This is a genomic window from Anaerobiospirillum succiniciproducens DSM 6400 (genome assembly GCF_000482845.1).
Classification (GTDB): Bacteria; Pseudomonadota; Gammaproteobacteria; order Enterobacterales; family Succinivibrionaceae; genus Anaerobiospirillum; species Anaerobiospirillum succiniciproducens.
This window is the reverse complement of sequence record NZ_AXWV01000021.1, coordinates 1-57,671: the sequence shown is the minus strand read 5'-3', so window position 1 is coordinate 57,671 and position 57,671 is coordinate 1. Positions and strand designations below refer to the sequence as shown.

The window sequence follows — 57,671 nt, the reverse complement described above, 5'->3', positions numbered from 1 at the left end:
TAACTAAGTCCTTACGGCGCTCTTCAGTTAAAGGAGGAAGAGGAACACGGATGTCTACGCCTGCAACAACTGGGTTTAAGCCAAGCTCGGACTTTTGAATTGCCTTCTCAACGTCCTTGATAGCATTACGATCAAATACGGTGAGCTTTAAGGTACGGGCATCTTCAACGTTGATCTGAGCGACCTGACGCAGTGGAGTTGCGCTACCGTAGTAGTCAACCATAATGCCGTCTAAGATACCAGGCTGAGCACGGCCAGTACGAACTTTGTTCAGTCGTGAGGATAAAGACTCAACAGCCTTCTTCATGCGCTCCTGAGCATCATTCTTAACGTCATTAACCATAAATAATCTCCTGTTAAGAGATGAGGGTACCCTCATCTCCTCCGGCGGCAGCATTTAACAGAGCACCTTCCTTTGTCATGTTGAACACACGGATATTCATACCGTGGTCACGAGCAAGAGCAAAGGCGGTCAGATCCATAACCTCAAGTTCCTTTTGCAGAACTTCTTTGTAAGTTAAGGCCTTGTAGAGGGTGGCGTTTGGATCCTTGAAAGGATCGGCACTGTACACACCGTCTACCTTGGTGCCCTTTAAAACTTCGTCACAGTGCAATTCTACAGCACGTAACACCGCTGCAGTATCGGTGGTAAAGAATGGAGAGCCTGTACCACCAGCACAAATGAGCACTGCACCGCGCTCTAAAATCTCACGTCCTGCTTGGGCTTGGTACTGAGTAGTAATGGAATCAATGCCTTGAGCAGACATGAGTACACACTCACTACCTTGACGAATCAGCTCATCACGCATGGCTAAACCGTTAATTACGGTAGCTAGCATACCCATATGATCGCCTACAGTACGATCCATACCTGCCTTTTGCAGGGCTGCACCACGGAAGATGTTACCACCACCGATTACTAAGGCAACCTGGACATTGCGATTCTTAATATCAATGATATTACGAGCCATAGCTGACAGAATCTCAGGCTCAATGCCAAACTGAGTAGCACCACCTAAAGCTTCACCTGACAGCTTGATTAAGATACGACGTTGAGATTTAAGTGACGAAGTCATCTGCTATGCCTCTATTACTTGTTGGCAGCAGCTGCGATCTGAGCCTGAACCTCAGCAGCGAAGTCGTCTTCCTTCTTCTCGATGCCTTCGCCTACTTCTACACGGATGAATGACTTAGCAGTAGCACCGTGCTGCTTGAGCATTTCGCCAACAGATACAGAAGGATCCATTACGAATGGCTGACCGGTTAAGGAAACTTCACCGGTGAACTTCTTCATGCGGCCCTCAACCATCTTCTCGGCGATCTCTTTTGGCTTGCCAGAGTTAACAGCGATCTCGATCTGGATCTGACGCTCTTTCTCAACAACATCAGCAGATACGTCTTCTGGGTTAACGAAATCTGGCTTGGAAGCGCAAACGTGCATAGCAACGTTCTTAGCAAGATCAGCGTCACCGCCTTCTAATACGGTAACAACGCCGATGCGCTTGTTGGAGTGAACGTAGATACCTAATACGTCACCGGTAACGCGGAAGATACGACGGATGCCTAAGTTCTCACCGATCTTAGCAATTAAAGCGGTTAAAGCCTCACCAACGGTCTGCTTGTCGTCGTACTTAGCAGCCTTTAAGGTCTCAACGCACTCGCCTTCGGTCTTTAATGCGATCTGAGCAACCTTCTCAGCGAACTCTACGAACTCTGCATTCTTAGCAGCAAAGTCGGTCTCAGAGTTAACCTCAACTAAAACAACCTGATTGCCTTCGTGAGCGGAAACGATGATACCTTCAGCAGCAGTACGAGTTGCCTTCTTAGCAGCCTTTAAAGCGCCAGACTTACGCATCTCTTCGATTGCGGCCTCGATGTTACCGTCGGTAGCAACTAAAGCCTTCTTACAATCCATCATGCCTGCGCCAGTAATGTCGCGTAACTCTTTAACGAGGGCAGCGGTTACGTTAGCCATTGTTCATTCCTTGTGTAGTTTTGAAAAAGGCAGGGGGTAACCTGCCTTTGTTTAGAAATCTGACCTCGGGCCGTATGTACGAGCAGCTACGAAATAATATGTAGTCATGATCATCGTTTTAAGCCCAGTCATATGACACAAGCAAGGACACTGTTAGGAGCAAATATTCATAACAGCGTCGCTTGCTTGAAGGTGTAATTCTCTATTGCTAAAGATAGTCAACAACTACCTTCAGTAAGATTAAGCCTGAGCTTCCTCAGCCTTAACCTCAGCCTCAACTGGCATCTCAGCCTCAGCACGAGCCATAGAAGCACGAGCAGCGTTGATTGCCTCAACAGCGCCCTTTAAGTAGAGGTCGATAGCGCGGATAGCATCGTCGTTACCTGGGATTACGTACTGAACGCCATCTGGGGAAGAGTTGGTGTCAACTACAGCAACAACGTCGATACCGAGGTTGTTAGCTTCCTTAATAGCGATGTGCTCTACTTCAGCATCGATAACGAATAATGCATCTGGAAGGCCGCCCATGTCCTTGATACCGCCTAATGAACGGTTGAGCTTCTCGAGCTCACGGGTACGTAATAAAGCTTCCTTCTTGGTCAGCTTATCAAAGGTGCCGTCAGCAGACTGGATCTCAAGCTCCTTTAAGCGCTTGATTGACTGACGAACAGTCTTCCAGTTGGTGAGCATGCCACCTAACCAGCGGTGATCAACGTAGTACTGATCGCAAGCCTGAGCAGCTGGACCAACCTTGTCAGAGGCAGCGCGCTTGGTACCAACGAATAAGATCTTGCCCTTCTTAGCAACAGTTGAACCTAAGAAGTTAAGAGCGTCTTCGTAGCACTTAACAGTCTTCTCGAGGTTGATGATATGTACGCCATTACGAGCACCGAAGATGTACTGCTTCATCTTTGGGTTCCAGTAACGGGTCTGGTGACCGAAGTGAACACCGGCCTGTAACATATCACGCATCGAAATATTTGACATTTAAGTATACCTATCTTGTAGTAGTGGGTTATGCCTCCACTGCTCCGCCTAACAAACCGTACGCTTAAAGACTATCGTTTATCTCATCCTTTATACCGCTATTGCTAAAGAGTGGTATCAGCGTCGACATCTTAGCGCCGACGCTTAAATCATCCCACTGCCCTCTACATCATGGTAACCATGACCTTGTAATGCAATACGAAATAACTCTAGGTGAGATTAAAGCCTGCTATCCCTCCGCCGTAGACAGATTAAAAAGATTAGCTAACACTCCACGTCAGTTTACTCTTTAAACAAGACTAGCTTGCTCTATCAGTACGGTCTTACACTCGATAGCTTGTCTTTAATGGAAGAAGTGTGGTCTCCTAAGATAAAGCCTAAGGCAGAAATGACGGTCAATGGACAAGAAACAGCATTCTTGAACACAGGCTCCAATCGTAGGGCAGCTGCGGTATCCGCAGTGGCTCTACCTGCAAGAACTTAAGGCTTCTCTGCTGCTACCCAGACTCAAACTTTGAAGAGTAAGGGTGACTTTCAGCCGGAGTTTGCAGCGCTACAAGGGCAAGTAAACTAGCTTATATAGCGCATGACCAACTTTAAAAAACGTTCGGCACCCTGTTTTGGCGTTAATGAACAGTGTGTGTTTTTAAACTTGGAGGTTAAAAAAATTCTTCCGCCTCTTACATACAGCCACTCTTTGCTTTTTGCATCTCAAAGAGCTTTTGTATCGAATCTCGTATGAATAGCATTTAGGAGCTATTTCATAGCAAAAGGCACATCATTTTAGCATATAGATTTGTGATTTTGTTAACGCTTTTCTAACTTTTCAACAACTATAAATTAAGTCATACCAGCATGCCATCTCAAGCCTAGATAGATCGCCAGTTGTAGCCTCTTGCTATCTTTTCTTACCACAAATACAACCAACCAAATCTAGCAAAAAAGCATGCACAAGCTACAAAGTAAATTCACAAACTGCAAATGATCTTAAATAATTTAGGCTACACCTTTAGCTCGAATAAAAAACATCTTCATAGCCCATGGTCACTTCTAGCTGCAGCTAAGAACTTGATTGTACCTACTCATGATCCTTAGGCACTTCTAGCTGCAGCTTAGACTTGGCTGTACCGTCTTATGATCCTTAGGATCTTTCTATCTGTTGCTAAGAACTTGATTGTACCTACTCATGATCCTTAGGCACTTTTAGCTGCAGATGGGAACTTAGCTGAGCCTACCTATACCCCTTCGTCACTTCTAGCTGCAGCTAAGAACTTGATTGTGCCAACTTATGATCCTTAGGCACTTTTAGCTGCAGCTGGTGATGTTAATGTGTCTACTTTTGAGCCTGAGGAACTTTTAAACGAAGGCAGCGTTTGGACATAGACTCAGTTCTAAACATGAAAGGTCCAATGTTGTTGATGCGCTCTGCATGATAGAGGAGTTCATCGTCATCCTCTTTTTGCGCGGAAGAACGTTTAGAAGTGTCCTTTGTCGCGATTACACGGCCATCTTGATACTCAACATTGTAAAAAACTGGCTTAGTGTTAGGACTCAGCTCAATCATACGATCACCAATAAGCAGAGCAAAGGTGTTGTTAAGCTGCATGATCGCACGCTCTTTAATATTGTAGTTCGTGAGATCTTGACCAACGTTTGGAACTGATCCCTTGATGCCATTTAAAGCAAGCAAGGTCATACCCATATCAATCTGACTTACTTGGCGGTGATCTACATGAGGCATGACATTAGGAGCAATGATCACAGCCGGGATGGTAAAGTCATCAACAGGAAATTCCATACCTGGTTTTACCGAAGATACGTGGTTAGCGATCACCAAGAAAATAGTATCTTGGTAATAGCCCTCATTAGCAGCTTGTTCTAAGAACTTGCCTAGAGCATAGTCTGCATACTTAGCTGCAAGATCACGATCCTCATTAGTTGTCTCAATGCCATCTAAGCTGACCTTATCGTCAGGAATATCATAAGGATCACGCAGAGAAGTAGTAAGTATTACTGAGAAGAAGTGCTTTGATTGCTTGTGTAAGTCACTATAGTACTGATGAGCTTTGTTAAAGAGATCTTCATCGGACACACCCCACGATCCTACATACTGTGGATCTTCAAAGTCTCTTTCATCGATAACTTTGGCAGTGCCATTATGCATAAAGAATGTTTTCATGTTGTACAGCTGACTATCACCACCATAGATGAATGAGGTGTCAAAGCCATGCTGACTGAAGATCTCAGCTAAAGTGGCATAAGGTGTTTCAGGCTGTACGTGTTGCACGATACTAAGTTGCGAAGACGGAGTGAAAGAGGCTGCAACTGCCTCAATACCACGCGTGGTTCTATGGCCGGTTGCATACATATTTTCAAACCACCAGCCTTTATCACGTAACGCCTCTAAATTTGGTGTTACGCCAATACCACCTTGAGACTTTAAGAACTCGTCGCCTAATGACTCTTCAATAATAATCACTACATTGTATGGATCTTTACGTGGCTTTTTACCTGCCTTAAGCGCGTCATCACGCGATATAGGACGCCGTGTTCCATTGTTAAGGTAGCCATTGTAGATACCATCAACTGGATTAATAAACTGATTGATACGACAAACGAGTCTGCTAGTGTCAGGATCTTGCGCACGTTTAGATAAGCTAAGCACGCCCTCAAAAGCCTGAGCATCTGACATAATCTTATATGTAGAGTCCGCGCCTGCTGTCAGATCTCTTAAGTGGAATGCATCATAGACAATGGTATAGCTTGAATTAAGCGGCAATGCATTGACTAACGGATTATTTGTAAAGGCAACCATTGATGGGTTAAATGGCTTGCTTTCAAAAGAGGAGCGAACACCTAAAGGTATGGTGCACAGTGCGATTAATAGACAAATTACGTTGTACTTAAAACGGCCCTGATGATAGCCACGTAACAATCTTTCACTTAGCTTAAAGGAAATAAACAGTGAAACGATAACGATGATAAAGATCGTTAGCAGCTTAAGCTTATGTCCAGACCAAAGGAGAATGACCAAGTCATCCCATGTGAGCATGTATTGGACGAAAATATAGTTAGGGCGTGTACCAAAGACTTTAATAAACTCTGGGGTCGCTGCCTCATTTAGGATTAAGAATGCAATGGCAAGGCTGCAGTAAACATTTATGCCTACTAAAACCATACGCGGCATTCTCAGATACGGCACTAAAGACAGAAAGATTAGTACCAAAACAGGTAAACCAAATAGAGCGCATACTGAGGCAAAGTCAACTCGAATACCTTGTAGCAAGATCGTAGCAAAACCGCCATCGGGAATACTTTCCCACTGCCATAGCGAAAGAATGAAACGGGACAAACTAAGAATAATCATTGCCGCAAAAGCAATGATAAGCACCGGATTGATGCCGTAACGTCTTAGCCTTCTTAGAGTTTTAAGTGTATCCATAACTACTTCCTTGCCACAAGAATAATGTCCTTAACTTATAAGTTTACACATTCTAATTAGAGCTAAAACGCTATGCCCTATCGACGTGCACAAATAGCTACAAGAGATGCTTTTGCAAGGATTGTCTTTAAGACAAAAAAAAGAGCACAGCCTTTTTAGGGACTGTGCTCTATGTTAGTTAGCTATTGTCAGGAACTTAAGCTGGAGCTGCCTGACAATATCGCAAGTTTACGATTCTTATTTGCTTCACTAATAAATTAGTGATTCTCGTGAAGCTTGAAACGTGCGAGGTTCTTAACCAGATCGCCGATGGAGTCAACAGACTCGTCACAACGAGCTACTGAGTCCTCAGCAGAGTGTACGATTTCCTCGGTGTCAGAGGTAATCTTCTGCATGTTTGCAGAAATCTCAGAGGTAGCAGTAGTCTGCTGCTCTGCAGCGGTCGCAATCATGCGAATCTGATCATTAACCTGAGCAACGAAGTTGATGATGCTATTGAGGGTATCCTCAATTCGTGCAGCACGATCAGCAACAGCATTGATCTTCTCTACAGATGCGCTCATAGAGCTGGTTGCCTCAGAAGCATCCTTCTGAACCTGGCTAACCATTGATGAAATCTCTTGAGTAGATGCGGAGGTACGAGATGCCAGAGCACGAACTTCATCAGCAACCACGGCAAATCCACGGCCAGCCTCACCAGCACGAGCAGCCTCAATTGCAGCATTAAGAGCAAGTAAGTTAGTCTGAGCAGCAATCTCGTCAATGGTGCCAACAATAGAACCAATCTTCTGAGTCTGGTCAGCTAAAGCCTGAACCTTAGCAGCATCATTGGTGGTGTAGCTAGACTGATCACGAATATCCTTAATGGTAGTACGGATCAGCTTTACACTCTCCTGTGTTACGTTGCTTGACTGGTCGGCAAGTACTGCAGCACGCTCACAGTTAGCAGCAATTTCCTGAGTAGTAGCAACCATTTCGTTTGATGCTGCAGCAACAGAGATAGCCTGCTGCTCAGCCTCACGGGAGGCATCCATAATTGAGTTGGCTGCGATCTTGGTGTCCCTTAACTCCTGGTTGAGCTCCTGAGCCTTCTGACGAACTAAGGCAATAGAATCGCTCAGATCGTTACGCATGAAGCGCAGAGCCTCACCTAAATCACCAAACTCATCCTTGCTACGAACATCGACATTAACATTGAGATTGTTCTTAGCAATTTCATTGGCAGTCTTAACAGCAGCCTGAAGGTTACGAGTAATACCGTTAGAAACCAGAGCAGCAATGATGACAGCAATTAAGATAACAACCGCTGACATACCAATTACTAAGTATGCAGAGGTAGTATCCTGAAGACCCTCAACCTCCTCTTTAATGTTCTTAACCACAACACCATTCATTTTGTGGGTAATAACAACCATCTCTTGACAGATTGGGTGCATCTCAGAGAGGAAGAATGCTAAAGCATCATATGGCTTACCGGCCTCAACCAGATTTGACACAACCAGCTCATATAACTCGTTGTACTTGTGGCCCATTTGAGTTAACTGATCGATCTCAGCACGTGCTGTAACGTTCTGTTGATTAGTTAAATCATCAAGAGTCTTTACGATAATCTTAAGATTATTCTCAGACTCAATACGACGAGCATCATCTAAGTTGCCTGGGGTCAGATACTCAAAGAGGGCGTTATTTGCTGCAACAATGTCAGCATTAATCTTAACAGCACGCTCAAATCGTGTATCGATAAGGAAGCGTACATGATCTGCTACATCTGTACTTGCAAACAATGCACGTACGGCAATTGCTGAAATACAGCATGTTAAGAACAAAATGACACCGAAGCCAAGCATCAGCTTGGTTCTGATTTTAACGTTATCTAAAAATGACATGGATTACTCTCCAGCTCCAGCATAATGTGAGTACTCGTCAACTATATAAGACAAGTCAGCAGATCATAAGCATTTGTTCTAATGGTCCACCGAAGGTCAAGGTGAAAGACATGCAGCCTGACTCGTAAACTGAGGTAACGAAAGACGCAAGATGAACTTTAATAGTAAAGCAGCATAATGCATCAATAAAGCCAATCTAAAGAATGACTTACTGCGCAACCTTTGATATCTGACCTTGTGGATATCCAACGGCTACATGCTAACTCTAACTACTAAGCAAAACTCTAAAAGGCAGGTTAATACTCAGCAGCTCGCAATAATCTTCAGCTAAAGCATTTAGCCTTACTCTTAATTTGAGTAAAAGCTAAAAAAATAGCTATTCTAGTTTACGCCGTAATAAGCACTTATCAAGTGCAAAATCATATACAACGCAAGCATTTGTGTCCTTGCTCTCCTTTCTAAACGACAGGGCAAGAACGTATATGAATGAGCTTAGTGCTACCAAACTGGTGCAAAAGCGCTCAAAATAGCGATATTTTATCAATTTTATATCTTGACTAGGATGAGAAACGGTTACATAACCATTACTCATCTTTCTTAACGATTAAAATTATGTACCGTGCACAATATTGGGCATTGTACACAAGCATCATTACAGTCAAGACAAAAAACAGACTTAATAAGTGCAATCTTAATAGTTTTCAGAATTGAAAACTGACATCTCAGCAGAATGCCACTTCAAAAGAATCTTATCGATTGTACCATCGCTAATCATCTCTGAAATTTCATTGCTGATAACGTCTTTATACTTTGATCCCTTTGGCATCATAATCGCGTACTTACAGGACTCACGACCTAAAGCTGCCTCAGGAGTTACAGCAAACTCATCCCACTTCATGTCATGGGCAAAACCAGCAAGTGGTGGACGGTCAAAGAGCACGCCATCAAGATCACCAGTAAAGACATGGAAGTAAGCTTGAATTGCATTGGTAAATGGCACAGGCGTAGCACCGAGCATTTCAACATACTTAGCAGATGTTGATCCAGATGATGCACCAATGCGCAAACCCTTGATATCAGTAACATTCTTGATATTTGGATGGCGCTTAGGATTGAACATCACACCCATACTAGAAGCATAGTACACAGGGGTAAAATCAAATGTCTTCATACGCTCAGTAGTGCGAGATACACCACCAGCAAAAAGATCAGCGCTACCTTCACGTAATCTCTTTTGTGATGAAGGGCGATCAAGAACAAAGATGCGATTCTCAGTCAGCTTAAAACCTAAACGACGCTGCAGCTCATAAATGACATCAACATCAATGCCATATGGTCGCTGAAAATCATCCTTTAAAAATGCCTGCGGCGCACCGAGAGGGTTAACCAAAACGGTAAGGGTCACGTGCTCAAGTTCGCCATCAGCCTGAGCTGCAGAAGAGGCAAACAAAGCACTAATCGCCATAAAGCTTGCAAGAACACTCTTTTTTAAACTAGAACTCTTGTTCTTAAATATACTTCTAAACTTCATAACATGCCCAATCCATGTTAAAGCGCGTTGTAATTTCAACTACAGTATTAATAATCACAAACAAGTGATGTTGTAGCTCACAAGTACAAGCGCTTAATTGCACAGCTGACTAACGGTGCTTGAAAATGCCGCAACCATGCATAACTCGCTCGAAGCATGGTTTACAAATCCAAAGGAAAGGTTCACAACATTCAAAATGCACTATAACAGCGCCATAAATGCAACAGACGTAAAAAAAGCCCTGATCCCATAAATGGAGAAAGAGCTCCTTATTGCATTGTTCTATAGTTACTAATCTAACACACTAGCAACATGATAATTACTTTCACTTTTTGAAAAGTTTTAAATATGTGCACGAGCACACATAAACAAATATAGATGGAAATTAAGCTTGCGCATTATTTTCGTGCTCAAAGTGCACGATCACGATCTTGTCTGACATCTTATTTTTAGGACATAAACTAAGAAAAGTTATTTAAACATAATACTGCTATCGCCAAGCCCACTCACCATCAGTTCGCCCTTGTTTTAAGCCATTTTAATGATAACAAAGTCATAACAATTGATGTTACAAATACCATGTAAATCAGCGTATATGCATTGATGGTTCCAGATAATCATCTTCCCAAATAATAATTACACAAACTCTAATAAGCTAGCGCTACATACTGTAACCCTTGTCTAACAAGGGTTTTTGAGCTATCAGACTGGGATTTTAGAGCCACTATATGAAAAAAATTTGCTATTAATGCACACCTATTGCACATCATCTAGATACACATGCAAATTCGGCTCTTTATCAGGGTATATAGCCTATAAATATGCCCTTTCTACATATGACATATTCTCAATACGAAAACTTACCAACTGTGCACTGCCACTAAATACACCCAAAAGCACGGTCATAACCATAGCCGCATACAACACATTAAGCTAAAAGATCACTTTAAGATTATTAGCATTGTTCAATTAACCTGTTATTTAAGCCTTCTTGGACAATTGCAATTTCTTAATCTAGATAACTTACCGCTAAATGCTGCTCTAAATTTATGCCCAGACATCAAACCTAGAGCTCACTACACCGGTGCTTTATTGGGTATTAGCTTTATCTTGCCCATGATCTTAAGATCATAACCAACGAAATAGGCTCAATTACGTTGTGACGATCTCAAACAATGAAATTAGATCTGCTCAATCCTACGACTTCAACATCACAGGCGCTGACTGTTCAAAACTTGCTACTGAGAGTCATTAACTTGCTCAGATGGTTGCTTTTATTCTTCAAACCAATTGTTATGAAAGATCAGAGACAGAGATCTTTAACCTCGACTCCCCACAAACTCACATGCCATGATCGCTATCTTTAAAGTTGTTCTGGCAAAAATCAGATTGCTGACTGCGATCTTTTAAAGTGCCTTTTGGTGGACGAAAGATCAGAATGAGGAGGGCTGCGATCTTTGAAGCCAACCACAACAGAAGAGATCAGAACGATAGCCTCACAATCTTTTTTTAGTTACTTGAGGAGCGTTAAGCGCGATGGAGCTGCGTTCTTTTTTAGTTGCTTGAGGAGCGTTAAGAGCGATGGAGCTGCGATCTTTTTAGTTGCTTGAGGAGCGTTAAGAGCGATGGAGCTGCGATCTTTTTAGTTGCTTGAGGATAGATCAGAGCAATGGGGTTGCGATCTTTTTTAGTTGCTTGAGGAGAGATCAGAGCAATGGGGTTGCGATCATTTTTAGTTGCTTGAGGAGAGTTAAGAGCGATGAGGTTGCGATCTTTTAAGTTGTTTTTGGGATGTGATTTGAAATTAAGTTAGAGATGATAGTTAAGATCGTGAGGATTGCTAGCATGGTATTTAGTGGCAGAAAGTATGGCTTCTGCCACTTAAAGTGAGTTGTGTTAACTATTTGTTTGTGGTTATGAGTCGAGGTTCCACTTCTTTCTGAGACGATAGATAGTGCCGTCAGCCTGCATATCCTTTAGAGCTTTATTGATGACATCCTTGTACTCAAAGTGCTTGGATAAGTAAAAGACGAACTGACCACTTTGTACATCAAAGATCGACTCAGATACCTTGAGATCTGCAACAGGAATGAGTTTTTCAAAGTACTTAAGTGAAGGGCGATCAGCAACTACAGCATCAATCTCACCGGTGGATACTTCATAGTAGGCCATGATGATATTGTTATATACCTTTGGATTGGCCTTAGTTACTCCCCTGATATATTCTTCAGCTGAGGAGCTGTGCTTTACACCAATTTTGGTATTCTCAGAAATGTCACTTGGGCTCTCTACTGCAGCATGCTTGTTTGAATAAATGATGCTAAGTCCAGAGCTATAGATCACATCGGTTACTTGGGTGTTCTTAGCATGTTTATCGCTTGCAACGAGACCACCAATCAGCATGTCAGCATCATGAGCATACAGCATGTCAAAACCCTGTCTAACATCTACAGGGAAGAAACGATTTTCAACTAACTGAAAGCCTAAACGGCGCTGCAGATCATACATTACGTCAATATCAAATCCGACTGGATGAGCGACGTTATCATGCAAGATAGCAAAAGGAGCACTTTGTGGCTCAACTAGTACTTTAAGGCGCACGCCATTCATTGAGTTGAAATAAGGCTTATTACCCCCTACGCCCACAACAACAGCCTGTGCTTGAGGTGCAACAAGTGTGGCAGTAGCAATCAGCATTAACAAAGCGGCACAAACGACTCTAAATTTATTAGACAAGCTGTTAACAGCATATATAAGCTGTGCAAATGAAGACATTCTGCGGACCATAACAATAGAAACCCTTACCGCTCTGCCATCAAAAGAGTGTAAATAAAGTCTTGATTCTAGGCATAAGAATCCATCTACCAGAAATCGAACGGTTTCTAGTATTGCCTCGGGGCGACTTTTGTCCTGCAATCTTTTGGTGTTAAGAACTCACTTTTGTAAAGAAAAACAGATAACCATTTCATGCCTAAAAGGCATGCAAAACGAGATGCAAACTCAGCGTAAGCACCTTATAAAGGTTGAAGTTAGAAAAACGAAATAACGAGGACTACAATTCTTTTAGGCTAAAGAATTAACAGATGGACTACATCGGGGTCTAACTAATGGAGCTATAGCACGGCTCAAGTAGTCGTTTAGACGAGAATAAAAGCATGTATTGATTTGAGCCATAGTACAACTCCTATGGAGTTAATCTTCTAAAAGCAAGAGTCGCAGCCATAAGGCTATGATGTGCCTAACTATCACCTCCATGATCAGAGGATTGCCAAATGAGCGCCTTTGCACTCTTGTCAAACTCAGACAAACTTAATCCTGATAAAGTTAAGCCTTCCTTCAAGAAGAACTGCATAAGCAATTAAGCCATGCAAACAGTGTTATAAATAAGTACCGACGAACAAGCCGTAATGTACCAGTTGTAAAGCATAATGTACGAATCTTCTTTCCTAGTCAATGAAAATACTTTTCATAGGCCTAGTCAAATGCGAAAGTGTGGCAGCGTTTAAATTGAATTACACGCTATGGCATTGAACCTTAAAGGCCGCTATTAATGTTGTAATAGCAACCTAGCGATTAGAAGAAACAAATACGATATTTATCAGATTTTTTTATAAGCATGTGAGAACGGCTTTCAGAGAAAGTGCATATCTATAAGTTAGTCTCTGAAGCATGAAATCTTATCTCGTATGTTAGTTTAATTCAGGTTGCACCATCATGGTGACTTCTTATGATCTTTAATGTATTTTAGTGATCCACATCCAACTATCGTTAGCTTTTGTAACAAAGTTTCATTTTTTTTGTAAGTCACTATCGCATGAAGCGCCAGCGCATTATTTGAAAACCATTGCTAACGTTGTGCACTTTGACATTAGCACAATCGTTCTTGTAGCTCTTCAAATTTCAGGCAATCATATTGTCAAAAGGGCACATATTACGTTTATCTAACATAGCATGCGCACAGCGACGTCTGTCTTTACTTCAGTAGTAGGCAATCGGTGGTTATGCACTTTTTTGCCTTTGATTCAGCTCATTTCACTTAACTACTAAGATCTAAATACCCACTTGATAGGTTGCTGCACAACTTCTCTACTCTGCCATTATCACCTTTATATAGTTGTAAAAACGCTAAAAGAATATGGTTGCGACAAACTAAACGTGCATAGAAAAGGGATTTGGCATACAATAGCGGTGACGTTTTTATGTTAGCTAACGCTAACAGTAGCTAGTGTTCTGAGTATTAAGCGCTTGCGTGATGTTCTATAAGGCACATGTTGCTTGGTATAAGGTAGCTAGCAATAACTAAATAGACACCTTTTAATGGAAGTTGAGATGATTAACCTGAAGAGCCCAAGTGAAATCGAACTGATGCGCGTTGCTGGCAAGTTAGCTGCCGATGTGCTGATTATGATTGAGCCTTACATTAAAGAAGGCGTGACTACTGGTGAGCTCGATGACATCTGCATGGACTATATTACTAAAGAGCAGAAAGCCATCTCAGCATGCTTAGGCTACCACGGCTATCCTAAATGCACCTGTATCTCCGTAAATGAAGTTGTATGCCATGGTATCCCTGGCCACTACAAGCTAAAGCAAGGCGATATTGTGAATATCGATGTTACCGTTATTAAAGACAAGTATTACGGTGACACCTCAAAGATGTTCATCGTGGGCGGCAAAACAACTCCGCTTAACCACCGTTTAGTTGAGACCACCCAAAAGTGTTTGTATGAAGCGCTAAAGACTGTTCACCATGGCTCTAATCTTATGGACATTGGTGACGTCATTCAGAAGATCGCTGATAAAGAGAGCTTCTCGATTGTGCGTGACTACTGCGGCCATGGCATTGGCAATACCTTCCATGACGAGCCAAGCGTAGTTCACTATCGCAATAAAAACTCTGTCATCTTAGCTGCAGGCATGACATTTACTATCGAGCCTATGATTAATGCCGGCACCTGGAAGTGCAAGGTTAACAAGAAGGATGGTTGGACTGTTACCACAGCAGATAAGTCTGCCTCAGCTCAGTTTGAGCACACTATCTTAGTTACTGAAGATGGCTGCGAGATCTTCACCATCCGTCCCGAGGAAGAAGAGGCTGGCATCATCTCTCGTATCATGCATAACCGCAAATAGTTACTAAAAACAACGCGATTGTTGTTCATTTATATTACAAAGCCCGTGTTCTTTTTTAAGATCACGGGCTTTGTCATTTTGGGCTACCATAGTCTCCTTACTTGTTGGCACTGCTTGCTCTTAGCGCTTATCAATTTGTGCTTGCTGCAAGTGAGATGATTGTTAGGTTAGTAAAAATCGTTTACGGCTTATAGATGAAAGCTTAGCTCTATCGCTTTGGTGTGTAGGTCTGCTATTGGCTCTTAGATTGGCAATTTTTGATTTTCCTACCGGTACTTTTCGTTAGTCAGTAGGTACTTATAGTTTTGCATCAAATGGCTATGAGGCCAACAAGCAAGGGGTGTTCAGTAAAGTTTATTGTGGTTTGATTGGTACTTTTGGGTTTAGCAGGTGTGCTGCCTTTGTGGCATAAACGGCGTATTTATAGGATTTGTCATTTTTTGAGTGGGACAAACATTAAAAATCACTGGTACTTTTAGCAAGAGAAATGGTTATTCAGTACGTACTTGTCGTTTTTTGTCATTTTCCGGCTTTACAAAGATGAAAAGCTGTTTATTTTTCATCCCAATATGGTGCAAAATTCGTTAAATTTCTGCACAAACCGCATATTTATCTGATTTACATGTGCTTTATGCGCTCAAGCATCTCCTCTTGATAAAAGTTGCACATGACTTAGATCACAAATAGCCATTTATACTCACTTGTATGGCAAACAAATCCCTTATTTATCAGCTTTATGAGTAGTGACATATAGGCACTTTGTGTAAGTTGGCATATCAACTGATGCTAAGAATCAACTGACAACTTTTAATCAACTAGTAATCTACTTTGTGCGTTGAAGATCACAAAGCTATCTTTGACTGCCACTTAACTACCAAAGATGCAAATTAGCTAATCTAGCCCCAAATATCGGGCATTAGCGGCATAAATAGCGGCTTGTTCTATTTGTTGTAGATCCCACTTTCAATGCAAAACATTATCAAAAACTTCTCAATTAGACGCAGCTAAGAAATTGAATTGAGTGGGATAGCCGTCACATTTCTTATTCCAATGCTATGCAATGTTGCAACAAACGAATTAATTCCCGCTCGAGGTTTCCATCTAATGTATCCGACAGTTTTTGCAATAGCACTTAATCACAAGAGCCAGACTGAACACTGGCACGACACATTTCTGGAGGCTCCTTACAAAGCTCTGCCTAAAAAAGCCGTTTGGTTTATCAAGCCACGCAACACTTATAACACCGATGGTCAGATCACTTTAGATCAAGGCGAGCAGTATTTCTCAGGCGGAACCATCGCAATTGTCATTGGCAAGACCGCTACCCGTATTAATGCATCTGATGCAGCTCAATACATTAAGGGCTTTGCACTTGCTAACGAAATCTCTTTAGCAGAGAGCTCTTTCTACCGTCCAGCTGTTAAGGCCAAGTGCCGTGACAAGTCTTGCCCAGTTGGTTCAATGGCCACCAATGTTGATGCTGATAATGTGACCATCGAAACCTACATTAATGGTGAGCTAAAGGACTGCTATTCAACTGCTGACTATGTACGTAATGCTGGTCAGATTTTAGAAGCTCTGACTGACTTTGCGACCTTACAAGAAGGCGACATGGTTCTTATGGGCACTCCTCAAACTCGTGTAGCCATTCAAGCAGGCGACACAGTAGAGATCAAAGCAAACGGCTTTGAAACCTTAGTAACTAAGGTCAACTAATTAGGAGAGCACAATGAGAAAGGCCAAGATTGCATACCAAGGACGCGAGTTTGTAGGTTATATCAACAACGACGATGTGCTCACCGATGAGAGCACTGGTCAGAAGATTTCACTTAATGATGACGGCGTAAAGTTCCTGCCTCCATGTGAAGGCACCATGTTCGCTTTAGGTCTGAACTACGCTGACCACGCTGCTGAACTCGAGTTCAAAGCCCCAGAAGAACCATTAGTGTTCTTAAAGGGACGTAATACCTTAACCGGTCACAAGAGCGTTACCGTACGACCTGACAACGTTGATTACATGCACTACGAGTGCGAGCTTGTCGTAGTTATCGGCAAGTCTGGTAAGAACATTAAAGAGTCAGAGGCCATGGACTACGTTGCTGGTTACACCGTTTGCAACGACTACGCAATTCGTGACTATCTTGAGAACTACTACCGACCAAACCTAAAGGTAAAGTGCCGCGATACCTGCACTCCAATAGGCCCTTGGATTGTGGATCGCGATGACATCAAGGATCCACACAACCTTACAATCAGAACTTTTGTTAATGGTGAGTTGCGCCAAGAAGGCACTACCAAAGACATCATCTTCTCAATTCCGTTTTTGATCTCTTATCTCTCTGAGTTTATGACTCTCAATGAGGGCGACATGATCGCTACAGGCACTCCAAAGGGTCTGTCAGATGTTAAACACGGCGATCTAGTTGAGGTTGAAGTAGAGGGCGTGGGAAGACTCGCCAACACCATCATTACCCAAAAACAATACGAGGAGAGCCTTGCATAATGATGAAGGTAAATCATTGGATCAACGGTGAGAACGTTGCATCAAACGAGTACTTTGAGGACTTAAATCCAGCCACTGGTGAGGTTATCGCTGAGGTAGCATCAGGTGGTGCTAAGGAAGTTGATGCTGCAGTAGCTGCTGCAAAAGAGGCTTTCCCGAAGTGGGCTGCCACCCCAATGAAAGAGCGCGCTCGCATTATGCGTCGCCTCGGTGAACTCATCGATCAGAACGTTTCAAAGATCGCTGAGCTTGAGACCATGGATACTGGTCTGCCAATCCATCAGACCAAGAACGTACTCATTCCACGTGCATCCCACAACTTCGAGTTCTTCGCTGAAGTTTGTCAGCAGATGAACGGTCGTACCTATCCTGTTGATAACAAGATGATGAACTACACCTTACTGCAGCCAGTTGGTGTATGTGCATTAGTATCACCTTGGAATGTACCATTCATGACCGGCACCTGGAAGACTGCTCCTTGCCTTGCTTTAGGTAACACTGCAGTTTTAAAGATGTCTGAGTTATCCCCATTAACTGCAGACTTCTTAGGTCAGCTCGTAAATGAGGCTGGTGTTCCTAAGGGTGTATTCAACATCGTTCAGGGTTACGGTGCTACTGCCGGTGACGCTTTAGTACGTCACAAGGATGTACGCGCAGTTTCATTCACTGGCGGTACCAAGACTGGTCGCGCCATTATGCAGAATGCTGGCATTAAGAAGTACTCCATGGAGCTTGGTGGCAAGTCTCCTGTACTCATCTTTGATGATGCTGACATCGATCGCGCAATGGATGCTGCTTTATTCACCATCTTCTCAATCAATGGTGAGCGATGCACCGCTGGCTCTCGTATCTTCATTCAAGAGAGCATTTACGATGAGTTTGTAGCCAAGTTTGCTGAGCGTGCCAAGCGCTTAATCGTTGGCGATCCTACCGACTTTAACACTCAGGTTGGTTGCATGATCTCCAAGCAGCACTACGACAAGGTTACTGGCTACATCAAGATCGGTATGGAAGAGGGTGCAACCTTAATGGCTGGTGGTTTAGATCGTCCTGATCTGCCTGAGCACCTTAAGAACGGTAACTTCATCCGTCCAACCGTATTTGCCAACGTCAACAACAAGATGCGTATCGCCCAAGAAGAAATCTTCGGCCCTGTTGTGTGCTTAATTCCATTTAAGGACGAGGCAGAAGGCCTGGCTATGGCTAACGACGTTGAGTACGGTCTGGCTTCATACGTATGGACTCAGGACATCTCCAAGATCTTACGTCTGTCCTCATCAATTGAGGCTGGTATGGTCTTCGTCAATACTCAGAACGTACGTGACCTCCGTCAGCCATTTGGTGGCGTTAAGGCCTCTGGTGTTGGCCGTGAGGGCGGTGAGTACTCCTTTGAGGTATTTGCTGAAGTTAAGAACGTATGTATCTCCTTTGGCGATCACCCAATCCCACGTTGGGGCGTTTAGTTAAACCAAAGGTTTAACTCCCAACCCACAATAAAGCCTAGGTAGAGGCGCTAACAAGCCAGTTCGGCTCGATGCTAAAGCAAGTAGCCTCAATGGCACATGGAGAAAGCAAGCAGACTTAAAAGCACAGATAAAGATCACAACAAGCAGTTTTTACTTGTTGATCGCCGTGCTTTTAAGTCTTTGTTACACAAGGTGTTGTTTTTGAAACTTAACGCCTAATTTAAGTTGCACTACCTAGGTTTTAGCTAGAAGTTACTTTAAAAACTCTCTGATCTCCCATCAGAAAGTTTCTTATAGATGCTCTTACTAGTCGCACTTTTACTGCTAGCAAATAGAGCTCAGTTAATAGATTTCTTGCACTCAAACACTGCGTTGTTATGAGGGCATCACAAGGACTTGTTCACAATGGGAAAGCTTGTATTCGCTTGTAAGGCAACTCACGTTCCTTCTTTATATCTGTCTGAATTACCAGGCAAGCATCACGGCTGCCGTCAAGCAGCAATCGACGGCTTGCACGAAATTGCTCACCGTATGATGGATCGTGGCGTTGATACTGTAGTTATCTTTGATACTCACTGGCTGGTTAACTCTGCTTACCACATCAACTGTGGCAGCCACTTTAAGGGTACCTACACCTCCAACGAATTACCTCACTTCATACATGACATGCCATTTGAGCACACAGGCAACCCTGTTTTAGGTCAGTTAATCGCTGAAGAGGCACGTAAGCTCGGTGTTCGCGCCATGGGCCATGAAATCGACTCCCTTGAGCTTGAATACGCTACCTTAGTGCCAATGCGTTACATGGGTCAGGTTGAAGGCTGCAACTTTAAGGTTGTTTCAATCGCAGCATTCTTAACTTCTCACCTGCACAGCGACTCTCGCAAGATGGGTGAAGCACTGTTAACTGCTATTGAGCGTTATGACGGCAACGTTGGTGTAATCGCATCAGGCTCTTTATCCCATTACTTTATTCCAGATCACCGTGCTGAAGAGGGCTTAAATGCTTTCACCAACGAGTTCAATCGTCAGGTTGATGAGCATGTTATGAAGCTCTGGACCGAAGGTCGTTTTGAAGAGTTTTGCAAGATGCTTCCTGAGTATGCAGTAGCTTGCCAGGGTGAAGGCGCAATGCATGACACCGTAATGCTCTTAGGCCTGTTAGGCTGGGATCAATACAAAGAGAAAGTTGATGTTATCTGCCCTCTGTTCCCATCATCAGGTACTGGTCAGGTGATCTGTGAGTTCCCAATTCCTGAGTCAATCAAACAGCGTCAAAGCGCTTAAGAGGAAACTATGCCGCATTTTATTGCCGAGTGCACTGCCAACATCAAACAAGAAGCAAAGCTCGATGAGCTCTTTGCCAAGGTCAATGACTGCTTAGCCTCAACTGGTGTTTTCCCATTAGGTGGTATTCGTTCACGCGCAATTTTCCTGGACACCTATCGCATGGCAGATGGCGCACACGATTATGCCTTCGTGCACATGACTTTAAAAATCGGTTCAGGACGTGATCTTGAAACACGTAAAGCCGCAGGCGAAAAGCTTTTTGCAGTAATTACTGATCATTTTGCAGAACTGCAATCAAAACGTCTGCTAGCTCTCTCCTTTGAAATGCAAGAGCTCGATCCTGTGCTCAATTTCAAGAAGAACAACGTACACGCATTCCTTAAAACACAGCAACCATCGTAGTAGTCGTATATCAAGCTGTAGCGACACACAGTTTTTTATAAGTCTACGACGCGCCAGATACACACGCACTAATCTGGCGCGTGTTTAACTAACGCACGGCGTAAGCATTATGCTGTACAGGCAGCCCCTGCTAGGCAAATGATGATTTAAATTTATCAGAGCTAATAGCATAAAGTTTCAAAAATCCAAGCAGAGCAATAGAGCGTGAGCAAGACTCAACTTTAAGAACACTGCTTGGTATCTTAGTGAACTAGAACCTAAGTTTTAGGCATGGTTCATAAGTTTTAAACGTTTGATTGTTAGGTAAACATTGCACAGACAAGGAGTCTATATGCCCAAAGATTTTAATGGAGAACCCGGGAAGTTCTTTATCCCACTGCTTGGATCTCTCGTGGCATTTGGACCAATGTCCATTGACATGTACTTACCAGCGCTCCCAACCATTACGCAAGATTTAGGAGCCACTCAAGCGCAGATTCAGCATTCTCTCTCTGCATTCTTCTCTGGCTTCTGTCTGTCCATGCTCATCTACGGCCCACTTTCAGATGTAATTGGCAGACGCAAGCTGTTGGTTGTAGGACTGATGATCTTCGTTATTTCATCAGTTTTCTTAGCTTTTGCCCCTAACGCTGAGCTGTTCATTTTCCTCCGCTTTACCCAAGCGTTCGGATCTGCAGCAGCCATTGTTATGGCACGAGCGATCGCCAGAGACGCGTATCACCCATCAACGTTGCCAAAAGTAATGTCGCTCATGACCTTAGTCACGATGATAGCGCCTCTACTTGCACCAGTGTTAGGTGGCTATTTACTGTATTTCTTTGGCTGGCGCTCCATTTTCTATGCGCTCTCAATAATAGGATTCATAGCTTTTACCATCATCATCTTCGTTCTTCCTGAGACTGTAAAAGAGCAAGAGGGTGATGCATCGATCTTCAAGACGTCGATTAAGAATTACGCAACCTTGCTAACCTCCCCTGATGCGATGGGCATCATTGGTGTGTTTGCTTTCTCATTCGGCGCGATGTTCGCGTTTATCGCGGGTTCACCGTTCGTTTACATTGAGTACTTTGGTATCCCAGATCACTACTACGGATTCTTATTCTTACTCAATGTCGTCGGCATGATTGTGATGCTCCTTATCAACATGAGATTAATCAATCGCTTTAGTTTAAGGCAGATCATATTTTTCCAAACTACATTCCAGCTAGTAGCTGGAGCAGCATTGTTCATCTTGAATGAAACTAATGTCTACATCGTGGTTACTTGCGTAGTGCTGTTTATCTCGATGACCAATGCATTAGGAGCTAACTCCTTATCATTGTTGCTTGAACAACGCGGCAACATGGCTGGCAGTGCATCAGCACTGGCGATCTCGTCTCAGTTTGCTGCTGGATGTTTATCGTCATATTTGGTTTCAGTATTCCAAGATGACAGCCCTTGGGCCATGACGCTCATGATGCTCATCTTCGCTTCCTTGTCATTTGGTCATCAATTCATGATTAAAAAGACCAAGACTAACGAAGATACATCAAGTTAACTCTGCTTCCCAAAGTTAACTTTGCTGGTCTGATTTAACGCAGGTACACAAAGTTAACTTTGCTGGTCTGATTTAACGCAGGTACACAAAGTTATCTTTGTTGGTCTGATTTGACGCAGGTACACACAGTTAACGCGACACAAAGATTTACGACCGATGAGCCTAATCAGCTCAATCGTTACATGTAAAAGATTAATTAGCTTGTTTCTTAGCTGTAGTAAGTAAGCTCCCTTGAGGATTGATATCAAAATGGAAAAACTGTTAAAGAACCCTGCTTTATTGCAAAAGCAAGGCTTTATCAATGGTCAGTTTGTGGACTCATCTTCTAAAGCAGTTTTTGCTGTAACTGACCCTTCTAGCAGCAACGTTGTAGCTGAAGTTGCAGACATGACCGTTGAAGATACCTACAAAGCTATTGCCGATGCGCAAGTTGCATTTGAGTCCTGGAAGACCACCACAGCTAAGAGCCGTGCCCAGATCTTAAGAAAGTGGTTTGAGCTCATTAACGAGAACATCGACGATCTGGCAACCATCTTATCTGTTGAACAAGGTAAGGGTCATGCTGAGGCTAAAGGCGAGATCGCTTATGGTAATTCATTCATTGAATGGTTTGCTGAAGAAGGCAAGCGCATCAATGGCATTACCATGCAGTCTCCGCTTAGCACTACCCGTATGAGCTCAATTAAGCAGCCAATCGGTGTAGTTGCAGCTATTACTCCATGGAACTTTCCTAATGCCATGATTACCCGCAAGGTAGCTCCAGCATTAGCCGCTGGTTGCACCATCGTGCTTAAGCCTGCTGATGAAACCCCATTGTCTGCCTTAGCTTTAGCATATTTAGGTAAGCTGGCAGGTATTCCTGACGGTGTCTTTAGCGTCATTCCATCTAAAGATGCAGTTGGCACTGGCAAGGCCATGTGCGAAAGCCCAATTGTTAAGAAACTTACCTTCACTGGCTCCACTCGTGTTGGCAAGATCTTAATGCAGCAATGTGCTGACACAGTTAAGAAGCTTTCCTTAGAGCTCGGCGGTAACGCTCCATTTATCGTCTTTGATGATGCTGATTTAGACGATGCAATTGATGGCTTAATGATCGCTAAGTACCGCAACGCTGGTCAAACCTGCGTATGCGCTAACCGTATCTTCGTGCAAGAGGGTGTATATGACGCTTTTGCCAAAAAGCTATCTGAGCGTGTAGCTACCTTAAAGATCGGCGCATGGAACGAGCCAGGCGTACAGATTGGCCCGCTCATTAACGCCAATGCTCTGTCTAAGGTTGAAGATCACGTAAGCAATGCTAAAGACAACGGTGGTTGTGTTTTAACTGGTGGTAAGGGCCATGAAAAGGGTGCTCTTTTCTATGAGCCAACCGTAATCACCGGTGTAACTAAGGACATGAAGGTCTTCTCAGAGGAAACCTTTGGCCCATTAGCCCCACTGTTCAAGTTTAAAGATGAAAAAGAAGCCATTGCTCTGGCAAATGACACCGAGTTTGGCTTAGCTGCTTACTTCTACAGCCGCGATATCGGTCGTATCGTACGCGTATCTGAGGCTTTAGAGAGCGGCATGGTTGGTGTAAACACCGGCCTTATCTCAAATGAGGTCGCACCTTTTGGCGGTATTAAGCAGTCTGGTTTAGGCCGTGAAGGTTCAGCTTATGGTATCGAAGAGTACTTAGAGATTAAGTACATCTGCTTAGGTGCCATTGATAAGTAGGAGATTGTAATGCTTGACACTTCTGTCATTAATCAAATAGCCCGAGATCTGAACCAGGCCGAAAAGACCCGTGTCCAGATTCGCCAGATTTCAGCTCAGTACCCAGAGATCACCATTGAAGATGCTTACAGCATCCAGCGTGAATGGGTTCGTATCAAGACCGAAGAAGAAGGTCGCAAGATCATCGGCCACAAGATCGGTCTTACTTCTAAGGCAATGCAGCGCAGCTCCAACATTACTGAACCAGATTATGGCGCTCTGCTTTGCGACATGCTCTTTCACGATGGCGATACCATTCCAACTGATCGCTTCATCGTTCCTCGTATCGAGGTAGAGCTGGCCTTTATTTTAGGCAAAGACTTAGAAGGCCCAAATTGCTCAATTTACGACGTTTACCGCGCCACTGAGTTTGTTCAGCCAGCTTTAGAGTTAATCGATGCTCGCTGTCCAAACACTGATCCAGAGACTGGTCGTACTCGTAAGGTATTCGACACCATCTCTGATAACGCTGCCAATGCTGGCGTAATCACAGGCGGTCGTTTAATTCGTCCAGAGGACTTAGACCTACGTTGGGTAAGTGCTCTTCTATATCGTAATGGTTCTATTGAAGAGTCAGGCGTTGCAGCTGCGGTTTTAAACCACCCTGCAACAGGTGTAGCTTGGCTTGCTAACAAACTTCACCCATATGGCGAGAAGTTAAAGGCTGGCGAGATCATTTTATCTGGCTCCTTCACTATCCCTATCCCTGCTAAGAAAGGCGATACCTTCTTCGTTGATTACGGCAACATGGGTACTGTTAAGTGCTACTTCGGCTAAGCCTCAGTCCAAGCCAAAAGCAAAAGCTTGATGCACTAGCTAAAAGCAAAAGCATGAGGCACAAGCTCTCACTGCTTAGAGCAAAAGCTTAACGCACAAAGCAACAGCTCCCACTGCTTGCAGCTCTAGCTTGAGGCTTGATTGAAACTTAGCTTAAGAGCAACAAGGCTGATGCATTTATCCGCAGCATTGGCCTTGGCTTAAAAGATCACATGAGCCCCTAAGATACGAAGAGGCACACCAAGGCATTTGAATCAAAGTCAAATGCTCTAAGAGTGCTTTAGATGCGTCATATGAGCCAATGGGACGCATCAAAGTAGCAAAGGCAACTTTGCTATTGATTGAACAGACGCAAACTTAAGTTTGCATAGTACTCCACACCACAAGCGTTGCGGGTAGCAAAGACCGGCTTTGAGAGCTTTTAGACAAGATTAGTTGCAAAGCATCCTGCTAACCTTCCGCCCACTTTTCGGTGAAAACATGGAACTTTTCAAAAACACTTTTAAACACAACTTACAGCAGGGAAAGCTGCAGTTAGGCATGTGGCTAGGTTTAGCTAATTCCTATACTGCTGAGCTGCTTGCATGTACTGGCTATGACTTCCTGCTTATCGACGGCGAACATGCTCCTAATGATGTGCGTTCAGTTCTGCCGCAGTTACAGGCCATAGCACCATACAGCAGTGCTCCTGTGGTAAGACCAAATTACAACGATCCTGTACTTCTCAAGATGTACTTAGATATCGGAGCTCAGTCTTTCCTGATTCCGATGATTCAAAACAAAGAGCAAGCCATTGCTGCAGTAAGAGCTACTCGCTATCCACCAGAGGGTATCCGTGGCGTAGGTTCAGCCCTAGCACGTGCCTCACGTTGGAATAACGTAGATGGTTACTTACATAAAGCTAATGAAGAGATCTGCGTTTTAGTACAAGTTGAGACCAAAGAGGCTGTCGACAATCTAGATGAAATCTTATCAGTAGAAGGCGTAGACGGTGTTTTCATCGGACCTGCTGATCTCTCTGCTGACATGGGTTACATGGGTAATCCAAACCACGAGCAAGTGGTTAAGACCATTGAAGAATGCGTCAAAAAGATTAAAAACGCTGGCAAGGCTCCTGGCATCTTAATGGCCAACGAGCAAATGGCTAAGCACTATATCGAACTTGGCGCTCTATTCGTAGCTATTGGCGTTGATACCACCTTGTTATCAACAGCAGCCAAATCACTACTCTCTAAGTACAAGGATATTGAGCTTAAGACCGATAAAAACTCGGTTTACTAAGCAATACCATTAAATAGCAAATCGTATCTAATACTTTCACATATAGAACAAGCTAAGCACATGGCAGTTAACACTGAGATGTGCCTTACTCTTAAGTATCCCTCACTTTGCAATCTTGATATTTAAGAGCAGTACTCAAGCGCCACCTTTGCAGGCACTTAAGTTTAGCTTGTTGCTAAGAGGTTATCTTTGCTCGCCTTCTTAGCTAAGTTCACTTGTGAAAAGACCGTTCCTTTTAGTTTCTATCATCTGATGTCTGATGTTTGCTCCATCAGGCAACAGGAGAGATCTGCACTTTAAAAAAGTGATCTTCTTGGATTGTCTCGATCACTAAATGGCATTTATAAGCCATTGGGTAACGGTTTAAGCAGCAACTGGAACGACTGTGTTAGTGCTTGGTTATTGAGATGCAAGTGCAACATTGAAAAGGCCCTACTAACAATGAGTTTAACAAAAGAAAATCCAGCTCAACAACATGAGCAATATAACGACGAGCAGAAGGCGGTTATCAAGAAGCTCTTTACCAGACTTATCTTGTTCTTATTCATCCTCTTCGTGTTCTCATTCTTAGACCGTATTAACATTGGCTTTGCGGCCTTAACCATGGGTGAAGACATTGGTATCGATGCAACTGCATTCGGTATGGCAATGACACTCTTCTATGTGACATACCTTATTGGTGGTATCCCATCTAACGTTATTCTGTCCATCATGGGTGCAAGAAAATGGATTGCAATCATCATGGTGGCATGGGGTTTTGCCTCTACTGCAACTATGTTTGCTCAAGGTCCAACCTCTCTGTACATCATTCGTATGATTGTGGGTATTACCGAGGCAGGCTTCTTACCAGGTATTCTTTTATACTTAACCTACTGGTTCCCATCATTCTTCCGCGCACGTGCTAATGCACTGTTCATTATCGCTATGCCATTTACTGCAGCTATTGGTTCTGCTGTCTCTGGCTTCTTACTGCAGATGGATGGTATCTGGGGATTATCTGGTTGGCAGTGGCTCTTCTTCCTTGAAGGCTTCCCAGCTGTGATCTTAGGTGTCTTTGTTTGGTACTACCTGTGCGATTCTCCAGATAAGGCTCAGTGGCTTAACGATCGCGAAAAGGAAGTGTTAAAGGACATGATCGAAAAGGATCGTCTGTCCTTAGTGCAGCCAGAAGGTCCAAAGTCTCACACTGCACTGCAGCATGAGAGCCGTTGGAAAGGTATCTTCACCGCTCCAGTTATTTTATACACTATTGCTTACTTCTGTCTGTGTAACTCTCTGTCAGCATCCAACGTTTGGGCTCCAATGATCATTAAGAACGTTGCTGGCGCAGACACCTCTAACACTATCATTGGTATTCTGGCTGGTATTCCTCACGTTGCCACGATCTTGCTGATGTTAGTCTGGTCACGTAGTTCAGATAGTATGCAAGAGCGTAAATGGCATACATTCATCCCATATCTTATTGCGATGTCTGGATGGTTAATGTGTGCGGTGATGAATGACCCAACGTACCAATACGTCGGTATTATCATCGCAACTGCAGGATCATTCACAGCGATGGTGCTCTTCTGGACTACCCCAGATCAGAACATCTCTGACAACGCCCGCGCAGTAGCAATTGCTATCATTAACTCCGTAGGTAATATTGGCTCTGGTATCGGCCCTCTTATCATCGGTATTCTCTTTGATAAGACAGGCACTTTCGAGTCAGGCCTCATCTACATCTCAGCCTTGCTGATCATTGGTTCTATACTGATCTTATTCATCCCAATGACCCGCTCACGTCCACGTGCTACCCCATAGTAGTGACGTTTAGATAAGTACATGCTTAACGCATAATTTGGTAGGAGCAACAAATATGTGGCTCCTACCAAATAAAATAGCAAGCGCCTTAAAATCATTGATGTTTATACAGCGCTTGCTAAAACGCAAGAAAGTACAGAGCAATTACTTTCACAAGATAAGAATGTACTTAACTTCAAACTACTCTTAACTGCCCAGTGCAGTTGCTTGTGCCAAGGGCTAAGCCTTGGCATAAGCTCATCACCAAATCAAAGATCTCCACCTCCCCTCCTAATCCCAACGATCTGAATCTGTTAATTGCTCACGCTCCTCTTCTACAAAAGCTCACATTACTACTAGCCATCTCAAATAGAAGTTTAGAGCACAGCCTGCTTGCCAGTCTCCAAAGATCACAAGCCACTTCTTAGCAATTGAGTCTTAATGAAGAGGGCTACATCACTTTGCAGCTAACGTAAGCAAACATGCCACTCTTTGTGCTTTATAAAACAGTCGCACTTCACCTAAAAAGTGCAAAGAAGTAAAAGAACAGTCATAACCTGATTAAGCTCGCATTTAGAGCATCTCAAACGGCTAAATTCCACGCAAATTTGTCGGCCTATATGCCTGCTTGATCACAAAAGCGTAAAGCAAATAGGCTATTGATAAATTTTCACCTCAAACCACTTAAATAAGGCTCTATGCTTATGTCTCACTAGCAAACATAAAGCATTTTGCTTGTTTATGGCAGCTCATTGAGCAATAGATAAGTACTCTTGCCATGTTTGTCTCATGCAAAGCTTAAATAACTTAGTTAGCTCTAATTTCTAACTAGGCTAAGAAAGTTTGCCAAGAGAACTGCAACGAGCTTTGGAATAAAGCTTTAGCATCTGCTGCTCGTGTAACTAGTTGCATGCTTATATGAATTGAAAGCAGTGATTAATAACGATTGATAACAAGAATAAGCCGCATCAAAAGGATGGAATCATGCGTAATATTGATGTTGCCAAGGACAAATTAACCGTCGGCACACTTGATGATATTAGCTATCAGACTTTCTCCCATATGGCTTCGTTCTACGGTCGCTTTATGGAGCCGCATCGTCATGAGGGCTACTATCAGCTCCACTATATCGATCACGGCTATATCAATCTCAACCTTGATGCGACCTTGAACTTAACTCCTAAAGTTCCTCTCATCATTCTTACACCGCCTTCATGCCCGCACGCCTTCTTCTCTACTAATGTAACTACTGGTCATGTGCTTACTGTTCGTGAAGGCATTCTCAACCCAATGATTGAGAATCTGTGTACCACTAACCCGCACTTAGTTAATCTCAAGGCCATGTGTCTGTCTTTTCCTGAAGGCGGTGAGGTCAATCAAAACCTCGACCATTTCTTCGATATCATCAAGACAGCTGCAGATAAGTCTAAAAAGTGCCAAGACATTGTACTTGCTCATGTAGTTCAGGCTATGTTTGCCTATATCTTCACTCATGATTCTTTTAAAGATGAGTTCACTGGCAATGGCTCTACCTGCGGTGATCTTTCATTATTCCAACAGTACGTACGCTTAATTGAGACTAACTACGCTAAGCAACTTACCGTATCAGACTATGCCAAGCTCATGGCCGTAACTGAGTCACGCCTTAAAGAAGTATGTCGTCGCTTCTCTTCAATTTCACCAAAGCGCATGATCTTTGAGCGTGTCTCTTTAGAGGCAAAACGTCGCTTAGTATATTCTGATACTCCAGTAACTAAGATCGCAGCAGAGCTGGGCTTTGATGACCCATCATACTTTGCTCGCTTCTTTGTTCGTTGCGTCGGCCAATCTCCAACTCAGTGGCGTAAGCGCTCTCACAACATCCAACAGATGTATAGCGATATCTCCACGATAAATGATCCTGCTTTATCTGGCGAGCTAATCCCTGCACCAGAAGGTCTTGCTCAGATCGCCTCCCCTGCTCCCAAGCAAAAGACTCGCAAACCAAGATCAAGCAATACCAAGGCAGCTAAAAACGCCACAGAAGATCTTTCCTAAATACTCATCACATCCTATTCAATAGAGCGCCCATGGAAAACAAATGCGCTCTATTTGCCTAGCATCAGTGCCATCCTTACGACCTAGCAGCACTTGATCCCACGAAGCCTCATTCTATATCTCGATTTCAATTGAGCACTTTGCAAAGTCGCTGCACTTGCCCTCCTTTAACAACCTATCTTTTTATGCTCAGCTTCTGAAAGTAAGCCTAACTAAGCAATTTGTTGTAGCCATGATCTTGTATGCAAATACAGCAGCTGCAGTCGTCATCTACTAATAGTTTGGACCTCTGATAATTACAGCTAATTACTGATAATTACTGATAATGCTCCTGCCCAAATTATCCATCCATTGGCTAAGGACTTTTTTAGCATGTAAGGTGATGCCGTCTGAAGTGCGGTTAATTGGCTTAAATATGTACTTTATCAGCAGATAGGAGAGCTTTTCTTAGCTTTAGGTGGTTCATTCAATTTCAACTTGAGATTTCTTGCGCTGTAAAGTGTAAAAAAGTGAATCTAGGCAAATTAGATGCGATAGAACTGGTACTTTTAGTCAAATTTGTACTTGCGGATAGTTGTAGATCACACTTTTTATTGAGGTGATAGTCAGAATAGTTGATGGAGTTTTTCAACAGGATGAAAAGTTGCGACAAGTTGCATGCCATGTTCAAAAATGGACATAACAAGTGATAAGAAATTATCGTCTTGTCATGTGGTTTTGTGACTTGGAATAAGCTTTTTTATGAGCTTTATGAGGGCCGATATTAGCTAACGAAAAGTACCGGTTGAAATGTCCATTTGTTAATTAAAAAGCCATGCCTCAGTTAATAGAATGACATCAACACGATAACCTTATTTCTAACGAGGCTCCATCTAATGGCTAAGTACGAAGATTTCCGCAAAGATACCAAGCGCCCTTTTAACAAAGAAGAACTGTTCGCATCTTTCAGAGATGGTCGTGAGATTTACGCTTACGGCAAGCGCGTAGACGACGTTACCACTCACCCAGCTTTCCGTAACTCCGCTGCTTCTATCGGCAAGATTTACGACGCCCTGCACGACCCAGCTCTCCACGACAAGCTCTGCTGGGAAACCGACACTGGTTCTGGTGGTTACACCCACAAGTTCTTCCGTTTTGCCCGCTCATCACAAGAGTTAAAAGAGCAGCGCGATGCTATCGCTGAGTGGTCACGCTTATCCTATGGTTGGATGGGCCGTACCCCAGATTACAAGGCAGCATTCGGCAACGTATTAGGTGCATACCCTGAGTTCTATGGCCGTTTCGAGCAGAACGCACGTGACTGGTACAAGCGCATCCAAGAGAGCGTAATGTACTTCAACCACGCTATCGTTAACCCACCAATTGACCGTAACAAGCCAGTTAACGAGGTTAAGGATGTTTACATCAAGCTCGTAAAAGAGACTGATTCAGGCATCATCGTTTCCGGCGCTAAGGTAGTTGCTACCAACTCCGCCTTAACCCACTTTAACTTCATCGGCTTCGGTTCTGCCCAGGTTATGGGTGATGATCCTAACTTCGCTCTGATGTTCGTAGCTCCAATGGACGCAGAGGGTGTAAAGCTCATCTCACGTGCATCTTATGAGCTCGTAGCAGGTGTAACCGGTTCTCCATTTGACTACCCACTCTCATCACGTTTTGATGAGAACGACGCCATCTTAGTTCTTGATAACGTATTCATCCCATGGGAGAACGTGCTCATTTACAAGGACTTCGACCGTGCTCGTTCATGGACCATGGAAGGCGGTTTCGCTCGTCTGTTCCCATTCCAGGCATGTACTCGTTTTGCAGTTAAGCTCGACTTCTTAGCAGGTCTTCTCCAGAAGTCCTTAGAGTGCACCGGTGTTGCAGACTTCCGTGGTGTACAGGCTGACTTAGGTGAAGTAGTTACCTGGCGTCACCTCTTCTGGGCCTTAACTGACGCAATGTGCGCTGAGGCTACTGAGTGGCGTGGTGGCTGCTGGATGCCAGACACTAAGTCCATCATGACTTACCGTGTAATGGCCCCAATGGCTTACTCCAAGATCAAGAACATTGTTGAGCGTAACTTAACCTCTGGTCTGGTTTACCTCCCATCATCTATCCGCGATATGGAGAACCCAGAGATCGAGAAGTACTTAGCCAAGTACGTACGTGGCTCTAACGGTATGGACTTCGAGGAGCGTATCAAGATCCTGAAGTTAATGTGGGATGCTATTGGTTCAGAGTTTGGTGGTCGTCATGAGCTCTATGAGATCAACTACACCGGCTCACAAGACGAAATCCGTATGCAGACTCTTCGTCAGGCTAAGGCCTCTGGCTGCATGAAGGAGATGACCGACCTCGTAGATCGTTGCTTAGCTGATTACGATCGCAAGGGCTGGACTACCCCAATCTACCACAACAACTGCGATCTCGTAAAAATCGGCGACCTCGTATAATTAGGGAAGAACTATGACTAACGACACCGAGAGCATGCGTCTTGAGTTTAGAAATGCAATGGCCAACCTGGCCGCTGCAGTAAACGTGGTCACCACCGATGGTGAAGCAGGTAAGTGCGGCATCACTGCAACTGCAGTAATGTCCATTACCGACACCCCTCCAACTGTATTAGTAGCTGTTAACAAGAAGTCTGAGATGAACTCAGCCTTCCAGGGCAATGGCAAGATGTGTATTAACGTCCTGTCTGACTCTCAAGAAGAAGTTGCTGCCCACTTTGCAGGCATGAAGGGCTCCACCATGGAAGAGCGTTTTGCCGACCCATCATGGGAAAGTGGCAAGCTAGGTCTGCCAGTTAACACCGGCGCGATCTCATCATTAGAAGGCGAGATCAGCAAGACTGACGAGCTCGGTACCCACAATCTGTACTTTGTTGAGCTTAAGAACATCGTTGTTCGTGAAAAGGATGCTCTGATGTACTTTGCTCGCAAATTCAAGACTCTCTCTCGTGAGTAATTAGTCAAGATCGTCATCAAGAGCCAAGGATCGCCATTAAGCACTCAAACTCTTAGATGACCGACACCAACTATCAAGCAGTCGTTTAGCGGCTGCTTTGTTAGGTCTAGCATGAATCCATGCTAATAGATCTAGTTTTAGATCAAGATTTGTTCTAACTATAAGATGCACTATGCCTTGATTGGCGACAGTTTTAATTTGCCATAGTTGCTATTGCTCAGATGTGCATAGTGCACTTGTTTTAACTACCTCATTGGCCTTTTGCACTGGTGAAGACCAACACAGGTTCTCTAGCACCTGAATAACTCCATGGGACATCCATGCTAAAGGCCTTTTTCTCATCTAAAATAAGCCCCCTCTTATCAAGTAACGCCATCTTGCTACCCACAAAAAGACAAAGCCCTACTCTCTAATCCAAGTAATTTGCACGCTTATCCAAGAAATTGCCTCACTTACCCAAGCAATTGACTCACTTACCCACGCAATTGCCTCACTAACCCAAGGTAATTGCGCCAAGCGCCCGCCCCATAGATTGTGCTAATTAGTATCGCCATGCCCTTGATCCATTTTGGGCTGTCGTACTTATCGTTGTACGTGTATTAACGAAAGCAAGGCAGTGTGCTAATCTAAACTTATTGCTCCAACACTATTAGTGCACACCAAGATGCAGCCTAGCCGAGCCATTAAGTTAAGCTAGAGTGCGCAAAGACTGTGGCTTTTTAGAAAACTTAGTTACAAGCCCAAAAGATTGAGGCTTGTTAGAAAACTTAGTTACAAGCCAAACAGTGTTTTAATAGCAGAGGATCGTCGGGGGATTAGGATGTATACACCCATCAGCATGCCGCGCAAACAAACCGTGGCGAATCTGGTTTTAGAACAGCCGCTCAAAAGCGATCTGGACTTTACCGATGTCAAACAAGGTAGAGAGTATCTTAATGCCTTAGACGAGCAGCTTGTTTCGTTCTTCAAGCAAGGCTTTGCTGTTGCCTCTTTGCTTGAATACCGCACTTTCTACATCGATCAAATGCTCATGCAGCTCTTTAAGCACTTTAAGCTTGATAAGGCTCATGACGTCACATTGATAGCTGTGGGTGGCTATGGCCGTGCCGAATTATTCTTAAGATCCGATATCGACTTACTCGTTGCTTCTGTAGAGCAGCCGACTGAAGAAATACAAGAGAACATCTCATCCTTCATCTCCCACTTGTGGGATCTGAAATTAGATATTGGCTCCTCTGTTCGTACTATTGAACAGACACTGCAAAACGTTAATGCTGATCTCACCATCTGCACCAACATGCTTGAGACACGTTTTCTGTGCGGCAATATCCATGTCTACAATGATCTGCTCACAACCATTAAGAACGACAGTACTTGGAACACCAAGCGCTTCTTCCACGCTAAAGTAGCCGAAGAGCTTGATCGTCACCACGCCTACAAAGACACCTCATATGCTCTAGAGCCGGATATTAAACACAATCCAGGTGGTATTCGTGATATCCATGTCATGCAATGGATCGCCAACTTCCACTTCCAGGCCAAAACTCCTGAGGATATGTTAGTCCTCGATTTTCTGAGCAAAGAAGAATACGAGGAGCTCATTGAGTCTCGTGAAGTTCTCTATCAAGTACGTTATGCCCTGCATATCACACGCTTTAAAGATGACAATCGTTTAAGCCTTGATTGCCAGCCAAGTGTAGCCGAGTTATTAAACTACACTGGCACAAGCAATGAGCAAGTTGAGACTATGATGCGCGATCTATACCGTTCGCTGCGTCGTATTCGAGAGCTCAACTCTATGACCTTGCAGCTTGAGGTGCTGCGTATTACAGGTCATTTAGGTGATGACGAAACTCAATTTTTAAACAACGACTTTGTTCGTCGCGGCCCGCTTATTGATGTCACTGCACAAGATGTGTTTGAAAATGACAAGAGCAAGATGATTGAAGTCTTCTACCTCATGTATAAACATCCTGAGGTCGTAGGCTTACACGTCAATTGCTTACGTCTGTTAAGAAAAGCGCGTCGCTCTTTAACTAACTACTTAGTTGAAGTACCAGAGTGCAGAGCGATCTTTAAAACGATTTTGCAGACACCACAAGCTGCCGTCATCGCTTTTCCTTTGATGCATGAGCATCGTGTCTTATCTGCCTATATGCCATCTTGGGAAAAGATTGAAGGCCTCTGTCAGTTTGACATGTTCCACATGTACACCGTCGATGAGCACACTATTCGCGTGATTAAGAGCATCGACGCGATGAACAAGTCAGATGATCCGGCGCATGCTCTGTTTAAACATGTCTATGCACAGCTAAGCAATCCTGAGATCTTAGTGGTAGCAGCTTTAATGCACGACATCGCCAAAGGCCAAGGTGGTCACCATGCTCAGCTTGGTGCTGGAGAGTCCTTGTACTTCTGTCAGCTGCACCGCTATACCCTCTATCAAACTCGTTTAGTCTCATGGCTCGTTTATAACCATCTGTTAATGTCGGCAACCGCACAGCGTCGCGACATCAATGATCCTCAGGTAGTTAATGAGTTCACTAAGCGCGTACAAGATGAAGAGCACTTAAATCTCTTGTACTGCTTAACTGCAACCGATATCAGTGCCACTAACGATCGTGCCTGGAACTCATGGAAAGATCAGGTACTCAAGCAGCTGTACTTCTCTACTCGTCAGGCATTACGTCACGGTTTAGAAATGCCACATGACATTAAGCTGCATGCTGGCGAAAACCAACAGCTAGCGCTTAAGTACATGCGAGATCTGAACGAGCAAGATATCCGCACTTACTGGTCTTATTACAAGCACAGCTACTTTATCTACTACACTCCATTTGAACTTGCTTGGCATACACGCAACATTCTGCAGTTCGATGGTGAAAATAAACCGCTGATCCTTTTTGCTCAGCACGATAGTATGGGTACTGAAATACTTATCCATACTAAGGAAATGACTAAGCATTTTAACTTTGGCTATCTAGCGTATATTCTGGCAAAGAAAAAGCTCAATATTCAGGCGGCGCAGTTCATTCGCAACAAGCTCAATCATTCCTTGTGCACAGTTAAATTCCTGTCACAAAAAGGTGGTTGCATTGATAACGAACGCTTGCACTCCATTAGAAAGGCTCTGCTTGATGGTATTGGTGAAGAGCCTAATATCGATCAGCTTAATGCTCAGCAAAATAAGAATGCCAAGATCTTCAAACTCCCAACTCAGGTTAACTACATTGAAGATCATACTAATGAGGCTACTAACCTTGAGATCACCACGCTTGATCAGCCAGGTCTGCTAGCAAAAATTGGTATTACCTTTGGTCGTTTTGAGCTGTATGTTCGCTCTGCGAGAATTACCACCACAGGCGAGAGAGCCGACGACTTCTTCTCTGTTACCGATAGACAAGGTCGTCCTCTTAGCGAGCGCACAAAAGAAAAGCTTGCTAATGCTATTTGCGATGTTCTTGACCCTAAGCCTCTTGAAGAGGCTAAAGAGTCATCCAAATAATAGCTGCAGCACTAGCAGCAGCTGTAGCGGCATAAGCACTAGAGCAGTATCAATAACTGCCGTTGCATAAGCTGTAGCCGCATCATAAACCGTAGCAGCATCAGCAGCCCTATTAGCTTCACCGCCACGAAGCTCAAACCTCTTAGCCATCTTCAAACCTCAAGATCTTCTAGCTAGCGGTCATGCTAGCTAGGGGATAAGACCAGTCCAACGCCAACCACACTAGTTTTGCACAATGCAGGTGCAAAATTCATGTTTTTTTGCACTCACTCATCAAACAACGCACCTTTGCAATGCACTTAGCACAATTTTGCCCTAACTTGATCCATAAATAACAGCAAAAGGGCTTTTTCCTGATAAATATGTATCGCTTTGGACATGTTTTCTTGACTGTTGTAGGCATTGGGCTAATATTGAGCCTCGATCGCAGCATCAAAAACTATCTAAAAGCTGTTTGCTCACTTTTAGCAAAACTATCAAGTAGCTTGTTATTTAATATCAGCAAAACTACCTTAGATAGCTCTTATTTTGATGCGGCATGATCTAAAGATATGGCAGCACCCCCTTGATCACTTCGTTTTAGCTTCCATGAAATCATGCTCAAGCGTGACCTGAAATCGAATTAAACTCTTGAGGAACCGAAGATGTCACAGCAACTTCAGACCATTATCGATAACGCTTTTGAAAACCGCGCCTCTATTACTATGGCTAATTGCGACGCTAACGTACGTGCAGCCGTAAACGACGTAATCGCTGGCCTTGACGATGGCTCATTACGCGTTGCAGAGAAGATCGATGGAGAGTGGGTAACCAATCAGTGGATCAAAAAGGCTGTGCTCTTATCTTTCAAACTCCAGGACAACGAGCTCACTCAGATTCCTGGTGGTGCATACTACGATAAGGTTCCTTTAAAGTTTGACGGTTACACCGCTGAGCGTTTTGCCGCTGAGCAGACCCGTGCCGTTCCTGGTGCTGTGGTTCGTCGTGGCGCTTTCTTAGAGCCAAACGTTGTGCTCATGCCTTCTTTTGTAAACATCGGTGCTCGCGTAGGTTCAGGCACCATGGTTGATACCTGGGCAACTGTAGGTTCATGCGCTCAGATCGGTAAGGGCGTTCACTTATCTGGTGGCGTAGGCATCGGTGGCGTTTTAGAGCCTGTTCAGGCTGGTCCTACCATCATTGAGGACAACTGCTTCATCGGCGCTCGTTCTGAGGTTGTTGAAGGCGTAGTTATCGGTGAGGGTTCCGTAATTTCTATGGGTGTATTCATTGGTCAGTCCACCCGTATTTACGACCGTACCACCGGCGAGATCATGTACGGTAAGGTTCCTCCATACTCAGTTGTAGTATCCGGTAGCCTCCCATCTAAGGATGGCAAGTACTCCTTATACGCAGCCGTTATCGTAAAGCGCGTAGACGAGAAGACCCGCTCTAAGATCGGTCTTAACGAGTTATTACGTGAGGCTGAGGCTGAGAAGTAATCAGCTACACGCTAACTAAAGCTAGCACATGAACCTAAACTCATGTGCCCACAGCAGGCTAAGTACTTGTACTTAGCCTGCTGTGCTTTTAGCCCCAACCAAATAGCTGCCGCCACGCCAAACAGCCACCACCTCCAAATCATGCCCTGCATTCCGTGCGCTTTGAAAAGCAGAGCTCACTAAGCTGTCATAGGTACGCTTAATGATTCGTAAGTGATCAGGATTAGCGACAAATCTTTGTTTGTGATCAACTTTAGATCAAAATGCCATTATTGAACTGCAAACTCAGCAAAACGACCCTATTTTGCTCAAGTCTCGATCATAATTGCCTTAAACTGGTTGTTATTAATGCCATCACAATCTGAGACAGTTAGCAGCATCTACTCAGTAACCTAAGTTGTAATTTGCGTAAGTCTTTGGTGAAAAATGGGTTTATCATTATCTTGACAAATCGCAAATGCATGGGATTTAGCCATTAAATCAGGCTTTTAGATGCATATTAGGGACATTTCACAAATACAAAGGATGTTTAGCAACTTACTTGTCATTCAACTTGTGTTTTGACAAGCAGCTTTACATCCTAGATATTACAACTTACTCTCATCACCGAGGCCATGTATAAGCCCTCTATTCAAGAAACTGTAGCTCAGATTCTTCAAAAGACTTGAGTATAGTCAAAGATAAAGCCCTTAAAAAAGCGATCCAACTGGTTTAAAATACGCCACAGTATTCAAATGCGCATTATTTGCGAGTAGAATATGAGGCGCTATGCGCCACGTGCGTATTAAACTTTGTTGCCTAAATAAGGTTTTCATACAATCAGAGCAGAGAGTCGGTCACATTGCTTTCAATGAGCTTTTGTCATAGCAGTATGTGATAACGACTAAGTATCAAGAGAGAATGTTTAAGTGCCAGACTTTATCTACAAGTCATATAGCACTTCTTTTGTGCCATGCTCTAACTTACTAACTTAAACCAAAGTGCAACACCTACCGACCTGATGCTTAAAAAGCATAGGTGATGACAGTTTCGTATCTTGAAGCCTACTAGGCTACGTTAAACTCACTTAACTTCAGTGAGAAACGATAGAATCAAGCAACCATATAGTAATGCTTGGACCCATTAATTAGCTTCGGCCTCAGATTTAGGTAGAAAACATCAGTTTTTAATAAGCAATCTTTGCTAGCCTTTTCAAGGATCAAAGACCGAAGATGCACTAGGCAAGAGCCTTTCCTACTGCATTACTACTAGGAGCAATTATCATTATGGCCATTAGCAAAGCCAACTTAGGTGCAAAATCAGCTGCAACAGTTCGTAAATCAGCAGCTCCTGATGCTGGTAAGGCAGCACCAAGCACTGGCACTGGACGTTTGCCATCAATGCGCGAAATCCAAGAGCAAAAGCTTAAAGAGCGCCGCGACAAGCTCCAGGCTGCAACCGACAAGGTATTAGAGCAGCGTAAGCTTAAGGCTGAGCGTCAGGCAAAGCTTAAACAAGAGGCAGAGGCACGTCAGCGTCGCTCTATGATTACTTTCGTAATCGGTCTGTTCATCATGCTGACCTTGCTCATCTACTTCTTCCAGAACACTACTATGATCATCTTCAGCACACTGTTGATGTTCACTTTCTTCTTCTTAGGTATTGCCTATCAGCGTATGGTAATGCAGCTACTTGTGGTAGCTATTGCCTGTGTTGGCATTACGGCGGCTTTCTACACCATTATGAGCTCAATGTAAAAAGCCCCAAGCACCCTCTTTAGATGCCGCGCCCTGCGCGGCATCGTCGTTTTTGCCCCGACAAAAGCAACAAGCCACCTAGCTAAAGCACCAAGCGCCCTCCACTGAACCATACGCTAAACACCTTCCCAAGCCCCACAAAAGTTCACTCGCTCTCATAGCTTTGCTCAGTTTTGCAATGCTCTGATGCGCTTTTGCTCTGCCCAAATGCCCATGCCCTGCTCTCATATTATGGCAACCATTCATAGCAATAAATTTGCAGCTCCTTTGCCGATAGCACAATGTAAGTAGCGGTAGAGACAGCTTGCTAAGTTTTGATAGAGTCCTTGGTTGAACATGCGGTGATAGTTCTTGGATAGCGCTTGCTGTTTGATTGAGAGCTCTGAGTTAGAGTGCGAAGAAATGAGGCTTTGGCGGTTTTGCTAGATACAACATACAGGCATAAAAAAAAGCTCCTGAGGAGCTCTTCTTAATCTTGTGAAGTGGTGCCAAAGATGGGACTCGAACCCATACACTATCACTAGCGGCGGATTTTGAATCCGCTGCGTCTACCAATTCCGCCACTTTGGCTTCACGGGTGCTAATTATATTGATGTTAGTGAGTCTTTGCAAGCACTTTAACTGTCTCACTTGGGCGCTAGTGCTTAAACACATAGCAGCAAAGCACGTATTTTTACGATACTCTGCTGCGCTTATTAACTTAAAGCATAGCTTAGCCTTCATAAACTTATCTTAGCTTGCATATGCTTGTAAGCCTAAATTGACTTTCCTTCTCTAGACTTAGCTTTGCTATGCCTAGAGTGACGTACCTTTTATCTACTTAGTTTTTTTGAAAGCTTAGTTGGAGCTTTTTGTCTTAGACCTTGCGATTTAGGAGGTAGAAAGCCAGTCCAATAAAGAATATGGATGGAAGGAGCACGCCAATTATAGGCGGTATACCAATGCTAACAATGAACGTCGGTAGCACCTGATTGGCAATGTAATATGAAAAGCCTAAGGCCATGCCTAATAGAGCTCTTGCAGACAGAGCTACAGAGCGTAACGGGCCAAATACTGCTGAGGCTCCTAAAAGCATCATCACAATGACTATGACAGGCATCAAAAAGAGCATGTACATAGAGATGCGATAGCGGCTTGAATCAATATGATTATCATCTAGGTACTTAATGTAGTCATAAAGCTCAATGACATTAAGCTCACCTTGTCTTAGATTAAACACCTCAAGACGCTCTGGATTAATGTACAGAGCCCACTTTTGCATAGTATCGTGTTGCTTTAATACACGCTTATCTTCGTAGTTAAAAACCTTAACATCAAAAATATCCCAAGTGCCTTCTGAGGCATTGTAGATACCAGTTTTAGCTGTGGAGTAACGAGTAAGCTTAGTGCCCTCAAAGTCATAGCGTGAGAGCTGATGAATCGAGCCATCGGACATAACGCGAGTGATAAATACAAAGCTATCACCCTCACGAATCCAAGTACCCCAACCTGTACGTGATAAACGGCCCTCGGAGCGAGCGCTATTAAAAGTGTTCTGCGCATATTGCTCTGCCTCAGGAATGACGGTCTGACTCATGCCACAGACTAACAGCACCAGAGGAATTACCATCTTGCCAGCTGAATGAACAATATCAATTCGAGACTTGCCCATGTTTTGTACGATCACAAGCTCTGAGCTTTTAGCCAGCATGCCAAGGCCAATAACCGTGCCTAACAGCACCGATACTGGGAACATCATGACAAGCATGTTTGGCATTAAGAGCACGACGTACCACATTAAAAATACAAAATCGATATCGCCAGTACCAATATAACGTGACTTATCAATAAAAGTAATCAGAGCAGTTAAGAGCATCAGCACCGTTAGGCACAAGAAGATCATCTGCAACACTGTCTTTCCAATGTAACGATCAATTGTGGTAAACATGCTTATTTGTCCTCACCATCTTTATCGCTACTCTTCTTAAAGGACATGCCTAAAACTGATCCTTTAATCTTGCTCTGATGGATATGCTTAAGATACGTCTTTGGCATATTGAGCGGCAGAGCTACACATATCATGAAAAGTACCGGTACTAAATATAAGCCAGGATACAGACCTAGATTCTCAGTCTTAATAAAGTTACGTACCGACAATAACAGTAAGTAGTAGGCTAAATAGATTAAGATTGCTGGCGCTAATCGAGCAAAACGACCCTGTCTTGGGTTAACCATAGAAAGCGGTACAGCAATCAGGCACACAACTAAGGTGGTTAAGATTGGTGAAATACGCCACTGTGCCTCAAGATTAGCAATGCGTGAGTCACTGTTTAAAAGCTCAGTGGTGCTCATCATCGTAATCGCACGATACATCTTCACATCTTCAGTGACATTAGCTGAAACTGGAGCTTTAAACTCTTCAAAACGAGCTCTACGCATAGTGCCATCAGGCATATACTCGTAGCGTCTACCATTTTTAAGCTCTAGCCAGCGTACGCCATCTTCATCAAGGGCAATATGGCCCTCGTCGGCGGCAGTGATACTAGTAGTTGGACCACCCGCTCCTGCCATCTCAATGACATAGATGTTAGAGACATCTTTATCATCACGACCATTGTTATTTACGTCTTCTACATAGACGTTATATTTACCAAAGTTAACAAAGCGCCCGCTCTCAATTGGCAAAAACTCTGGATCAGTTAAAGCTTGTTTTTCAAGCGCATAAGCTGCAGTACTGGCTTGTGCTGATAATGTCAGAGAAATATAGCCTACAGCGCTAGCAGAGAGAACACCTAATAACAGCACTACCATCATAATGCGCTTAGATGAATAGCCTACGGCTTTCATTACTACCATTTCTGAGTCAGAGCAGATACGGCCTAAGGTAATAATCACAGCTGTATAGAGTGTCAGCGGGAACAAATAGGTCAAAAACTGTGGCATGGAATAAAACATGAACAGAGCAATGAGCCTTGGAGGGAATGCTCCCACGGCTACTTCTGTCATCAGCTTTACTGCAGTCTGACCTGCAAAAGCCACGACGAGGACTAATAAAACCACCAACTGTGATTTTAAAATCTCCTTGAAGATGTACTTGTCTAACTTATTCACGGTTCAATCCACAGAAAAATTCTTATTTAGAGTCATAGCAAGGGCTTAACACCGCTGCTTGCTCTGTTAAATTGTTTAGCTCATAGCCTAAGCCACTATGCTTAATTGCACTTTAAGCACTTTGGCAGGCTGTATAACAGTTTGCTTAATTACCTGGCCCTTGCTTGATTGACCACGTGGTGGCCTAAAGCATATTAGCGTCAGCTTTAAAGCATATTAGCGTAAGCTTTAGAGCATATTAGCGTCAGATTTAAAGCCCTTAAGCCATGATCTTATGAGAGCCTTTGGAGCTCGAGCTGGGATAAGAGGAGGACGATCCTCAATGTGTTTTAACAGCTCCATAGCCTCAAAGAGCCTATCAAGCTGCAGACGTTCTAAAACTGTTGCGCCACAGTAGTTAACTAATGGCAATTGCTCTACAGGAACATATGCCTTGTACTTGAGCACTTCTAAAATCAAAGTGCGCAAGAGTGACACTTGCTGTTGATTACTTAGTGCCTTAAGTGCACTCATAACCTCAACTTCATAAGCATCCCCGCGAGTGACTGATTGCACTAAGGCGTTTACCACCTCGGTTGCCTTAAGATCATCACCACTTAAGAGCATCTTCATTGCCGAAAGTGGAGCGTTAGCGCTTAAAGCTAAGGCAATTGCCGCACGCTGCTGTGTAATTGGGGTATTTAAACCTGCACACTGCTCTTTAGCTGCTTGCAATTGTGCATTGTACTCAGCCTCATCTCCATCAACACGGCGGATGATTGGAGGCACTTGATTAGATGGATTCATGAGGTAGGCAAAAGCCTGCTCAACAGGAACATCCTTAATCATCATCTTAGAAGCACGAGAGAGAATGGTTGGCAATAAGACCTCAAGTGACTTAGTCAGCATGATGATGAGGCTATTCTTACTTGGCTCTTCAAAGGTCTTCAAGATAGCGTTAGCAGCACCTTCGCTCATCAGCTCAGCACCAGCAATAATTACTACCTTGTAATGAGAACCACCAACTGCAGACTCATTTAAAAAGCCTGTGATTTTACGCATGGTGTCAATGCGCATGGTACGGGCTTGTTTGATCTCAGGTCTTACAATCAAGCCAGACAGATCATGCGTAAAGTCATAGCCACTTGATTCTTCATCAGTGCTTGAGGTGTATGCCACCTTACAGTCCATATTAGTAAGACGTGCAAAGTTAGAGCACGATGGACAGCTATTACATGGGCCATGCTCAGATGGATGATGGCACAAGACGTATTTAGCCATTTCAAGAGCTAAAAGTTTGCCGCCAAGGCCCTCGTGACCAGCAATAATCACTGAGGATGGCATACGTCCAGCGCGAACTGAAGAGACAAACTGCCTGTAGTATGGTTCTAGCCATTCAAGAAGCATGTACTATCCTCATCTATTGAGTCAACGAAATCAAATGTCTATGAAAGTGGTGTTTGTTTTTTGCCTACTTTGCTTTTACAAGATGGGCAAACTTCTTATCTAAAGCAGCGCGTACGGCATTAGCTACACTCGCCTCATCAGATGAGCCGTCGATAAGGTAAACCTCATCTGTATGCTTAGCAGCATAATCTCTAAAGCCCTGACGAATGCGAGTAAAGAACTCTTCGGCCTCTTGCTCAAAGCGATCGCGAGCAGAACGGCGTAATACGCGCTCCATGCCTAACTTAACATCAACATCTAAAAGTAAAGTTAAATCAGGCTTGAAGTTGCCAATGGCAATCTCTCTAAGCTTAGAGATAGTCTCTAAATCAAAGCCACGACCAGCGCCCTGATAGGCAACAGTTGATAAGTCAAAGCGATCAGAGATAACAATCTTGCCTTGCTCGAGCATTGGTTTAATCAAGGTGTTAACCAGCTGTGCACGGGAGGCATACATTAAGAGCAGTTCTGAGATAGAGCAGAGATCTTCTTCGTGCTCTTTAGTCAAAAGGATGGAGCGAATACGTTCAGCTATCTTAGTGCCACCAGGCTCTCTAGTACACACTACATCATAGCCAGCAGCTTGGAAGTACTCTTTGACCGTTGCTATTTGTGTGGTCTTACCTGACCCCTCGCCGCCTTCTAATGTAATAAACAGACCGCGCTGTACCTTGTTATCCAAACCAGACGAACTCATTACAACTACCTAAAATGTTGCCTTAAAGTCTGTATGAGTTAAAAAACGCCAAGCTCATTTAACTCATAACACCCACAAAATCACACATTTTACCTTGTTGTGAGACAACATTACAGCTAAGTGCAATCTAATTGTTAACTTATAGCAACTGAAATTGCCAAAACAGTGGAGAGGCTAAAGAGAAAAGGCATTGATAAGAGCTATAGATGCAAGGATTCCATGCTCATTACTCTATGTAATTTGACAAATACAAAACAGCCTAGCGTATAGCTAGGCTGCTCATTTAACAATCAATGCTTACTTTAGTTACTATTGTGTAGCACCATTGCCAAGTTCAGCTGCAGCTTGTGCATCTGCCTCAGCCTGAGCTGCCTTTTCCTTGTAGTTTTTGACAGCTTTACGATACTGCGCCACAGCACGATTGTGCTCTTGTAAGGTGGCAGAGAAGATATGGCCTTCCTTTGGATCAGGACCACGTGCCACAAAGTACAGAGCATTGGTATTAGCTGGATTTAAGACCGCCTCAATTGATGCTGCTGAAGGCATAGCAATTGGGGTTGGAGGAAGACCCGCGCGAGTGTAAGTGTTATAAGGAGTATCCTTGCGCAATTGAGATAAGCGCAATGGGCCTCTAAAGTCAGGACTTACGCCATACATAACCGCTGGATCAGTTTGCAGACGAATACCTTTTTTAAGACGGTTGACAAAAACACCTGCGATTAACGGCAGCTCGCTTTCAATGGAGCTCTCTCTTTCGACTAATGAAGCTAAAATAAGTACATGGTATGGAGTAGGAGCAATGCTATCGATCTCCATATTGCGCTCGATATAGCGATCACGCATGTACTCAGCCATCTTAACTAATGACTTAGCCACTAATTGCACTGAGGTAGTCTTGCCTGGCTCATACTCATAAGTTGCAGGCATCAAAAGACCCTCTAGAGAGTCATGAGTGCCGCCTATTGCCTGCAGCAAGGTTTCATCAGATGCGCTTCTAACTAAGATTACTTTGATAAACTCAGATGGCTTGTTAAGGATCAGATCTAACTCAGGATCTTGAGCAACATCCTCACGTGCTTGAAGACGGCGCTTAATCATGGACAGATTCATGCCCTCAATCATAGACAGAGTTGGCAGCTGTACCTTGATGACATTGCCATCGCGCATATCAGCAAGTAACTGTGGCAGAGTTTTAACACCATCAACGGCGTACTCACCGCGCTGTATTACTGGATAGCTAAAGCGATTAATCTTGACCCAAGCGTTCAGGATATATGGATTAAAATCTTTACCAGCAAGCTCACGCACTACAGAGTTTAAAGTAGCTCCCTCTTTGAGCACATACGGCTCAGCCATAGCAGCAACTTGATAGGAGTTAACCTTAGTAACCTGATCATAGGCCCAATAAGCAGCACCAGCAGCTGCTGCAATGAGCATTACAAAGACAATTAGAAACTTACTAAGAATGCCCATTCCTTGTTTCTTTCCTTGAGGGATGTGAGGGCTTTGATTGCGCTCTCTTGCTTTGAGTCTTCTGTACTCTTGCACGGCCTGTTCGCGTGCTTTAAGCATAGCCTCACGCTGCTCTCTTTGATCCATTCAATCCACCATTACGGTCACTGTTGTGTTCGTTGAGGCATCAAAATAAAAGCTTAGATGCCACACTCACTATATTTTTATACTCAGAGAACGCCCGGTGCATCAGATAAGCAACTAGCCATTTCCTTTGCAAGCCTTTGTACTCATAGATGCAACGATGTAAAAACGCAAAATTAACCACTCTAAGCCTGTTTGTCAATTTTATGCGCACAAATTTGCGTATTAATACCATATTTAGCTCTCTTTCACGGCTAAATTAGCTAGCATAAACGCCCTGCCTCCCATGGCATGCTCTAACGCTAAATTAGCTAGCATAAACACCCTAGCTCCCATTGCATGCTTTACCGCTCAATTAGCTAGAGGAACACTCTGCATCTCATGACATGGGTTACGGCTCAATAGCTAGCAGAACACACTAGCTACCATTGCGTGGCCTAATGGTCTAAAGGCACAAGCGCCATCAAAGCAAGTGCAAGCAGATAATACCGTGCATTGCAAAATTAAAGCGAAACAACCACATCCTACCTGTTCCTACTCTTGCATAAAGATGATATTTATCTAATTCATAGACACTATTAATAGGCCTTTGTGCAGCAAAATCATGGTGCATAAGCCTCTGATGTAATGTCTTTTAAGTGCACTTGAAGATGTTTTGCATGCTTTGTGTGCACAAAAACGCCGCACGAAAGCACTTTTAGGGTAAAATCCTAGACCATATTTTTTGTGTTTGGCTCTAGGCATACAATCAGCCGCATTTTGAGTAGCAGCAAAGCATTAGACCCTACCAAGGGCCCTTGAGCACCATGCTCTTTCAAACTCACACTCACCTTGTGTGACGTAACATTACCCATGTTAGTGATTTGATAAGGCCTTTAGTTTAATGCTTATGCTTGGTGGCTCTGATATTCACGCTCGCTTACGGGCCAAGCCATGCCCAAGGATGTTAGTTAATTAACCTCACATCATTGGGCATGGCCTGCAGTCAGATAGAACGAAAAAGTGTCGAACTGCTGGAGTATGAAGGCTCGCTCACAGTCGAACACAAAGTTTGTATTTCCCTATTCCGACGAGATCCTGTATTTATGGAAATGGACAAGACATACCAACCGGAAAATTTTGAAAGCAAAATTTACCAGAACTGGGAAGAGCGCGGCTTCTTCAAGCCAAGCTTAGACGCTACTAAGAAAGCTTTCTCCATTGCACTTCCTCCTCCAAATGTGACTGGCTCTTTACACATGGGCCACGCATTCCAGCAGACCATCATGGATACCATGATCCGTTACCACCGTATGAAGGGTGATAACACTTTATGGCAGTGCGGTACTGACCATGCTGGTATTGCTACTCAGATGGTGGTTGAGCGTAAGCTTGCAGCTGAAGAAGGTCTTACCCGTCATGATCTCGGTCGTGAAGAGTTCATCAACCGTATTTGGCAGTGGAAAGAGCAATCTGGCGGTACCATTACCTCTCAGATGCGTCGTTTAGGTGATTCTGTTGATTGGACCACCGAGCGTTTCACCATGGACGAAGGTCTGTCCAAGGCTGTTTTAGAAGTATTCGTTCGCTTATACGACGACGATCTTATCTACAGAGGCAAGCGCTTAGTTAACTGGGATCCTAAGCTGCGCACTGCGATCTCTGATCTTGAAGTTGAGAACAAAGAAGTTAAGGGCTCAATGTGGTACATCCGTTACCCATTAGCTGACGGTGCAAAGACTCAAGACGGTAAGGACTACCTCTTAGTTGCTACTACCCGTCCTGAGACCTTGCTTGGTGATACTGCAGTTGCAGTTAATCCAGAAGATGAGCGCTTTAAGGATCTCATCGGCAAGTACATCGTTCTGCCATTAGTTGGCCGTCGTATCCCAATCGTTGGCGACGAGCACGCTAACATGGAAACCGGTACTGGCTGCGTTAAGATCACCCCAGCTCACGATTTTAACGACTATGCTGTGGGCAAGCGTCACAAGCTGCCTATGGTTAACATCTTCACTGAAGATGCTGTTGTGCGTGATCTCTCTGAGGTCTTTGACACCAATGGCGAGCCATCTACAGAAACTACCGATTATATCCCTGAGGCTTATCGCGGCGTTGAGCGTTTTGAAGCTCGTAAGCTCGTGCTTAAGGATCTTGAGGAGCAAGGTCTGCTCGACCACATCGAAGATCACACCTTATCCCAGCCTTTTGGCGATCGTGGTGGTGTACCTATCGAGCCTATGCTAACCGATCAGTGGTATGTACGCGCTAAGATCTTAGGCAAGGAAGCTCTTGAGGCTGTTGAAGATGGCCGCATCAAGTTTGTTCCTGCTCAGTACACCAACATGTACTACTCTTGGATGCGTGATCTGCAAGACTGGTGTATTTCTCGTCAGCTGTGGTGGGGTCACCGTATTCCTGCTTGGTACGATGAGAATGGCAAGGTCTACGTTGCTCGCGATGAGGACGAAGTTCGCTCTAAGTACGGCTTAAGCGCTGATGTTAAGCTCACTCAGGACGAAGATGTATTAGATACTTGGTTCTCCTCAGCTTTATGGACCTTCTCTACCTTAGGTTGGCCAGACAATACCGAAGCTATGAAGATGTTCCACCCAACATCTGTTTTAGTTACCGGTTTTGACATCATCTTCTTCTGGATTGCTCGCATGATCATGATGACCATGCACTTCATCAAGAACGAAGACGGCACCTCACAGGTTCCATTCCACACCGTATACGTAACTGGCCTGATTCGTGATGAGGAAGGTCAGAAGATGTCTAAGTCAAAGGGTAACGTACTCGATCCTATCGACATGATCGACGGTATCTCTGTTGACGATCTCGTTGCTAAGCGTACTGCTAATATGATGCAGCCTCAGATTGCTGAGAAGATCGCTAAGCGTACTCGCAAGCAGTTTAAGGACGGCATTGCTCCACACGGTACCGACGCTCTGCGCTTTACCTTAGCTGCCTTAGCCTCCAACGGTCGTGATATTAACTGGGACATGAAGCGTCTTGAGGGTTACAGAAACTTCTGTAACAAGCTGTGGAATGCTTCTCGTTTCGTACTCATGAACGTAACTCAAGACAAGTTAGTTGCTCCAAGCGAGTCTGACTTAAGCCTTGCAGATCGTTACATTCTCTCTAAGCTCTCTGAGTGCATTGAGAATGTTGAGAACTACATGAACTCCTATCGTTTCGATCAGGTTGCCGCAACCATTTACGAGTTCATTTGGAATGAGTACTGCGACTGGTACCTTGAGTTCACTAAGGCTATCTTAAAGGACAACAACGCCACCCAGGCTCAAAAGGATGCTACTGCCTACACCTTAGTAAATGTCCTCGAGACCATTTTACGTATGGCACACCCAGTCATCCCATTCATCACTGAGACCATTTGGCAGCAAACCGCTCCAATGCTCGGCCGCATGAACGATGACAAGAGCATCATGACTGCTCCATATCCTTGTGCTTGCGACTACAAGCGCGACGAAGAGGCTGAAAAGGCCATTGCATGGATTAAGGACTTCATTACCTGCGTACGTAACTTACGTGCTGAGATGAAGGCATCCCCTGCTCTTACCTTACAGGTTATGCTCCGTGGTGCTGGCGATCTTGAGAAGAACTGCGTTGAGAACCACACTAGCTACTTAACCTTACTGAGCAACATTGAAAAGCCAACCTTCGTAGGTTCCGATGATGCTCTGCCTCCATGCGTATCTAAGCCATTAGCTACTGCTGAAGTTTTAATTCCTATGAAGGATCTCATCAACAAGGAAGAGGAGCTCAAGCGTCTTGGCGATATGGCTGCAAAGCTTGAGAACATGATTAAGGGCGGTGAGGCTAAGCTTCAGAACGAGGCTTTCGTATCTAAGGCTCCTGCTAACATCATCGAAGGTGCTAAGGCTCAGGTTGCTTTAAATAAGGAGCAACTTGCTAAGCTGCACGCTCAGATGGAAGAGCTCAAGAAGCTCTAATCATAATTAGTAAGGATACGCCTTATCCTTAATTCCATCAGATCATAAGAACTGATCTGAGCTCTCAAAAAACGCCGCACTCATAAGAGTAGCGGCGTTTTTTTTATCCACAGAATCATCAAGAGAAACACGCATATGCCTTAGCTCGATGCGTGATAAACCGCATACTTTAAGCATCCTCTGCAAACATTTGCCACCACAACTAGTACAATCATCTAAAAAATATCTTAGATAAGTGACACTCAATTGCCAAGGGCATGAATACCTAGCATAGCCCATATTTTCAGGAGGGTAGCATTATGATTAACGGCGATCCTAACGATTTCATCGAAGTCGTCTACAGTGGCCAAGATATACCTTTCTTGTTTCGAGGACAAAAGTTCTGGTTTCAGGGCTACAACCAGAATGGCGGATGCCATATGGAAGTGATGGAATGCTTTCCACCGTATAACCTTCGTTGGGAACACGATGATGTTACCTATCAAGTCTGTGGTGATGCTTTTCAGAAAGCTCCTATGTTTGATGGCAAAACATTCTGGGAAGTCGAACATGAAATTGAATGGTTAGATGCGTAGCTCGAGCATAGCTACTTACCATTCAAGCCTCTATCCACAAGAACATGTGTAGCATCTTTGATGCAGCAACTATGTTCTGAAGCTAAAGATCATGATCTTAAGTTCAAGCACTTCTCAAGGTCATGATCTTTAATTTAAGTACTTTACAAGATCTTGAGATTAACGCGGAATCTGCACTGACATTCCGTCAGATAATGAGCCAGATTGAACCTCAAAGTAGCCTGCATCAATGCCAATAGATCGCAAATCGTATGAGGAGAGCTCACCTACCTGCTCGCGACCACACTGAATCGGTCTGCTGTCGTTCTTTAAGCGTGATACATCCATGCCGTTAAGGCTTACATTGACGCGCTTAGGCAAGCCTAAGATCATCACTCCTGCCACACCATTTTGCACGCCTAGTACTTGTACTTTTACTACATCATATGAGGCATCTTTCTTTAGGCTGTAGAACAAAGCACAAGGATCTACAGCGGCACTTGCCATAGTTGGCAGTGCAGCAACAAGAGCCATAGAACTACCTAGCACAAGCGACACGATCTTTTTAGAAAGAATCATAAAACACCTCAACATTCTAAATGAGTAATGAATAGCATAACCTAAGATCTACAGCCTAATCTTAGCTGCAGAAGATCACTAACCTATCATTCCTAGCATCCGTATACGAGAGCAGCCTGTATCAATATGGCTACTCAATGCTCATTCAATACAGCACTACAGCTTATATGTACTATGGCATTGCAGCTATGCAAAGTTTTGTAAGGCAATACGTTTAGATGCTAAATGTCTCCCCATAAGTGCGCAATATGCTAGCCATTATGGTTTAGTGCCCTGTTTTTGGCTCAAATTTAGTGCGAAATAGCTAAAACCATAGTTCTATCCTTGTGAGCTTGTGATGGAGATGCATATTATTGATACATGATTTAGAGCACAAACCGTAAGGTTATCGGCTTACCTGAACTGACTATTGTCAGTGCCGCGTGCGCAACTTACATTGGCAATCAATTGCAAAGAAGGATAAGTCTCATGGAATTTGCAACTAAATGTCTTCGCGCAGGTTATCAGCCAAAGAACGGTGAACCAGGTGCCCTTCCTATCGTACAGAGTACAACTTACAAATACGACACCACTGAACAAGTTGCTAAGCTTTTTGATCTGCAGGCTGCAGGCTTCTTCTACAGTCGCTTAGCTAATCCAACCGTGGATAGTGTTGAGCAAAAGATCGCCGCTTTAGAAGGCGGTGTTGGTGCAATCTGTACATCATCAGGACAGGCCGCCGCGTTCCTGTCCATTATGAACATCGCGCAGTCAGGTGACCACATTGTCGCCTGCTCCAGCCTATACGGCGGTACTATTAATTTACTGGCCGTTACCTTAAAGCGTTTTGGTGTAGAAGTAAGCTTTATTGATGAGTCATTACCTAACGAAGAGTTGTCAAAGGCTTTTCGTCCAAACACTAAGGCCGTTTTCTCCGAGACCATTGCTAACCCATCTACTCGCGTTTTAGATATTGAACGTATTGCCAAGCTCGCTCATGACCATGGCGTACCTTTAATTGTCGACAATACCTTTGCCACCCCTTACTTATGCCGTCCAATTGAGTACGGTGCAGACATCGTAATGCACTCCACCACTAAGTACATTGATGGCCATGCTTTAAGCGTAGGTGGCGTAGTAGTTGACTCTGGCAATTTCGATTGGCTAGCTCACAAGGATAAATTCCCTGAGTTTGCTCAGCCTGATGAGTCCTATCATGGATGCAAGTATGTAGAGGCCTTTGGTAAGGCAGCTTATATCGTTAAAGCTCGTGTACAGCTCATCCGTGATCTTGGCTTTTTACAAAGCCCGCAGAACGCTTTTTACATCAACCAAGGTTTAGAGACCTTACCTTTAAGAATGGATCGCTACTGCTCTAATGCTTTAGAAGTTGCTAAGTTCTTAAAAGGTAATGACAAGATCGAATCTATATTCTACCCAGGCCTCGAAGATCATCCAGATTATGAACTGGCCCAAAAGTATCTTAAGAAAGGCAGCTCTGGCGTAATCTCTTTTGATATCAAGGGTGGTCGTGATGCTGGTGCTCGTTTTATCGACAGTCTCAAGCTTATCGACCTTAAGGTTCACGTAGCCGATATCAAGTCATGCGTGCTTCATCCTGCCACTTCAACACACCGTCAGCTTACTGATGAGCAGCTTGAAGCTTGCGGCATTAAGCCTGGCTCAATTCGTCTGTCCGTTGGTCTTGAGGATGTTGCCGATATCATTGCTGATCTTAAGCAGGCACTTGAGCATGTCTAGCACTAGTTAAACTTAGAATCTAAAACAAATAATTTAGCCAAGTATTGCTTCACTAAGAAGCCAAGTACAAGGCTCAAACAGAACCACTACACAAAATAACACGTCTTAGATGGCGTGTTATGCGTATTAAGTCTAAAAAGGCCCTGAGTATTGCTGCTCAGAGCCTTTTTTCTTGGGTACAAATTACTAAAAAGCTAGTTACTTATCTTTAGCGTCCTCTAAAGATTTAGAACCTACATTCTAAGTAACTAAGCCTTAGCTGCCTTAAGCGCATCAGCTAAACGGCCCTTTACATTCTCAAAGCCACCATTACTCATCACCACTACAGTAGTGTTGTCATCAGTTGCTTTTACGACCTCATCAATTAAATCTGCGGTGCTAGTGTCAACGATATGAAGAGGCTTGGCGCAGTCTTTTACCAGCACAGACATATCCCAGCTTACAGCCTCATTGTGGTATACAAAAACCTCATCGGCATCGTTGAATGATGCACCAAGCAGTTCACTGTTGCCGCCCATTTTCATGGTATTGGAGCGAGGCTCAAATACGCACACAATACGGCGATCTTCGCCAACATGCTTACGTAAACCATCTAAAGTAGTTTTGATAGCAGTTGGGTGGTGAGCAAAGTCGTCATACACTTCTACAGTTCCGATCTTTGCGACTAACTCCATACGACGCTTTGGCATCTTGAACAGAGCCATAGCCTCTGCACCCTTAGCAAAAGGAACACCGGCCTCATGAGCTGCCAGTAATGCCATGAAAGCATTACGGGCGTTATGCATACCAGTGGCGTTGAGCTCAACTTCGCATTCTAAAGCACCTGAGGCATTGAGGATCTTAAACTTAGAACCATCAGCAGCAGTGATCTCAAGCTTGTATGGGCAATTGTCTGAACCAACACCAATGTCTTTAGACCACAGGCCCATCTTAATGGTGGAGAGGGCATTAACATCATCATATGGATAGATCACGGCACCGTTTGATGGAACGATACGTACCATGTGATGGAACTGCTTTTTGATATCTTCAATGGAGTTGAAGATATCGGCATGATCAAACTCAATATTATTGATGATGGCGATATCAGGGTGGTAGTGAACAAACTTAGAGCGCTTATCAAAGAAAGCACAGTCGTACTCATCAGCCTCAATAACAAAGTACTTGCTATCACTTCCACGAGCAGAGTAGCCAAAGTTCTCTGGAATACCGCCAACTAAGAAACCTGGATTTAAACCTGCATGTTCTAAAATCCATGTAAGCATAGCTGTTGTGGTGGTCTTACCATGAGTACCAGAAACAGCAAGCACAGTCTTCTCACGTAGGTACAGCTCCTCAAGGAAACCAGGGCCTGATACATACTTTAAGTGCTCATTAAGCATACGCTCAATTACTGGCATGCCGCGCTTCATGACATTGCCAACTACAATCAGATCTGGCTTAGTGTCAAGCTGCTCAGCTCCGTAGCCTTGGTAGATTTCAATGCCAGCCTCTTGGAGCTCATCAGACATTGGTGGATAGACATTTAAGTCTGAACCAGTAACCTTGTGACCTGCCTGCTTGGCAATTAAAGCGATACCACCCATGAAGGTACCGCAGATTCCTAGAATATGAATGTGCATGACTAGCGCTGCCTGAGCATCTGTGCATCAGCTTAAGCATATCCTCCACAAGCATGCCTAATATAATTAGGTCTGGCTGTTATCGGAGCTCTTGCTTAAATGAAGATGCAATAACAAAGAAGAATAAAATTGATTTTATGACCACAAAAATGGCCAGCATCCTCAAGCCTACGCGGCTGAAAATGACTGGCCTATTGTAGCAAAAGTGCTTAGCTTTAAGTATGTAAGCTTGCTATCTACGAACCTTAGCTTGACGCAATTAAGCTCTCTAAAAGCTTGACTGCTAATTGCTCGAGCAATGCTATGGTCTCCCCTCTAAGAGCTGTGCGCTGCAAACTCTATGGCATGACCTCTATGGGGAGATGATGACTATGGCTTTGGCATAGATGGCATGATGTTAGGGTCAACCACGCACTTTAAGTATGGCTCAAAGGCACGTGAGTAAGTTGCTACTGGCTTACCATCCTTATCAATCTCAATAGCATAGACAGCAACAGAGTTCTTCTCGCCCCACTCAACTGCTTTTTTAGCACCTAACACTAATAAACCAGTATCCACTGCATCGGTAATTAAAGCACTACGATCAATGACTGATACAGAAACAGTACGGTGGCTAATTGGCTTACCAGTCTTGGTATCGATGATGTGGGAGTAGAACTTGTCAGTATCTTTATCTAAGAAGAAGTTACGGTAAGAGCCAGCAGTTGAAATAGCCATAGACTGTGGGCAGGCAACGGCAAAAACCTTAGAACCTTGGCTTAATGGGTCTTCAATACCTACACGCCAGAGCTTACCATCAGGATTTGCGCCCTTAGTACGAATAGCACCAGCAACAGCAATCATGTAGTTTTCAACGCCCTTTTGATCCATGAGTGCAGCAAGCTCATCTGCAGCTAAGCCCTCACCAATGGTAGATAAATCAAGCTCAACACGAGGATCAGTCTTCTTTAAGAAAGCACCCTCATCACCTGCTCTGTAAAGACCAAAACGCTCTAAACCTACATACTCTAAGGTGTTCTTAATATCTTCTTCGCTTGGAGATCGGCTAATTTCACCTTTTGGACCAAAGCCCCACAGATTTACTAATGGGCCGACAGTTGGATCCATAGATTGTTCCACGCGACGAGACTGCATAACCACTTCTTCAATCACATCAGCTAAATAAGAGGTAATGATAAAAGAGTCAGTGCTCTTGAACTCATTAAAGCGTGCAATTTCAGCCTTTGGATCAAAAGTTGAGATGGCATCAGAAACTTTCTTGAAGACAAACTCAGCATCAGCACGTAAAGTCTCTTCACCGCCTGGATAGCCACCTGGTACGGTTACATAGTAGAAAGTGCCGAAAGTCTTGCCATCGATCTTAGTAACTTGATCGAATTTTTGTGTCAGAACATCGCTCTTTGGAACTTCTTTATCTCCACCGCATGCACTTAAACCTAAAGCGAGTAACGAGGCAACTACACATTTAACTGCCGTTGAAACAATAGAAGCTTTCACGATATTTATCCTTCACACAACAAATAATATGCGCCAATCAGTAAATCATCATTAACTTGATTACTAATCAGCAATCTTGAGTTATCAGCCTGTCGCTCGATCAACCGACGCTTGAGTATGAATAGCTCTATCGAACTAAGCATGAGTTAGTCAGGCATGAGTGTAAATTCAAGCTAATAGCTGACTAAAACGATTATGCCGCTTTTGAATCAATTTATAGAGCTAAAGAACGGGCAATTGCAAGTTAGACTAAAATTTTTGTCAGGCAAAATAAGCTCTTATGCCACTTGTCATGCCATTAAGTTCAATAGATAGCCCATGTAAACTAACATTGTAGCCATCTAGCTATTTAAGACAAAAAAAGCCTGCATTAGCCTTCAACCTAGAAGTGCTGTGCAGGCTTCGTGGGACAAATGACTATCAACCAACCTATAGGAGAACATTATGACAATCATCTAAGCAATCACGCTAGACAACACACTTTAGTCATTTGTCATTCTTTAAGGCGGCGAGTTTAGACTTCCTTGAAGCTAATTTCGCACTGACCAGTTGAACAACCGGTGCCTTGTAAAGCTGTCTTAGTAGTTAAATTCTCTTCAGTCTTAGTGAGGCAATTCTTAGTAGGCTTACGGTTCTTCTGGCCATGGAAGCCGCAACCGCTATTGCTACACATAGCGCAGCTGATGCCCTCTAAAATCTCATGGGCTTCACTTTCGCTCTTTAAGCCACCACGCTTGAAGATAAGTCCGAGTGATAAGAAAAAGATGAAGACACAGAAAATGCCGAAAGATACAAGATAAATCATACAAACCTCAAACTGTGCCGACTCAAACTAAAATCCTCTATCGGCGCTGCAATAACATAGCATAAAAAACCATAAATTCGCTTATACATGACAATTTTTAACGCATTAATGCCATCACATGTTTGAAGTTGTGACCACTAGCACCCCTTGAGTACGATGAATCTAACAACACAAGGCTATTAAATTCGCTATGAAGCTCTGGCCATAATCGTATGTTTGGCGGGATTAATTCACGCTATGAGCAAATAAAGTCCATATCAAATGGCTTTTAGATAGGCCAATTACACGAATGTATATGCAAATCTATTGAATAAAACTTTACCAAATCTTTGAACTATCAGAACTCTGCTCTAGTGTTTTGCAAAGTTCTGACGGTTATCTTGCGTATCCAAAGATATCATAGTTTTCTATGGCCAAAGAGTCTTAGGATTGGTATTCTTGCGGATAGCAGGATGTTTTTGACCATAAGGCATTGCTCCTATAAAGTTCCTTTTGAAATGGCCGCTTATCTTGTTTGGACTGCCACTAGGGCGACCTCTTCCTCTCTTTGGTGCATTTGGGTCTATCAAGCCGTTCTTAATCGCCTCGATGGTTTTCTTGTTTAGGCTGCCTTTTGGTCGTCCGCGACCTCTTTTAGGAGCATCCTGTACTA

At 43.8% G+C, this 57,671-nt stretch carries 38 protein-coding genes and 1 tRNA gene (1 of these 39 running past the window's edge); 20 read left to right on the top strand and 19 right to left on the bottom strand.

Annotated features, from left to right (window positions below):
- The 8 genes from frr to H524_RS0103500 all read right to left on the bottom strand — a co-directional run.
- Positions 1-343 carry the 5' portion of a ribosome recycling factor gene (frr, locus tag H524_RS0103545; RefSeq protein WP_027939231.1) on the bottom strand. It extends 215 nt beyond the left edge of the window, so 343 of the gene's 558 nt are visible here — the first part of the coding sequence; its start codon is at positions 341-343; its stop codon lies off the left edge, out of view.
- 13 nt (positions 344-356) lie between these two features.
- Positions 357-1,076, bottom strand: a complete 720-nt coding sequence (gene pyrH, locus H524_RS0103540; protein WP_027939230.1) for a UMP kinase — start codon at positions 1,074-1,076, stop codon at positions 357-359.
- 14 nt (positions 1,077-1,090) lie between these two features.
- The gene (tsf, locus tag H524_RS0103535) at positions 1,091-1,975 is read right to left on the bottom strand and encodes a translation elongation factor Ts (protein ID WP_027939229.1); all 885 of its coding nucleotides are present in this window, start codon (positions 1,973-1,975) and stop codon (positions 1,091-1,093) included.
- 240 nt (positions 1,976-2,215) lie between these two features.
- Positions 2,216-2,962 carry a 30S ribosomal protein S2 gene (gene rpsB / locus H524_RS0103530; RefSeq protein WP_027939228.1) on the bottom strand — a complete coding sequence of 249 codons (747 nt, stop codon included), beginning with the start codon at positions 2,960-2,962 and terminating at the stop codon, positions 2,216-2,218.
- A 1,333-nt stretch (positions 2,963-4,295) separates the two neighbouring features.
- Positions 4,296-6,404, bottom strand: a complete 2,109-nt coding sequence (locus H524_RS16335) for an LTA synthase family protein (protein ID WP_084281638.1) — start codon at positions 6,402-6,404, stop codon at positions 4,296-4,298.
- A 257-nt stretch (positions 6,405-6,661) separates the two neighbouring features.
- A complete protein-coding gene (locus H524_RS16330) occupies positions 6,662-8,290 on the bottom strand; it encodes a methyl-accepting chemotaxis protein (RefSeq protein WP_052338887.1) in 1,629 nt (542 codons plus the stop codon).
- Positions 8,291-8,981: 691 nt separating this feature from the next.
- Positions 8,982-9,821, bottom strand: a complete 840-nt coding sequence (locus H524_RS0103510; protein ID WP_044121399.1) for a substrate-binding periplasmic protein — start codon at positions 9,819-9,821, stop codon at positions 8,982-8,984.
- 1,914 nt (positions 9,822-11,735) lie between these two features.
- A complete protein-coding gene (locus tag H524_RS0103500) occupies positions 11,736-12,608 on the bottom strand; it encodes a substrate-binding periplasmic protein (RefSeq protein WP_084281637.1) in 873 nt (290 codons plus the stop codon).
- A gap of 1,542 nt (positions 12,609-14,150) precedes the next feature.
- Here H524_RS0103500 and map point away from each other — a divergent pair.
- The 17 genes from map (at position 14,151) to H524_RS0103395 (ending at position 39,458) form a co-directional block, all read left to right on the top strand.
- Positions 14,151-14,954, top strand: coding sequence for a type I methionyl aminopeptidase (gene map / locus H524_RS0103490; protein ID WP_044121417.1), 804 nt, complete (start codon positions 14,151-14,153; stop codon positions 14,952-14,954).
- 1,104 nt (positions 14,955-16,058) lie between these two features.
- Entirely contained in the window at positions 16,059-16,670 is a 612-nt protein-coding gene (locus H524_RS0103485) for a fumarylacetoacetate hydrolase family protein (RefSeq protein WP_027939223.1), read from the top strand.
- 13 nt (positions 16,671-16,683) lie between these two features.
- Positions 16,684-17,457: a fumarylacetoacetate hydrolase family protein gene (locus H524_RS0103480; protein WP_027939222.1), complete on the top strand. Its 774-nt coding sequence runs from the start codon at positions 16,684-16,686 to the stop codon at positions 17,455-17,457.
- The gene (hpaE, locus tag H524_RS0103475) at positions 17,457-18,920 is read left to right on the top strand and encodes a 5-carboxymethyl-2-hydroxymuconate semialdehyde dehydrogenase (protein WP_027939221.1); all 1,464 of its coding nucleotides are present in this window, start codon (positions 17,457-17,459) and stop codon (positions 18,918-18,920) included. The genes H524_RS0103480 and hpaE overlap by 1 nt, the downstream gene beginning before the upstream one ends.
- A gap of 408 nt (positions 18,921-19,328) precedes the next feature.
- Positions 19,329-20,210: a 3,4-dihydroxyphenylacetate 2,3-dioxygenase gene (gene hpaD, locus H524_RS0103465; RefSeq protein WP_027939220.1), complete on the top strand. Its 882-nt coding sequence runs from the start codon at positions 19,329-19,331 to the stop codon at positions 20,208-20,210.
- Positions 20,211-20,219: 9 nt separating this feature from the next.
- Positions 20,220-20,615 (top strand): tautomerase family protein, encoded by a 396-nt coding sequence (locus tag H524_RS0103460; protein ID WP_027939219.1) that lies wholly within the window; start codon positions 20,220-20,222, stop codon positions 20,613-20,615.
- A 331-nt stretch (positions 20,616-20,946) separates the two neighbouring features.
- Positions 20,947-22,152: a Bcr/CflA family multidrug efflux MFS transporter gene (locus H524_RS0103455; protein ID WP_027939218.1), complete on the top strand. Its 1,206-nt coding sequence runs from the start codon at positions 20,947-20,949 to the stop codon at positions 22,150-22,152.
- A 249-nt stretch (positions 22,153-22,401) separates the two neighbouring features.
- Positions 22,402-23,868 (top strand): NAD-dependent succinate-semialdehyde dehydrogenase, encoded by a 1,467-nt coding sequence (locus H524_RS0103450; RefSeq protein ID WP_027939217.1) that lies wholly within the window; start codon positions 22,402-22,404, stop codon positions 23,866-23,868.
- 9 nt (positions 23,869-23,877) lie between these two features.
- Positions 23,878-24,684, top strand: coding sequence for a 2-oxo-hept-4-ene-1,7-dioate hydratase (gene hpaH, locus H524_RS0103445; RefSeq protein WP_027939216.1), 807 nt, complete (start codon positions 23,878-23,880; stop codon positions 24,682-24,684).
- A gap of 480 nt (positions 24,685-25,164) precedes the next feature.
- Positions 25,165-25,965, top strand: coding sequence for a 4-hydroxy-2-oxoheptanedioate aldolase (gene hpaI / locus H524_RS0103440; protein ID WP_027939215.1), 801 nt, complete (start codon positions 25,165-25,167; stop codon positions 25,963-25,965).
- 441 nt (positions 25,966-26,406) lie between these two features.
- Positions 26,407-27,768 (top strand): 4-hydroxyphenylacetate permease, encoded by a 1,362-nt coding sequence (gene hpaX / locus H524_RS0103435; RefSeq protein ID WP_027939214.1) that lies wholly within the window; start codon positions 26,407-26,409, stop codon positions 27,766-27,768.
- Between the two features lie 963 nt (positions 27,769-28,731).
- Entirely contained in the window at positions 28,732-29,784 is a 1,053-nt protein-coding gene (locus H524_RS14085; protein ID WP_052338886.1) for a helix-turn-helix domain-containing protein, read from the top strand.
- Between the two features lie 875 nt (positions 29,785-30,659).
- Positions 30,660-32,222, top strand: a complete 1,563-nt coding sequence (gene hpaB, locus H524_RS0103425) for a 4-hydroxyphenylacetate 3-monooxygenase, oxygenase component (protein WP_027939213.1) — start codon at positions 30,660-30,662, stop codon at positions 32,220-32,222.
- 13 nt (positions 32,223-32,235) lie between these two features.
- On the top strand, positions 32,236-32,736 hold the full coding sequence (hpaC, locus tag H524_RS0103420; protein ID WP_027939212.1) for a 4-hydroxyphenylacetate 3-monooxygenase, reductase component: 501 nt from the start codon (positions 32,236-32,238) through the stop codon (positions 32,734-32,736).
- An 856-nt stretch (positions 32,737-33,592) separates the two neighbouring features.
- Positions 33,593-36,241, top strand: coding sequence for a [protein-PII] uridylyltransferase (glnD, locus tag H524_RS14080; RefSeq protein WP_169726123.1), 2,649 nt, complete (start codon positions 33,593-33,595; stop codon positions 36,239-36,241).
- Positions 36,242-36,885: 644 nt separating this feature from the next.
- Positions 36,886-37,722: a 2,3,4,5-tetrahydropyridine-2,6-dicarboxylate N-succinyltransferase gene (gene dapD / locus H524_RS0103400; RefSeq protein WP_027939211.1), complete on the top strand. Its 837-nt coding sequence runs from the start codon at positions 36,886-36,888 to the stop codon at positions 37,720-37,722.
- A 1,265-nt stretch (positions 37,723-38,987) separates the two neighbouring features.
- Positions 38,988-39,458 carry a hypothetical protein gene (locus H524_RS0103395; protein WP_027939210.1) on the top strand — a complete coding sequence of 157 codons (471 nt, stop codon included), beginning with the start codon at positions 38,988-38,990 and terminating at the stop codon, positions 39,456-39,458.
- Between the two features lie 483 nt (positions 39,459-39,941).
- Here the strand turns inward: H524_RS0103395 and H524_RS0103390 are convergent.
- The 6 genes from H524_RS0103390 to mltG form a co-directional block, all read right to left on the bottom strand.
- Positions 39,942-40,028 (bottom strand) — tRNA-Leu (locus tag H524_RS0103390).
- Between the two features lie 286 nt (positions 40,029-40,314).
- Positions 40,315-41,385, bottom strand: coding sequence for an LPS export ABC transporter permease LptG (lptG, locus tag H524_RS0103385; protein ID WP_027939209.1), 1,071 nt, complete (start codon positions 41,383-41,385; stop codon positions 40,315-40,317).
- A 2-nt stretch (positions 41,386-41,387) separates the two neighbouring features.
- On the bottom strand, positions 41,388-42,548 hold the full coding sequence (lptF, locus tag H524_RS0103380; protein ID WP_027939208.1) for an LPS export ABC transporter permease LptF: 1,161 nt from the start codon (positions 42,546-42,548) through the stop codon (positions 41,388-41,390).
- 228 nt (positions 42,549-42,776) lie between these two features.
- Positions 42,777-43,934 (bottom strand): DNA polymerase III delta subunit-related protein, encoded by a 1,158-nt coding sequence (locus tag H524_RS16325; protein WP_027939207.1) that lies wholly within the window; start codon positions 43,932-43,934, stop codon positions 42,777-42,779.
- A gap of 64 nt (positions 43,935-43,998) precedes the next feature.
- The gene (gene tmk / locus H524_RS0103370) at positions 43,999-44,670 is read right to left on the bottom strand and encodes a dTMP kinase (RefSeq protein WP_027939206.1); all 672 of its coding nucleotides are present in this window, start codon (positions 44,668-44,670) and stop codon (positions 43,999-44,001) included.
- Positions 44,671-44,979: 309 nt separating this feature from the next.
- Complete coding sequence (gene mltG, locus H524_RS16320) at positions 44,980-46,269, bottom strand: endolytic transglycosylase MltG (RefSeq protein ID WP_027939205.1); 1,290 nt, start codon at positions 46,267-46,269, stop codon at positions 44,980-44,982.
- A gap of 1,088 nt (positions 46,270-47,357) precedes the next feature.
- Here mltG and H524_RS0103355 point away from each other — a divergent pair.
- Together H524_RS0103355 and H524_RS0103350 are read left to right on the top strand one after the other, a co-directional pair.
- Positions 47,358-50,222, top strand: coding sequence for a valine--tRNA ligase (locus H524_RS0103355; RefSeq protein WP_027939204.1), 2,865 nt, complete (start codon positions 47,358-47,360; stop codon positions 50,220-50,222).
- A 299-nt stretch (positions 50,223-50,521) separates the two neighbouring features.
- Positions 50,522-50,797 carry a hypothetical protein gene (locus H524_RS0103350; RefSeq protein ID WP_027939203.1) on the top strand — a complete coding sequence of 92 codons (276 nt, stop codon included), beginning with the start codon at positions 50,522-50,524 and terminating at the stop codon, positions 50,795-50,797.
- A gap of 159 nt (positions 50,798-50,956) precedes the next feature.
- Here the strand turns inward: H524_RS0103350 and H524_RS0103345 are convergent, their stop codons facing one another.
- Complete coding sequence (locus H524_RS0103345; RefSeq protein ID WP_027939202.1) at positions 50,957-51,355, bottom strand: hypothetical protein; 399 nt, start codon at positions 51,353-51,355, stop codon at positions 50,957-50,959.
- Between the two features lie 468 nt (positions 51,356-51,823).
- On the opposite strand from H524_RS0103345, the gene H524_RS0103340 reads away from it, so the two are divergent.
- Positions 51,824-53,095 carry an O-acetylhomoserine aminocarboxypropyltransferase/cysteine synthase family protein gene (locus H524_RS0103340; protein WP_027939201.1) on the top strand — a complete coding sequence of 424 codons (1,272 nt, stop codon included), beginning with the start codon at positions 51,824-51,826 and terminating at the stop codon, positions 53,093-53,095.
- Between the two features lie 248 nt (positions 53,096-53,343).
- Here H524_RS0103340 and mpl read toward each other — a convergent pair whose 3' ends face one another.
- From mpl to H524_RS17415, 4 genes are all read right to left on the bottom strand, one after another.
- Positions 53,344-54,717, bottom strand: coding sequence for a UDP-N-acetylmuramate:L-alanyl-gamma-D-glutamyl-meso-diaminopimelate ligase (gene mpl / locus H524_RS0103335; protein WP_027939200.1), 1,374 nt, complete (start codon positions 54,715-54,717; stop codon positions 53,344-53,346).
- Between the two features lie 369 nt (positions 54,718-55,086).
- Entirely contained in the window at positions 55,087-56,214 is a 1,128-nt protein-coding gene (locus H524_RS14065; RefSeq protein WP_052338884.1) for an FAD:protein FMN transferase, read from the bottom strand.
- Between the two features lie 514 nt (positions 56,215-56,728).
- On the bottom strand, positions 56,729-57,019 hold the full coding sequence (locus tag H524_RS0103325) for a hypothetical protein (protein WP_027939199.1): 291 nt from the start codon (positions 57,017-57,019) through the stop codon (positions 56,729-56,731).
- Between the two features lie 407 nt (positions 57,020-57,426).
- Positions 57,427-57,671 (bottom strand): hypothetical protein (locus tag H524_RS17415; protein ID WP_044121397.1); only part of this gene is annotated, 245 nt, incomplete at its 5' end.

What these genes read in the sequence shown, in the direction of transcription:
- pyrH (WP_027939230.1), bottom strand. Translation starts at nt 1,076, where the DNA reads ATGACTTCGTCACTTAAATCTCAACGTCGTATCTTAATCAAGCTGTCA.
- tsf (WP_027939229.1), bottom strand. Translation starts at nt 1,975, where the DNA reads ATGGCTAACGTAACCGCTGCCCTCGTTAAAGAGTTACGCGACATTACT.
- rpsB (WP_027939228.1), bottom strand. Translation starts at nt 2,962, where the DNA reads ATGTCAAATATTTCGATGCGTGATATGTTACAGGCCGGTGTTCACTTC.
- H524_RS16335 (WP_084281638.1), bottom strand. Translation starts at nt 6,404, where the DNA reads ATGGATACACTTAAAACTCTAAGAAGGCTAAGACGTTACGGCATCAAT.
- H524_RS16330 (WP_052338887.1), bottom strand. Translation starts at nt 8,290, where the DNA reads ATGTCATTTTTAGATAACGTTAAAATCAGAACCAAGCTGATGCTTGGC.
- H524_RS0103510 (WP_044121399.1), bottom strand. Translation starts at nt 9,821, where the DNA reads ATGAAGTTTAGAAGTATATTTAAGAACAAGAGTTCTAGTTTAAAAAAG.
- H524_RS0103500 (WP_084281637.1), bottom strand. Translation starts at nt 12,608, where the DNA reads ATGGTCCGCAGAATGTCTTCATTTGCACAGCTTATATATGCTGTTAAC.
- map (WP_044121417.1), top strand. Translation starts at nt 14,151, where the DNA reads ATGATTAACCTGAAGAGCCCAAGTGAAATCGAACTGATGCGCGTTGCT.
- H524_RS0103485 (WP_027939223.1), top strand. Translation starts at nt 16,059, where the DNA reads ATGTATCCGACAGTTTTTGCAATAGCACTTAATCACAAGAGCCAGACT.
- H524_RS0103480 (WP_027939222.1), top strand. Translation starts at nt 16,684, where the DNA reads ATGAGAAAGGCCAAGATTGCATACCAAGGACGCGAGTTTGTAGGTTAT.
- hpaE (WP_027939221.1), top strand. Translation starts at nt 17,457, where the DNA reads ATGATGAAGGTAAATCATTGGATCAACGGTGAGAACGTTGCATCAAAC.
- hpaD (WP_027939220.1), top strand. Translation starts at nt 19,329, where the DNA reads ATGGGAAAGCTTGTATTCGCTTGTAAGGCAACTCACGTTCCTTCTTTA.
- H524_RS0103460 (WP_027939219.1), top strand. Translation starts at nt 20,220, where the DNA reads ATGCCGCATTTTATTGCCGAGTGCACTGCCAACATCAAACAAGAAGCA.
- H524_RS0103455 (WP_027939218.1), top strand. Translation starts at nt 20,947, where the DNA reads ATGCCCAAAGATTTTAATGGAGAACCCGGGAAGTTCTTTATCCCACTG.
- H524_RS0103450 (WP_027939217.1), top strand. Translation starts at nt 22,402, where the DNA reads ATGGAAAAACTGTTAAAGAACCCTGCTTTATTGCAAAAGCAAGGCTTT.
- hpaH (WP_027939216.1), top strand. Translation starts at nt 23,878, where the DNA reads ATGCTTGACACTTCTGTCATTAATCAAATAGCCCGAGATCTGAACCAG.
- hpaI (WP_027939215.1), top strand. Translation starts at nt 25,165, where the DNA reads ATGGAACTTTTCAAAAACACTTTTAAACACAACTTACAGCAGGGAAAG.
- hpaX (WP_027939214.1), top strand. Translation starts at nt 26,407, where the DNA reads ATGAGTTTAACAAAAGAAAATCCAGCTCAACAACATGAGCAATATAAC.
- H524_RS14085 (WP_052338886.1), top strand. Translation starts at nt 28,732, where the DNA reads ATGCGTAATATTGATGTTGCCAAGGACAAATTAACCGTCGGCACACTT.
- hpaB (WP_027939213.1), top strand. Translation starts at nt 30,660, where the DNA reads ATGGCTAAGTACGAAGATTTCCGCAAAGATACCAAGCGCCCTTTTAAC.
- hpaC (WP_027939212.1), top strand. Translation starts at nt 32,236, where the DNA reads ATGACTAACGACACCGAGAGCATGCGTCTTGAGTTTAGAAATGCAATG.
- dapD (WP_027939211.1), top strand. Translation starts at nt 36,886, where the DNA reads ATGTCACAGCAACTTCAGACCATTATCGATAACGCTTTTGAAAACCGC.
- H524_RS0103395 (WP_027939210.1), top strand. Translation starts at nt 38,988, where the DNA reads ATGGCCATTAGCAAAGCCAACTTAGGTGCAAAATCAGCTGCAACAGTT.
- lptG (WP_027939209.1), bottom strand. Translation starts at nt 41,385, where the DNA reads ATGTTTACCACAATTGATCGTTACATTGGAAAGACAGTGTTGCAGATG.
- H524_RS16325 (WP_027939207.1), bottom strand. Translation starts at nt 43,934, where the DNA reads ATGCTTCTTGAATGGCTAGAACCATACTACAGGCAGTTTGTCTCTTCA.
- tmk (WP_027939206.1), bottom strand. Translation starts at nt 44,670, where the DNA reads ATGAGTTCGTCTGGTTTGGATAACAAGGTACAGCGCGGTCTGTTTATT.
- mltG (WP_027939205.1), bottom strand. Translation starts at nt 46,269, where the DNA reads ATGGATCAAAGAGAGCAGCGTGAGGCTATGCTTAAAGCACGCGAACAG.
- H524_RS0103355 (WP_027939204.1), top strand. Translation starts at nt 47,358, where the DNA reads ATGGACAAGACATACCAACCGGAAAATTTTGAAAGCAAAATTTACCAG.
- H524_RS0103350 (WP_027939203.1), top strand. Translation starts at nt 50,522, where the DNA reads ATGATTAACGGCGATCCTAACGATTTCATCGAAGTCGTCTACAGTGGC.
- H524_RS0103345 (WP_027939202.1), bottom strand. Translation starts at nt 51,355, where the DNA reads ATGATTCTTTCTAAAAAGATCGTGTCGCTTGTGCTAGGTAGTTCTATG.
- H524_RS0103340 (WP_027939201.1), top strand. Translation starts at nt 51,824, where the DNA reads ATGGAATTTGCAACTAAATGTCTTCGCGCAGGTTATCAGCCAAAGAAC.
- mpl (WP_027939200.1), bottom strand. Translation starts at nt 54,717, where the DNA reads ATGCACATTCATATTCTAGGAATCTGCGGTACCTTCATGGGTGGTATC.
- H524_RS0103325 (WP_027939199.1), bottom strand. Translation starts at nt 57,019, where the DNA reads ATGATTTATCTTGTATCTTTCGGCATTTTCTGTGTCTTCATCTTTTTC.